Source organism: Tropicimonas isoalkanivorans (assembly GCF_900112335.1).
In the GTDB taxonomy this organism is placed as follows: Bacteria; Pseudomonadota; Alphaproteobacteria; order Rhodobacterales; family Rhodobacteraceae; genus Tropicimonas; species Tropicimonas isoalkanivorans.
This window is the reverse complement of sequence record NZ_FOLG01000018.1, coordinates 1-56,012: the sequence shown is the minus strand read 5'-3', so window position 1 is coordinate 56,012 and position 56,012 is coordinate 1. Positions and strand designations below refer to the sequence as shown.

54 protein-coding genes (1 of these 54 running past the window's edge) are annotated in these 56,012 nt (G+C 64.0%); 19 read left to right on the top strand and 35 right to left on the bottom strand.

What is annotated here, in order from left to right:
* The 6 genes from BM075_RS21130 to BM075_RS21105 form a co-directional block, all read left to right on the top strand.
* Nucleotides 1-943, top strand: partial view of a sugar-binding transcriptional regulator gene (locus tag BM075_RS21130; protein ID WP_093362692.1) — the 3' portion only. The gene continues 29 nt to the left of window position 1, outside the view; 943 of the gene's 972 nt are visible here — the last part of the coding sequence; the start codon falls outside the window, past its left edge; it ends in the stop codon at nt 941-943.
* A gap of 14 nt (nt 944-957) precedes the next feature.
* Nucleotides 958-1,740, top strand: a complete 783-nt coding sequence (locus tag BM075_RS21125; RefSeq protein ID WP_093362691.1) for an SDR family oxidoreductase — start codon at nt 958-960, stop codon at nt 1,738-1,740.
* Nucleotides 1,741-1,937: 197 nt separating this feature from the next.
* A complete protein-coding gene (locus tag BM075_RS21120; RefSeq protein ID WP_177208441.1) occupies nt 1,938-2,666 on the top strand; it encodes a FadR/GntR family transcriptional regulator in 729 nt (242 codons plus the stop codon).
* A 109-nt stretch (nt 2,667-2,775) separates the two neighbouring features.
* Complete coding sequence (otnK, locus tag BM075_RS21115) at nt 2,776-4,053, top strand: 3-oxo-tetronate kinase (RefSeq protein WP_093362689.1); 1,278 nt, start codon at nt 2,776-2,778, stop codon at nt 4,051-4,053.
* Complete coding sequence (gene otnC, locus BM075_RS21110) at nt 4,050-4,703, top strand: 3-oxo-tetronate 4-phosphate decarboxylase (RefSeq protein WP_093362688.1); 654 nt, start codon at nt 4,050-4,052, stop codon at nt 4,701-4,703. Before otnK ends, otnC begins: the two co-directional genes overlap by 4 nt.
* Before the next feature lies 1 nt (nt 4,704).
* Nucleotides 4,705-5,460 (top strand): hydroxypyruvate isomerase family protein, encoded by a 756-nt coding sequence (locus tag BM075_RS21105; RefSeq protein WP_093362687.1) that lies wholly within the window; start codon nt 4,705-4,707, stop codon nt 5,458-5,460.
* A 428-nt stretch (nt 5,461-5,888) separates the two neighbouring features.
* On the opposite strand, the gene BM075_RS21100 is transcribed toward BM075_RS21105, so the two are convergent.
* Both BM075_RS21100 and BM075_RS21095 read right to left on the bottom strand, forming a co-directional pair.
* Nucleotides 5,889-6,989 (bottom strand): ParB/RepB/Spo0J family partition protein, encoded by a 1,101-nt coding sequence (locus BM075_RS21100; protein WP_093362686.1) that lies wholly within the window; start codon nt 6,987-6,989, stop codon nt 5,889-5,891.
* Entirely contained in the window at nt 6,986-8,233 is a 1,248-nt protein-coding gene (locus BM075_RS21095) for an AAA family ATPase (protein WP_245758939.1), read from the bottom strand. The genes BM075_RS21100 and BM075_RS21095 overlap by 4 nt, the downstream gene beginning before the upstream one ends.
* 525 nt (nt 8,234-8,758) lie before the next feature.
* Here BM075_RS21095 and BM075_RS21090 point away from each other — a divergent pair.
* Nucleotides 8,759-9,469 (top strand): hypothetical protein, encoded by a 711-nt coding sequence (locus tag BM075_RS21090; RefSeq protein WP_093362712.1) that lies wholly within the window; start codon nt 8,759-8,761, stop codon nt 9,467-9,469.
* 72 nt (nt 9,470-9,541) lie between these two features.
* Here the strand turns inward: BM075_RS21090 and BM075_RS21085 are convergent, their stop codons facing one another.
* A complete protein-coding gene (locus tag BM075_RS21085) occupies nt 9,542-9,940 on the bottom strand; it encodes a cytochrome c (RefSeq protein ID WP_245758937.1) in 399 nt (132 codons plus the stop codon).
* 200 nt (nt 9,941-10,140) lie between these two features.
* Between BM075_RS21085 and BM075_RS21080 the strand changes: the two genes are divergently transcribed.
* The 3 genes from BM075_RS21080 to BM075_RS21070 are packed head-to-tail and all read left to right on the top strand — an operon-like array spanning nt 10,141 to nt 11,739.
* A complete protein-coding gene (locus BM075_RS21080) occupies nt 10,141-10,740 on the top strand; it encodes a HupE/UreJ family protein (protein WP_093362684.1) in 600 nt (199 codons plus the stop codon).
* Nucleotides 10,737-11,339: a HupE/UreJ family protein gene (locus BM075_RS21075; RefSeq protein WP_143089921.1), complete on the top strand. Its 603-nt coding sequence runs from the start codon at nt 10,737-10,739 to the stop codon at nt 11,337-11,339. The genes BM075_RS21080 and BM075_RS21075 overlap by 4 nt, the downstream gene beginning before the upstream one ends.
* Before the next feature lie 13 nt (nt 11,340-11,352).
* Nucleotides 11,353-11,739 (top strand): ester cyclase, encoded by a 387-nt coding sequence (locus BM075_RS21070; protein WP_093362682.1) that lies wholly within the window; start codon nt 11,353-11,355, stop codon nt 11,737-11,739.
* Between the two features lie 12 nt (nt 11,740-11,751).
* On the opposite strand, the gene BM075_RS21065 is transcribed toward BM075_RS21070, so the two are convergent.
* The 4 genes from BM075_RS21065 to BM075_RS21050 form a co-directional block, all read right to left on the bottom strand.
* Nucleotides 11,752-12,864: a glycosyltransferase family 8 protein gene (locus tag BM075_RS21065; RefSeq protein WP_093362681.1), complete on the bottom strand. Its 1,113-nt coding sequence runs from the start codon at nt 12,862-12,864 to the stop codon at nt 11,752-11,754.
* Between the two features lie 107 nt (nt 12,865-12,971).
* On the bottom strand, nt 12,972-13,358 hold the full coding sequence (locus tag BM075_RS21060) for a type II toxin-antitoxin system death-on-curing family toxin (protein ID WP_093362680.1): 387 nt from the start codon (nt 13,356-13,358) through the stop codon (nt 12,972-12,974).
* A complete protein-coding gene (locus BM075_RS21055) occupies nt 13,355-13,579 on the bottom strand; it encodes an AbrB/MazE/SpoVT family DNA-binding domain-containing protein (protein ID WP_093362679.1) in 225 nt (74 codons plus the stop codon). The genes BM075_RS21060 and BM075_RS21055 overlap by 4 nt, the downstream gene beginning before the upstream one ends.
* A gap of 59 nt (nt 13,580-13,638) precedes the next feature.
* Nucleotides 13,639-14,661 (bottom strand): LacI family DNA-binding transcriptional regulator, encoded by a 1,023-nt coding sequence (locus tag BM075_RS21050; protein ID WP_093362678.1) that lies wholly within the window; start codon nt 14,659-14,661, stop codon nt 13,639-13,641.
* 168 nt (nt 14,662-14,829) lie between these two features.
* On the opposite strand from BM075_RS21050, the gene iolG reads away from it, so the two are divergent.
* Nucleotides 14,830-15,822: an inositol 2-dehydrogenase gene (gene iolG, locus BM075_RS21045; RefSeq protein ID WP_093362677.1), complete on the top strand. Its 993-nt coding sequence runs from the start codon at nt 14,830-14,832 to the stop codon at nt 15,820-15,822.
* Between the two features lie 284 nt (nt 15,823-16,106).
* Here the strand turns inward: iolG and BM075_RS21040 are convergent, their stop codons facing one another.
* Nucleotides 16,107-16,508 carry a hypothetical protein gene (locus BM075_RS21040; RefSeq protein ID WP_093362676.1) on the bottom strand — a complete coding sequence of 134 codons (402 nt, stop codon included), beginning with the start codon at nt 16,506-16,508 and terminating at the stop codon, nt 16,107-16,109.
* Between the two features lie 230 nt (nt 16,509-16,738).
* Here BM075_RS21040 and BM075_RS21035 point away from each other — a divergent pair, with 230 nt between their 5' ends.
* A complete protein-coding gene (locus tag BM075_RS21035) occupies nt 16,739-17,743 on the top strand; it encodes a DUF1214 domain-containing protein (RefSeq protein ID WP_093362675.1) in 1,005 nt (334 codons plus the stop codon).
* Between the two features lie 19 nt (nt 17,744-17,762).
* Here the strand turns inward: BM075_RS21035 and BM075_RS21030 are convergent, their stop codons facing one another.
* The 5 genes from BM075_RS21030 to BM075_RS21010 all read right to left on the bottom strand — a co-directional run bounded on the left by BM075_RS21030 (nt 17,763) and on the right by BM075_RS21010 (nt 21,393).
* Nucleotides 17,763-17,960 carry a hypothetical protein gene (locus BM075_RS21030; protein ID WP_093362674.1) on the bottom strand — a complete coding sequence of 66 codons (198 nt, stop codon included), beginning with the start codon at nt 17,958-17,960 and terminating at the stop codon, nt 17,763-17,765.
* Nucleotides 17,961-18,244: 284 nt separating this feature from the next.
* A complete protein-coding gene (locus BM075_RS21025) occupies nt 18,245-18,898 on the bottom strand; it encodes a 3-oxoacid CoA-transferase subunit B (RefSeq protein ID WP_093362673.1) in 654 nt (217 codons plus the stop codon).
* Nucleotide 18,899: 1 nt separating this feature from the next.
* On the bottom strand, nt 18,900-19,553 hold the full coding sequence (locus BM075_RS21020; protein ID WP_093362672.1) for a CoA transferase subunit A: 654 nt from the start codon (nt 19,551-19,553) through the stop codon (nt 18,900-18,902).
* Nucleotides 19,554-19,890: 337 nt separating this feature from the next.
* Nucleotides 19,891-20,907, bottom strand: a complete 1,017-nt coding sequence (locus BM075_RS21015) for a zinc-dependent alcohol dehydrogenase family protein (RefSeq protein ID WP_093362671.1) — start codon at nt 20,905-20,907, stop codon at nt 19,891-19,893.
* A 90-nt stretch (nt 20,908-20,997) separates the two neighbouring features.
* Entirely contained in the window at nt 20,998-21,393 is a 396-nt protein-coding gene (locus BM075_RS21010) for a (R)-mandelonitrile lyase (protein WP_093362670.1), read from the bottom strand.
* 136 nt (nt 21,394-21,529) lie between these two features.
* Between BM075_RS21010 and BM075_RS21005 the strand changes: the two genes are divergently transcribed.
* On the top strand, nt 21,530-22,432 hold the full coding sequence (locus BM075_RS21005; protein ID WP_177208440.1) for a LysR family transcriptional regulator: 903 nt from the start codon (nt 21,530-21,532) through the stop codon (nt 22,430-22,432).
* A gap of 110 nt (nt 22,433-22,542) precedes the next feature.
* On the opposite strand, the gene xylA is transcribed toward BM075_RS21005, so the two are convergent.
* The 6 genes from xylA to BM075_RS20975 all read right to left on the bottom strand — a co-directional run bounded on the left by xylA (nt 22,543) and on the right by BM075_RS20975 (nt 30,645).
* Nucleotides 22,543-23,853: a xylose isomerase gene (xylA, locus tag BM075_RS21000; RefSeq protein WP_093362669.1), complete on the bottom strand. Its 1,311-nt coding sequence runs from the start codon at nt 23,851-23,853 to the stop codon at nt 22,543-22,545.
* Between the two features lie 3 nt (nt 23,854-23,856).
* A complete protein-coding gene (locus BM075_RS20995; RefSeq protein WP_093362668.1) occupies nt 23,857-26,268 on the bottom strand; it encodes a glycoside hydrolase family 3 N-terminal domain-containing protein in 2,412 nt (803 codons plus the stop codon).
* 48 nt (nt 26,269-26,316) lie between these two features.
* Nucleotides 26,317-27,462, bottom strand: a complete 1,146-nt coding sequence (locus BM075_RS20990) for an ABC transporter ATP-binding protein (RefSeq protein WP_093362667.1) — start codon at nt 27,460-27,462, stop codon at nt 26,317-26,319.
* 17 nt (nt 27,463-27,479) lie between these two features.
* Nucleotides 27,480-28,313, bottom strand: coding sequence for a carbohydrate ABC transporter permease (locus tag BM075_RS20985; protein WP_093362666.1), 834 nt, complete (start codon nt 28,311-28,313; stop codon nt 27,480-27,482).
* A 5-nt stretch (nt 28,314-28,318) separates the two neighbouring features.
* On the bottom strand, nt 28,319-29,134 hold the full coding sequence (locus BM075_RS20980; RefSeq protein WP_245758938.1) for a carbohydrate ABC transporter permease: 816 nt from the start codon (nt 29,132-29,134) through the stop codon (nt 28,319-28,321).
* Between the two features lie 215 nt (nt 29,135-29,349).
* Nucleotides 29,350-30,645 (bottom strand): extracellular solute-binding protein, encoded by a 1,296-nt coding sequence (locus BM075_RS20975; protein ID WP_093362664.1) that lies wholly within the window; start codon nt 30,643-30,645, stop codon nt 29,350-29,352.
* Nucleotides 30,646-31,053: 408 nt separating this feature from the next.
* Here BM075_RS20975 and BM075_RS20970 point away from each other — a divergent pair, with 408 nt between their 5' ends.
* Both BM075_RS20970 and BM075_RS20965 read left to right on the top strand, forming a co-directional pair.
* Nucleotides 31,054-32,136: a LacI family DNA-binding transcriptional regulator gene (locus BM075_RS20970; RefSeq protein ID WP_093362663.1), complete on the top strand. Its 1,083-nt coding sequence runs from the start codon at nt 31,054-31,056 to the stop codon at nt 32,134-32,136.
* Between the two features lie 187 nt (nt 32,137-32,323).
* Nucleotides 32,324-32,941 (top strand): DUF1349 domain-containing protein, encoded by a 618-nt coding sequence (locus BM075_RS20965; protein ID WP_093362662.1) that lies wholly within the window; start codon nt 32,324-32,326, stop codon nt 32,939-32,941.
* A 394-nt stretch (nt 32,942-33,335) separates the two neighbouring features.
* Here the strand turns inward: BM075_RS20965 and BM075_RS20960 are convergent, their stop codons facing one another.
* The 6 genes from BM075_RS20960 to BM075_RS20935 form a co-directional block, all read right to left on the bottom strand.
* Entirely contained in the window at nt 33,336-34,232 is an 897-nt protein-coding gene (locus BM075_RS20960; protein WP_093362661.1) for a LysR family transcriptional regulator, read from the bottom strand.
* A gap of 152 nt (nt 34,233-34,384) precedes the next feature.
* Complete coding sequence (locus BM075_RS20955) at nt 34,385-35,473, bottom strand: 4-oxalomesaconate tautomerase (RefSeq protein ID WP_093362709.1); 1,089 nt, start codon at nt 35,471-35,473, stop codon at nt 34,385-34,387.
* 510 nt (nt 35,474-35,983) lie between these two features.
* Nucleotides 35,984-37,486, bottom strand: a complete 1,503-nt coding sequence (locus BM075_RS20950) for a tripartite tricarboxylate transporter permease (RefSeq protein WP_093362660.1) — start codon at nt 37,484-37,486, stop codon at nt 35,984-35,986.
* Between the two features lie 15 nt (nt 37,487-37,501).
* Nucleotides 37,502-37,987, bottom strand: coding sequence for a tripartite tricarboxylate transporter TctB family protein (locus BM075_RS20945; protein ID WP_093362659.1), 486 nt, complete (start codon nt 37,985-37,987; stop codon nt 37,502-37,504).
* 82 nt (nt 37,988-38,069) lie between these two features.
* Nucleotides 38,070-39,050 carry a Bug family tripartite tricarboxylate transporter substrate binding protein gene (locus BM075_RS20940; protein WP_093362658.1) on the bottom strand — a complete coding sequence of 327 codons (981 nt, stop codon included), beginning with the start codon at nt 39,048-39,050 and terminating at the stop codon, nt 38,070-38,072.
* Nucleotides 39,051-39,679: 629 nt separating this feature from the next.
* Nucleotides 39,680-40,153: a CreA family protein gene (locus tag BM075_RS20935; protein WP_093362657.1), complete on the bottom strand. Its 474-nt coding sequence runs from the start codon at nt 40,151-40,153 to the stop codon at nt 39,680-39,682.
* 149 nt (nt 40,154-40,302) lie between these two features.
* On the opposite strand from BM075_RS20935, the gene betC reads away from it, so the two are divergent.
* Nucleotides 40,303-41,808 carry a choline-sulfatase gene (gene betC, locus BM075_RS20930; RefSeq protein WP_093362656.1) on the top strand — a complete coding sequence of 502 codons (1,506 nt, stop codon included), beginning with the start codon at nt 40,303-40,305 and terminating at the stop codon, nt 41,806-41,808.
* A gap of 52 nt (nt 41,809-41,860) precedes the next feature.
* Here betC and BM075_RS20925 read toward each other — a convergent pair whose 3' ends face one another.
* The gene (locus tag BM075_RS20925) at nt 41,861-42,628 is read right to left on the bottom strand and encodes an SDR family oxidoreductase (RefSeq protein WP_093362655.1); all 768 of its coding nucleotides are present in this window, start codon (nt 42,626-42,628) and stop codon (nt 41,861-41,863) included.
* Between the two features lie 10 nt (nt 42,629-42,638).
* On the bottom strand, nt 42,639-43,835 hold the full coding sequence (locus BM075_RS20920; RefSeq protein WP_093362654.1) for a mandelate racemase/muconate lactonizing enzyme family protein: 1,197 nt from the start codon (nt 43,833-43,835) through the stop codon (nt 42,639-42,641).
* A 190-nt stretch (nt 43,836-44,025) separates the two neighbouring features.
* Between BM075_RS20920 and BM075_RS20915 the strand changes: the two genes are divergently transcribed.
* Nucleotides 44,026-44,694, top strand: coding sequence for a FadR/GntR family transcriptional regulator (locus BM075_RS20915; RefSeq protein ID WP_177208439.1), 669 nt, complete (start codon nt 44,026-44,028; stop codon nt 44,692-44,694).
* 25 nt (nt 44,695-44,719) lie between these two features.
* Here the strand turns inward: BM075_RS20915 and rbsK are convergent, their stop codons facing one another.
* From rbsK to deoC, 7 genes are all read right to left on the bottom strand, one after another.
* On the bottom strand, nt 44,720-45,649 hold the full coding sequence (gene rbsK, locus BM075_RS20910) for a ribokinase (protein ID WP_093362652.1): 930 nt from the start codon (nt 45,647-45,649) through the stop codon (nt 44,720-44,722).
* A gap of 14 nt (nt 45,650-45,663) precedes the next feature.
* Complete coding sequence (locus BM075_RS20905) at nt 45,664-46,749, bottom strand: aldose 1-epimerase family protein (RefSeq protein ID WP_093362651.1); 1,086 nt, start codon at nt 46,747-46,749, stop codon at nt 45,664-45,666.
* Nucleotides 46,750-46,771: 22 nt separating this feature from the next.
* On the bottom strand, nt 46,772-47,764 hold the full coding sequence (locus BM075_RS20900; protein ID WP_093362650.1) for an ABC transporter permease: 993 nt from the start codon (nt 47,762-47,764) through the stop codon (nt 46,772-46,774).
* A gap of 10 nt (nt 47,765-47,774) precedes the next feature.
* Nucleotides 47,775-48,752 (bottom strand): ABC transporter permease, encoded by a 978-nt coding sequence (locus BM075_RS20895; RefSeq protein ID WP_093362649.1) that lies wholly within the window; start codon nt 48,750-48,752, stop codon nt 47,775-47,777.
* Between the two features lie 12 nt (nt 48,753-48,764).
* The gene (locus BM075_RS20890; protein ID WP_093362648.1) at nt 48,765-50,267 is read right to left on the bottom strand and encodes a sugar ABC transporter ATP-binding protein; all 1,503 of its coding nucleotides are present in this window, start codon (nt 50,265-50,267) and stop codon (nt 48,765-48,767) included.
* Between the two features lie 88 nt (nt 50,268-50,355).
* Nucleotides 50,356-51,402: an autoinducer 2 ABC transporter substrate-binding protein gene (locus BM075_RS20885; RefSeq protein WP_093362647.1), complete on the bottom strand. Its 1,047-nt coding sequence runs from the start codon at nt 51,400-51,402 to the stop codon at nt 50,356-50,358.
* 101 nt (nt 51,403-51,503) lie between these two features.
* Nucleotides 51,504-52,178 carry a deoxyribose-phosphate aldolase gene (gene deoC / locus BM075_RS20880; RefSeq protein WP_093362646.1) on the bottom strand — a complete coding sequence of 225 codons (675 nt, stop codon included), beginning with the start codon at nt 52,176-52,178 and terminating at the stop codon, nt 51,504-51,506.
* 197 nt (nt 52,179-52,375) lie between these two features.
* Between deoC and BM075_RS20875 the strand changes: the two genes are divergently transcribed.
* Nucleotides 52,376-53,164 (top strand): DeoR/GlpR family DNA-binding transcription regulator, encoded by a 789-nt coding sequence (locus BM075_RS20875; RefSeq protein ID WP_093362645.1) that lies wholly within the window; start codon nt 52,376-52,378, stop codon nt 53,162-53,164.
* Between the two features lie 97 nt (nt 53,165-53,261).
* Here the strand turns inward: BM075_RS20875 and catB are convergent, their stop codons facing one another.
* Nucleotides 53,262-53,897 carry a type B chloramphenicol O-acetyltransferase gene (catB, locus tag BM075_RS20870; RefSeq protein ID WP_093362644.1) on the bottom strand — a complete coding sequence of 212 codons (636 nt, stop codon included), beginning with the start codon at nt 53,895-53,897 and terminating at the stop codon, nt 53,262-53,264.
* Between the two features lie 332 nt (nt 53,898-54,229).
* Between catB and BM075_RS20865 the strand changes: the two genes are divergently transcribed.
* Complete coding sequence (locus BM075_RS20865) at nt 54,230-55,876, top strand: ATP-binding protein (RefSeq protein WP_218152889.1); 1,647 nt, start codon at nt 54,230-54,232, stop codon at nt 55,874-55,876.
* Nucleotides 55,877-56,012: the final 136 nt, after the last annotated feature.

The window sequence follows — 56,012 nt, the reverse complement described above, 5'->3', positions numbered from 1 at the left end:
TGCGCGTGTCGCCCAGATGTACCACACCGAAGGTCGCCGCCAGGGCGACATCGCGAAACACCTGCACATCTCACAAGCGACCGTCTCTCGCATGCTGAAGAAGGCTGTCGAGGAAGGTATCGTGCGCACGACGGTCGTCGCTCCTTCCGGCACATATGCGGACCTGGAGACAGGCCTGCGGGAGTGCTACGGCCTCTCCGAGGCGATCGTGGTCGAATGCACCGAAGACCGTCCGGGGCCGATCATGTCCCGGATCGGCGAAGGCGCCGCCCATTTCCTGGAAGCGACCCTACAGCCCGACGAGATCATCGGAGTCGCGAGCTGGAGCGAGACCATTCTCAAAATGGTCGACAACATCCACCCGATGCGCTCCGGCCGGGCGAAATATGTCGTCCAGACGCTCGGCGGCATGGGGGACCCGGCGGTTCAGACCCATGCGACGCAACTCATCACCCGGCTTGCCCGCCTGACGGGGGCCGAGTCGCGCCTGTTGTCCGCGCCGGGGGTCGCCCAGTCACGCGAAGCGAAACTTGTCCTGCTGAGCGACACCTACGTGCGCGAGACGATGGACCTTTACGGAAAACTCAGCCTCGCCATTGTGGGGATCGGGGCCATCGAACCGTCGTCGATGCTCGCGCGGAGCGGCAACGTTTTCACCACCAACGAGCTCGCCGAACTGACCCGCGCCGGCGCCGTCGGTGACATGAGCCTTCGGTTTTTCGACACCGAGGGCAAACTGGTGAAGACCCCGCTGGACGACCGCGTGATCGGTATGCCGCTGGAGGATCTCGCCAAGGTCGACCGCGTGATCGCCCTGGCCGGTGGCGCCGCCAAGACCCAGGCGATCCACGCTGCACTGAAAACCCGCTGCATCGATGTGCTTATCACCGATGTCTTTACTGCCGGCCGCCTCGTGAAGGGATGTGCCGACACAAACCAGTAGAAGGAGTCCGATGGATGGAACGCTTCGCCGGGAAAACGGTCGTGGTGACCGGTGGCAACAAGGGCATCGGCTACGCGATAGCCGAGCGGTTCGCGGCGGAAGGTGCGAATGTCGCGATCGCCTCCTACGAGCCGCAGGTCACAGAGGCCGCGGACGAGCTTGCGAAGTCCGGCGCCCGGACGCTTGGCGTGCTCTGCGACGTCACGGACCCGAACCAGGTCGTTAGCCTCTACGATGCGGCCGAGGCGGAATTCGGCAGCATCGATATCTCGATCCAGAACGCCGGCGTGATCTATATCTCCAAGCTCGAGGACGTGAGCCTCGATGAATGGAACAAGACCCTTGCGGTCAACACGACCGGCTGCTTCCTCTGCTGCCAGGAGGCGATCAAACGGATTCGCAGGCACGGCCGCGGAGGCAAGCTCGTCAACACCGCCTCCGGTCAGGCCCGCGAGGGCTTCATCTACACCCCGCACTACGCTGCCTCCAAGTTCGGCGTCATGGGCCTGACACAAAGCCTCGCCAAGGAAGTCGCTCTGGAGAAGATCACCGTCAACGCAATCTGCCCCGGCATCATCTACAGCGAGATGTGGGACTACAATGACCGTGTCTGGGGCAAAATGCTGGGAGACTACGGACCCGGCGAGTTGATGGCGGAATGGGTGCAGAACATTCCCATGAAACGCGCGGGCTTCGGCAAGGACGTGGCCGGCCTCGTCGCCTTCCTCGCCAGTGAAGACGCCGACTACATCACCGGCCAGACGGTCAACGTGGACGGTGGCTTGATCATGTCCTGAGCAGCTCCGGACCGGTCGGATCCAGGGCATCACCCCAGGATCGTGGCTGCGCCGCGGAGATTTCGTTTTAAATCAAAATGTTGTACGGGAGCCTCCATGCCCCCTGCCCTACCGTGCCGCGGCCGTATTGACACCCGTCGGCACGCACCGCTATCACTGGTCCACTGGTATGTCCTACATACCAGATGGAGACGACCTTGGATACCCCGGAGCACAAAAAGCCACATTTCGACGAGGCGCTGAAACCGGCCTCTGCCCGGGATCTGGTCGCGAGAAAAATCGCCTCCCTCATCGCAACCGGAGCGTTGAGCGTCGGCGACGAACTTCCAAGCGAACGCGAACTCGCGGTCTCCTTCAACATCAGCCGATCGAGCGTGCGCAGCGGATTGCAATTCCTGGCCGCGAAGGGCGTCCTGTCCATCGCCCAGGGGGTCAAGACCCGCGTTATATCGGCCGACGTGACCCCCGACACCCGGCAGGCCCAACGGATCAACGCCTATTCCCTCGAAGACGTCGAAACCGCCCGGACCATGCTGGAAGACATGGTTGTCCGCAGCGCCGCTCTGCGGATCGACGACGCGACCATCGCCAAGCTGGAGGAGATGCTGGATGCCCAGTTCGGCATGACAAACGACCCGATCCGTTTCCTCGTCAGCGATCGGGGATTCCATCTGACGATCTACGAGGCCAGCGGCAACCCGGTCCTGACCGACTTCGTCGCGGACCTCTACGGCTACGAAATGACACGCAGGCGTCAGGTCGTCGCCGTGCCCGGCGTTATCGAGGCGAGCTGCCGTGAACATGCGGAGATTCTGGACGGACTGAGGGCCCGCGACCCCGCTGCCGCCGGCGCGGCCTTCGCACGGCACCTCCGGCACGTCTACGCGACCACCCGGTCGCTCATGACCAAGGGAGACATCTCCTGACGAAGCGCGCCGCCACCATGTCCGTGCGCCCAGGGCGCACAGCGGGCCCGGCCGCGCAATAGAAGACTGCCCTCGCAGGCAGATGGAAGAACCGAAAGGAAGGCCACCGATGGCTGTCGTTCTTGGATGCATCGCCGACGATTTCACCGGCGCAACGGACCTTGCCGGGCTGCTCGCCCGCAGCGGTATCGCCGTCTCGCTGCGGATGGGAATTCCCGACGCGCCGCCTGAAACCGCGGAAACCGCCGCCTTCGAGATCATCGCCCTTAAATGCCGCACCATACCCGTTGCCGAGGCCGTGGCCGACACCCGCGCCGCCTTCGACTGGCTGCGCCGCGCCGGGGCGCAGCGGATCTTCTGGAAATATTGCTCGACCTTCGACAGCACCGCGGACGGCAACATAGGCCCCGTTGCCGAGGCGCTGATGGCCGATCTCGGCGCAACGCAGACGGTCTATTGCCCAGCTTTCCCCGAGAACGGGCGCAGTGTCTTCATGGGTTACCTCTTCGTCGGCGAACAGCCGATTGCCGAGAGCCCGATGAAGGATCACCCCCTGACCCCGATGCGCGACAGCAACCTCATGCGGCTTCTGGCGCCGCAGGTGCGGGGCAAGGTCGGCTTGGTCAACCGGCTCACCGTTGCCCGCGGACCGGATGCCGTACGGGCGCGGCTGGCCGATCTGGAGCGCGACGGCATCGCCCACGTTGTGCTGGACGCGGTGGCGGACGATGACCTCAGAATTCTCGCCGAGGCCTGTGCCCACATGCCCCTGATGACCGGCGGCAGTGCCCTGGCCATGCCCCTGCCCGGCATCTACCTGCGCGACGGTGCCATTGCCCGGAGCGCCCGGCGGCAGGCCCCTCCCCCCGTCGGCGCGGGCTCCATCGTGCTGTCTGGCAGTTGCTCCGCCATGACCCGCGCCCAGGTCGCGCAGTACCTGCCGCAGGCCTCCGCCCTGAAGCTCGATCCGCTGGAACTGGCCAGATCGGGGCCGCAAGCCGCGCGGGACTGGCTCGCCCAACAGCCCGCGGAGGCCCCCAAGATCGTTTATGCCACGGCCGAGCCCGCCGACGTGGCGGCCACGCAGGCCGAGCTCGGCGCGGCGCGTGCCGGCGCGGTGGTCGAGGCCGCCCTGGCGCAGCTTGCCACCGATGCGCGTGACCTCGGCGTGCGCCGGTTCGTTGTCGCCGGCGGCGAGACGGCGGGCGCGGTCACCAAGGCGCTCGGCGTGACCCGGATGTCCATCGGCGAGGAAATCGCGCCGGGCGTCCCCTGGACGTGGTGCCGCAGCGGTGGCCACGACATCGCCATGGCCTTAAAATCCGGCAACTTCGGCACCGAAACCTTCTTTTCCGACGCCTTCGCAAAACTGGAGGCCGCCGAATGAGCGCCGAGGCCCGCCTGCGCGAACAGATCTGCCTGCTCGCCAAATCCATGTTCGACCGCGGACTGACCGTCGGATCCAGCGGCAACATCTCCGCCCGGCTTGACGCAGACCGCCTTCTGGTCACACCCACCGGCAGTTGCTTCTGCCGCCTCGACCCGGCGCGCCTCTCGGTGCTGGACGCCCGGATGACCCTAATTGACGGCGACGCACCCACCAAGGAAGTGCCGCTGCATGCCGCCTTCTACGAGACGCGCCCGCAGCAGACCGGCGCGGTCGTGCACCTCCATTCCTCCCATTCGGTGGCGCTGTCGGTTTTGCCCGATACCGATCCGGAGAACATGTTGCCCCCGATCACCGCCTACGGCGTGATGAAGCTCGGGCGGGTGAAGCTCCTGCCCTACTTCATGCCGGGCGATCCGGCGATGGGCGATGCCATTCGCGGCCTCGCAGGCAGGCGCAGCGCCGTCGTGCTGGCCAATCACGGCCCCGTCGTCGCCGGCAAGGACCTGGAGGCCGCCTGTTATGCCATGGAGGAGCTGGAGGAGACGGCGAAGCTCGCCATGCTGACCCGCGGCCTCTCTCCCCGCTTGCTGAACGAGGCGGAGATCCGAGGCCTGGTTTCCAAATTCAATGTCGAGTGGGATGACTGACATGACGGCTTTTTCTGCAAACCTCGGCTTCCTGTGGACCGAACTGCCCCTGCCCGATGCCATCCGGGCCGCAAAGGCGGCCGGATTCCAGGCCGTCGAATGCCACTGGCCCTACGACACCCCGCCACAGGAGGTCGCCGTGGCCCTGCGGGAGACCGGCCTGCCCATGCTTGGGCTGAACACCGTGCGCGGACAGCCGGGGGAGAACGGTCTTGCCGCCCTGCCCCAACGGCAGCAAGAGGCTCGCGACGCGATCGACCAGGCCATCGCCTATGCCAGGGCCATCGGCACGCCCAACGTGCATGTCATGGCCGGATTTGCCGAAGGCGCAGACGCACGGGCGACCTTCGTGACCAACCTGCGATACGCCAGTACCCAGGCCGCACCGCACGGCATCACCATTCTGATCGAGCCACTCAATCGCTACGATGCCCCCGGGTACTTCCTGCAAACCAGCTCCCAGGCGGCCGCGATCCTCGAAGACGTCGCCCGCCCGAACGTGAAGCTCATGTTCGACTGCTACCATCTGCAAATCATGGAGGGGGATTTGACCCGGCACCTGACCGAAAGGTTGCCGATAATCGGGCACATCCAGATCGCCTCCGTGCCGGACCGCTCGGAGCCAGACTGCGGCGAAGTGAATTACCCGCATATCTATGCCCATCTTGAGACGCTGGGTTACAAGACGCCGCTCGGCGCAGAGTACAAACCTCGCACGACGACGGACGCTGGCCTCGGCTGGCTGTCCGCTTGCTGAGGTCGGGCTCAGGGAACGTGCCGGCTGCGTCCGTCTCGGGTGTCCCCGCCTGCGCAGGTAGTGGCCCTGCCGGGGTGTTCGCATCCCCGGCAGTGGACCTGTCGCGAGATCGGCGCGCGGTTGAGGACTTCACGCATCCGGTTTTGAAGTCTACTTAAGATATTGATTTTATTATTTTAAATTTACTTCACGCCACGTCGCGCTCCGCATGTACGTAGTCAATTGCACACGCACCCGGGCCGCTTTGACCGACCGCCCTCCCCTGCCCCATGGTTCGGAAAGTCTTCGTGGTCCCCGGCCCTCCCGGACAACCGCGCGTCGGGTTTTCACTATCTTTTCTCCGCTGTAGTATGGCCCCACCGCGACCGCGTGAACGATCGGCGAGTCGCAGGTCTGCAAGCATGGTTCCCCGCGGGGAACCCCCTGCCCTATTCATCGAGTTGGGCGAGGAACGCTTCCAATGCGGCTTCCAGCATGCGTCGATCCTTGGCGGAGAAATCCGTGTTCAACCGAACCTCCAGCCGCCCGTGGGACGCGGTGACCTTCGCCGAGCCGCCCGGCCGCTCGATGCGGAAAGTCGTTCGCGCCGGCCGAGGTTTCGCCCCCGGCCCCTTCGATCGCTCCGTGTTACCCGCTGCTTGGGCATAGCCGCTCAGCACGCGCTTCTCGTCCTCTGGCTGGCGTGGCGCGGGAAGCGCTGCGAGGTCCGCGAGAACCTGCTCGGCCAAGTCGGGCTGGACCTCGAAAGCCTTGCGAAGATCGAGCCCGAGTTGTCGCGGAATTGCCTGCGGGAACTGGATATGGGCGCCGATGATTTCGAAGAGTTGAGCAAAGGCGCGGATGTAGCTGCGTTTCTGCTTGCCCGCCGACCGGTAGAGCTCCAGAACCGCCGCGTCCACGTCGTCAACCTTGGTCTGCTGGTCAGCGGCATAGTCCCGCGCCAGCACCGCCATCTCGCCGAAAGAGATGTCCTTCCGAACGAGGTTCTCGTCCACCATCCGACGGTAGAGCTGCTCCAACGCCTCGCCACTGGCGATGATCGTGGCCGGGATCCGGGTCCAGCGTTCATCGCTACCGCCGGACGCAATCCGCAGCTCGCGCCACGCCGACAGCCTCCGCAAGCCCTGCACGAGTTCGTACGCCCCCTCACCGACCTGCTCGACCTGGATCGGATTGGACAGGCCGATTGCCTCGATAGACGCCTTGAGTTCGGACAGGTCGTCCGTGCCATCGAAGTTGCGATCCCGGATCAGCTTGGTCGTTGAAATCGCCTCGGTCGGAATAAGGTCGGTGATCAGGCCCGCTTTTTTGAGACGGACGTGTTCATGGGCAAGTCGATCATTCTCCGCGCGTATACGGGCTTCCATGTCCGCTCGGTTGCTGAGGGACTCCGCATTCTCCCGCACTGCGGAGGCCATCGGCCCACGGCGGGCCACGGACGCCGCCGTGGCGGACCCGGGAGCAGCCGGCGGGTCAGAGGAGAGATCGTCGGGCAAGTCGATATCGAAAACGCGCCGCTTCTTGCTCATGCCACGTCCTCCAGGCGGTCCCAGGCCGAGAGCACGGTGTCCCGGAATTCAGCGTAGGCTTGATCGAATGTGGTGCGCGCGCGGCGCCAGGTTTCCCGCGTCATATCGCGATAATCAATCTCGTAGACGGAGGACAGGAAGCGGCCGGATTGCTCCACGGCTCGGGTCATCTCGATCGGGTGTTCGGCGACATGCCCGTCGAAGACCTTGCGGAAGGCGTCGAACATTGCACGGTGCAGGTCGTTGCCGGGCTCGTAACGGGTCAACAGGAAGCGGATCTCGAGGAAGGCCTTGGGCAATGGCAGGTTCCCCGCGGGGAACCCGGCGGACAGATCCTCCAGCGCCTCGGCGAGTTGGCCGATGAAGGAGGTGGTGGAATCGTATTCCCAGTAGCCCGGGCCGGAAGGAATGTAGAGCATGTCGGCCGCGAACACCGCGTTCATCGACTGGTAACCGATGGCCGGAGGGCAGTCGAAAATCACCAGATCGTAGGCATCCGGTGCCAGTCCGTCGAGGTAGCGTGAGACGGCCGCGAAGAAGGACCAGTCCGGATTCAGGTGCCGGTACTGCGCGGACGCGAATTCCACGAAGGCCGCGTTGGCGCAGGAGGGGATAATGTCGATGGAGGACCAGGCCGTGGGCTTGATGAAGTCCGGCACCCGGAGCGTGCCAAGGCCCATGTCCCGGATCGAAGACGGGATCTGGCGGCGGGGCAGGGAGGCGCCGGACTCGGCGGCAGTGGGCGCCTCGTTCATCCGGTCCGTCTCCCGCACGAGGTCGCGGGCCATGATGCCCCAGACGGTGTATTCCTCCGCCACGTCGGAAAGCCCCATGGAGTGGGACAGCGTGGCCTGGGGGTCGAAATCAACGACAAGCACGCGATAGCCGTCCAGCGCGGCGGCATGGGCGAAGTGCAGCGCGACGGTCGATTTGCCGGCGCCGCCCTTGAAATTCGCAACGGCCGCCCGGAAGGCCCGCTTGCCCGTCGGGCGGCGGGGCAGGAGGGAGCGGCGGTTGACCTTCATCCGGCGCCGCATCTCGTTGATCTCTTCGAGGGTGTACCAACGCTGACGGCCATCTCCCACGACCTCGCCGGCGGGCAAGGATGGATCGGCGGCGAGACGACCGCGAAAGGTCGACTGGTTCACCTTGAGGATCAGCTCGGACACTTCCCAGCTCGAAAACCGACGGAGGGTCTTTTCCAGTTCCGGCGAGAAGGTCTGACGGCGGATCCAACTCTGCATCTTGAGGGAGTTCGCCTGCAGACGGGACAGGTCTTCATGGGTGTAAGTCACTGCGCGCCTCATGATCGGACGTATTTTCGTTGTGATTTCGGATTTACGCGGATTTGCACGTTTTTGCAAAACCTATTATTCTTGATGCGTGTTGCGGGTGGAATGCCCCACGCCTTTGAAAACCTGAGCTGCAGGCGATTCGCGCGCGCTACGCCGGGCGGCCGCAAAATGGGGCAGGGGGCGGCTGGTGATTGGGGGACACTTCGGCGTGCCACACGACATATAGGGGGACAAAACCCCGAAATAGGGGGACAGCCAGAACGTCCCCCTATACCAATGAAACCGATTCTTATCCTTCGGATTTGAGGCCGAGATCGGCGATGGCTTGAAAATCCTTGACAGAATCGAGATACGAGACGCTAATTGCCGTCAAATGGCGAAAAGCGTTGGTTTGACCTCCAACGACAGACCATGAGCGGCGTGACCGCAGAGGCAGCGACCCGGGTGACCGGTATCTTGGCAAGGATCGGGCGGATGATCCAAACGAAACCCGTCGGGCGAAATGCCTCGGCGATGAAATACGATATCCTGACCGCTCTAGGCGCCCATGCGCTCGCGGCCGGGCCAGGGGACAGGTCGCAACAGAAACGCAGCCTGAGGCTGCTGACACTGATTACGGCGCGATACAACTGGCGCACAGAGGAACTGGTGGTCGGCCGCCGGGAGATGGCGCGGCTGTGGTGCGTCGATGAGCGCACGGTGAAACGGGAACTTGCGCGGCTTAAGGCCTTGGGGTGGATTGCGGTCAAGCGCCCGGCCGCGCGCGGGCGTATCACGGTGTATCAGTTGTGCCTGGAACGGATTCTGGCCGATACCGCGCCAGCCTGGGCGAATGTGGGCGAGGATTTCGCGGTTCGGATGGGCGCGGCGGAAACGGGCGAAGCGCCGGCGGGGCAGGGGACCATCGTCGCCTTTCCCGGCGCGACGCGGCCAAAGCCGCCCGACGTGTCGTCGGACGATGAATGGGCGCTCGCCTCCGGACTGCTCTATGCTGAGGATGCCAACCTGCACGCGGCCTGGTTCGCGGCGTTGACGCGGGCGGCGCGGACCGGGGACCGGTTGCTGTTGCACGCCCCGAGCCGGTTTCACGCAAGCTATGTGCAGGGGCACCTGAACGGGCGGCTGCTGTCCGCGGTGCGTCAGGTGGATGCTTCGGTGTCGTCCATCACCGTGACGCACGGGTAGAACGCCGCACAAGGTATTGATTTCGCGGCGCTAAATGGATTACTACCGATCCCCCGTTCAATCTGCCGGGGCCTATTGCTGGATCGACTGCAGGTAGTAGACAAGCGACAGGATCCGGCCGCGCGCCACCATGTCGGACGTCTCTCCGCGTTGGCTGGTCGCGGAGTTCTGGAAGCGCTCGCCCCAGATCGGCATCGCGCTGCCGTGCGCCCTGACACCGTCGCGGCCGTCGATCGTGGTCAGCACCGCCTCGAACGGAAAGGCGCCGTCGTTGGATTGCGACAGGTCCACCAGGCTGGGGATGGAGATATTGAGGAGGGTGGCAAGAGGTCCGTCCCCCATCGCGCTTTCGGCGTGGCGGCCCGCGCAAGCGACCTTGTATTCGTGCTCGCCCGAGATTTCGGCGACGACTGGATAACTGGCCAGGACCAGTGCGGCAATGACTTGCATTTTCAGGATAAGGCTAGTCATTCCGAGTCCTCCCAAACTGACGGAACCAAGACCTTCGAGTATCGCGGGACGCGGGTGCTTTAGGCATGAGACCGTCACGGGATGGCGGGGCAGGGGAGGGCAAGGCCCTGCCTAACGCCAGAAACCGCGTGAACCAAGCGGCGATCTTTTGTAACGCTTGGGTCGTACCAACTCCACTCCAGAAGAAAGCCGAAGACGTCATGTTGAGTTTCCGCAAGGCACCCCTTTTCCTCACGGCGCTGCTTGTCACCGCGCTGTGTGCCAGCGCGTCCCTCGCCCACACCGGGGAGATCTATGGCGGTGGCTTCGTCAACGGCTTCACCCATCCCATTCTGGGGTGGGATCACGTGGCGGCGATGGTCGCCGTCGGGCTCTGGGGGGCGTTTCTGGGCGCTCCCGCAATCTGGCTGCTGCCGGTCGTCTTTCCGTTGGTCATGGCGTTCGGGGCCGTTATGGGCATTCTGGGTATCCCGGTTCCGGCCGTTGAAACGGGCATCGCGCTGTCGGCGGTCGTATTGGGACTGATGATCGTCTTCGCGGCGAAACCGTCTGTCTGGGTCTCGGCCGTGCTCGTGGGTCTCTTCGCGATCTTCCACGGCTACGCACACGGGACGGAGCTGCCCGCGAGTGCGAATGCCTTTGCCTTTGCGGCTGGGTTCGTGATTGCGACCGGGCTGTTGCACCTGACGGGCATCGCCATCGGGCTTCTCGTCAAGTGGCCAGCTGGCCGCCTGGTGGTGCGGGGCGCGGGCGGGGTGATTTCGCTCGCTGGCATGGCCTTCCTGACCGGCATGGCATGAGGACACGCGCACTCCGGCTGGCTGCCCTCATGGGGTTTGCTGTTCCCGGGACGGCGCAGGCGCATTCCGCGATACCCGGTGTTGACGGGTTTTATTCCGGCCTGCTGCACCCGATCTCTACCCCGGCGCAGGTGATGCTGTTGCTGGGGGTCGGCCTGTTGATCGGCGGATTGAAGGGTCAATCTTTCGGCAAGTGGCTCGGTCTCTTCTGTGCGGCGACGGTTCTGGGGATGGCGACGGGGCGGTGGTTTGGCCGGCTGGACGAGGTCATGTTCGCCATTGCCTTCCTCGCCTGTGTGCAAGCGGCCCTGGCGCCGGGACGGCTGTTGCCGACGGTGGCGGCGCTCACGCTTCTGGGCGGCGTCTGTATCGGCGCGGCGTCGGTCCCTGAGGCAGGTCCGCTACGGGACCGGCTTGTCGCGATGGCCGGGTCCTTTCTCGGGGCGAATGCCGGCCTGCTCTATGTCGTCGGGGCGCGGGTGATCCTGACCGACAAGGTCTCGCGGGTTTGGGTGGACGTCGGCCTGCGGGTCGCGGCGGCCTGGCTTGCGGCGATTTCCGCGATCATGCTCGCCCTGCAGTTCGCCCCAATTGCGTAGGTGCCCGGGTGACATGACCGGCGCGGACCTTTCGGAGATTTATCGCGGCTACATTGACTGCCTGAACCGGCAGGACTGGGGCAACCTCGGCAAGTATGTGGACGAGGATGTGCGGCGGAACGGGCAGGCGCTCGGGCTGGAGGGATATCGCGCATTGCTCGTGGAGGACTTTCGGGCGATCCCCGATCTGACATTCGTACTCGAGCTTCTGGTATGCGAGCCCCCGATGGTTGCGAGCCGGTTGGCCTTTGAGTGCACGCCGGTGGGGATGCTCTTTGGCCTGCCGGTGAACGGCAGACGGGTGCAGTTCTGCGAGAATGTGTTCTACGAATTCGACGGCGGCCGCATCCGGTCCGTGTGGTCGGTGATCGACACTGCCGCCGTTGCTGCGCAGCTTTGACACGGCTCGGCGTCAGTCGACATCAACTCCCGCCCGCGCCAGCGCCCGGGTCATGCGTTGCGTTGCCTGCGGCGCGATCCGTGCATGGCAGGGCGTCCGCGCGCAGATGTCCCACCATTTGCGCAGGTAGGGGATATGAGTGGGCGGCAGGCGGGCCCAGTCGTTCAGGGCTATCTCGGGCTTGCCGATATGCTGCAGATGCTCCAGAACCCGCTGCTCCAGCTCGGGCGACAGCCGCCACCGCGCGGGTTTGATGACCTGTCCGGCGTAGTGGATCACGGCCGGCCGCTGCATGACGTGGCCAGGCCGCTCGTTGTAGAAGCGGTGGTTGTACCGGTCGTGCGCCTGCACGTAGTGGCTGCCGTGGGTCAGCGAGAACAGACCCTGGTCGCCGAAGTCGAGGTCGAGCGTCTTGCGCGCCCATTTGGCGACCGCGAGGTAGTGGTCCAGCCCGATGTCGTCCCGCCTGAGTTTGTCGAGGTTGAGCACGATGGAGCCGCTGTTGAGGAGCCCCTGGGCGATGTGCCGAACGATAATGGCCGGCAGGCCCAGGGCATGGGCGCGGCGCGCTGGCCCGATCAGCAGCGGTGGCACCTTCAGCGACTCCCGGCAGGCCACGAGATATCGGCCGAGGAAGGGATGGTTCAGGAGCGGCACGAGGTCGTCCGTCACCAGAAGGTCCAGCGCGTCGAGGTAGATCACGCGTTTTATGTCGTCCGGCAGGTGTTGGTGCGCGACGAACCAGAGGAAGCGGGCGCTGTCGGGCTTGCCGCCAAGCTGTTTCAGCCGGTCGAATGCCTCGGCGTCCGGAATCCGGAGCGGGCGCAGGGTGATGTTTCCGAGCCCGGCACAGAACCGCTCGAGGGCCGCGATTTTTCCGGGGCCGAGGTTCTGTTCCAGCAGCCAGAAGACGATCTCGTCGCGGGGGTGGATTTCGGACAGGGTGAGCAGGAGGACCTGGAGCACGTCCGGATTGGGGCCGGCGATGGAGCTCATCACATCCAGCCGCGTGGGCGCGCGGTCCCGATACTTGCGGCGCATGTGGCGATCCATCGGGGCGGACCAGATGTTGGGGAGCGCCCTGTAGAGATCCCCGGCTCCGTGCCGAAAGCGGTCTGTTGACATGGAAAGTAGCCCCGGCGCTCGCTAAAAACGTCCCGATGTTGGATCATGCCGGCCTGCGGGCGTCAATCTCCGGGCGCACGGAGGAGGGGGCCCAGTGCTTTGTTTGGTCAGATCGGTCGCCAGCCTGCGGTGAGCCAGGCGGCAAAGGCGGCCTCGTCGATCCGGCCCGAGGCCAGGTCCTCCATCATCCGCACGCCCTCGACCGGGGCAGGGCGGAAGGCATGGCCGTTCAGCCGCAGGAAGGTGACGGCGGTCACGAAGGCGGTGCGCTTGTTGCCGTCGACGAAGGCGTGGGCCTTGGCGATACCGAACGCATAGGCCGCAGCGATCTCGGCCAGGCCGGCCTTCGAATAGGCGGCGAGGTTCATGGCGCGGGCACAGCCCATTTCCAGCAGCGCCCGGTCACGCAGGCCGGGGGTGCCGCCATGCCGGGAGATCTGCCGGTCGTGGATGACGACGACCGCGGCCAGCGGTACCCAGACGGGGGGTGTCACGCGAGGGCCTGGAGCATATCCCGGTTCTCGTCCATGACGATCTCGGCGGCTTCTAGAGCCGCCGCGACGGAGGGGTCGTGGGCCATGACCTTTAGGCTGCCGTCATCTCCGCGCGCCACGAACAGGGTGTCGCCCTCCTTGGCGTCCAGGATCGTTAGCATTTCTGTCGTCAGGGTCATGACGGCCGAGTTTCCCACCTTGCGAATTTTGGTCTCGATCATGGCGCGGCTCTCCCGTGTATCTTTCTGTATATACGGGTGGACGGGCTGTGAGGCAAGGCTCAGGCGCTGGCGCGCGGCTTCAGCTGGCCAAGGAACAGGCGGCTGAAGTCGCGGTCTTCGCTGCTGTCCAGCACTTCCACAAGGTAATCCGCCATCTCGGCGACGGGTTGCGTGAATGAGGTGATCCGGTAGGCCACGCTGCGCGCTTGGGGCGCATCGTCGAAACCGGTGACTGCGACGTCCTCCGGCACGCGCAGCCCAAGAGTGTGGCGGATCGCATCCATCGCGCCGATCGCGAGGGCGTCATTCTCGCAGACGATCACGTCCGGCAGGTCGGCGGCGGGGCGGTCGGAGAGCGCCGTTGTCACGGCCTCTGTGGCGAGGGTGGGACTGTAGGCAGCGACGGAGGTGCAGGGCGGCTCCGTGCCGAAGCGCGCTTGCCAGAACGCCAGGAAGGTCTCCTTGCGGTCCAGATGCGCGGAAGAGGTGCGCGGCCCGGCGAGGAACATGGGCCGCCGGTACCCGCGCGCGGCCACGTATTCGGCAAGTTCCGTCATGGCGGCCACGTCATCCACGGCAATGTTGATCGTGTCGGGATTCCGGGAGAAGCGGGCGAAGACGATCAGCTTGCGGAACCGCCGCGCGGCGATGGCAGTCTTGAGCGCCTCGTCGTCGAACTGCACGCCGATCAGGATGACAGCGTCGACGCGGCGCTGGCTGGCGTTGAGCAAGGCGGGCCCGGCGTCGGCCTCGTCCAACGTGTTGACGAGCAGCGTGTCCCATCCGGCGCGACGCAGGCTGCGGGTCAGATGTTCGAGAACGACCAGCTTGTGGGGGTTGCAAAAGTCGTCGACCAGCAGCGCGACCAGATTTGAGCGGTCGGAGGCAAGGCTGGCCGCGCGCATGTCCGGCACGTAGCCGAGCCGGGTTGCCGCCTGCATGACCTTTTCCCGGCTCCGGGCGGAGATCGACGCATCCTTCCGGAAGGCGCGATTGACGGTCCAACGGGAGACGCCGGCCGCCGTGGCCACGTCGTCGGCGGTCACGTGCGCTTCCGGTAAGGTCCTGTCATCCCGCGCCATCGGCTTCTCCTCGTGGCATCCTATCCCCGCATTTAGGGCGATTGAAGCGAATACGGTGGGGGCGACATGACGAATTGCACACGCGAGCAGAAACTTGTTGCACGCGCGTGCAAAACGGCAGAATTTCCCGGCAAAGCGCGGCGAGGGGCCGCGATTCTGGAGGAGCATATGCTGAAAGTTGGGTTGCTGGGCGCCGGCCGTATCGGACAGGTGCATGCTGTGAATATCGCCGGTCACGCGCAGAGCGAACTGGTCGCCGTGTCCGACATCAATGCCGAGGCGGCCGAAAAGCTGGCGGCGCAGTTCGGCGCTGAGGCGCGGACGTCGGAGGAGATCCTTCAGGACCCGTCCATCGACGCCGTCCTCGTGGCCACATCCACCGACACGCACTCGGGCCTGATCGAAGCGGCCACGGCGGCCGGCAAGGCGGTACTGTGCGAGAAGCCGGTGGACCTGTCGCTGGAGCGGGCCAAGGCCTGCCAGGCGAAGGTTGCGGCGAGCGGCCAGCCGGTGATGATCGGCTTCAACCGCCGGTTCGACCCGAACTTCGCTGCCGTGAAGGCCGCGCTGGAAGCGGGTGAGATCGGCAAGGCGGAGCTACTGTCGATCACCTCTTTCGACCCCGCGCCACCGCCCGTGGCCTATGTCAAGGTGTCCGGCGGGCTGTTCCGGGACATGATGATCCACGATTTCGACATGGCGGCGTTTATCATGGGGGATGCGCCGGTGATGGTGCAGGCGGTCGGCACCTCCATCGTCGATCCGGAGATCGGCGCTGCGGGCGACGTCGATACCGCCGTGGTCACGCTGACCTATGGCGACGGACGCCTCGGGGTGATCAAGAACAGCCGCCGCGCCGCCTATGGTTACGACCAGCGGGTAGAACTGCTGGGCTCCGAGGGTCTGCTCTCGGCGGCGAACATGCTGGAGAATACGGTCTCGAAAGCGACCGCAGAGGGTGTCGTCGGCGCCAAGCCCACGTACTTCTTCCTGCAACGATACATGCCCGCCTATGTCGCCGAATGGGATGCCTTCGTTAGCGCTGTTCTGAATGGGACCGACATGCCGGTGACGTTGGAAGACGGCATCAAGGCCCTTGCCCTGGCGGAGGCCGCCACGCGGTCGGCCCAAACGGGACAGCCCGTCGCGCTCGACCTCTGAGGCCGACGTGATCGGCGGCCGCGTGGCGTTGCAGCCCCGCGCGGCCGCCGGCTTGATGCAAGAGCCAGTTGGCGGCGCGGGCGACCGTGCCGCCGGGTGGCCTCCCGCTGAACTTTGCGATAGACCCGCTCGCCGCTGGGAACGGCGGCTTTGGGGATTCAGCCGCAAGGGTTCCAGAAAGGCTTCTGGCTGAGCCTGGAACGGAGGTCGAGCGCGCGATCGGGATCCAAGGCACCACTCAGGGCGGCGTGGGTGGCGATGGCGAAGTAGGCGGCGCTCGCCAGCTAACCGACAAGGGCCGAAGCGCCGGTCGGATCGCCGAGCAGAACCCAGATCATGGAGGCCATGAAGAGGGGGGTATTGAGGCGGGTCCAGAGCCGCGACAGCAGCGGCAGTTCCGGAGCGAGGCAGAAGATCCCCGCAAGTGCGGCCCCGGTGAGGGCGACGGAGGCGAATGGGGGGAGCTGGCCGCCAGTCCCCGCGGCGTAGGCCACGGCATCGGCGGTTTTCACGGCGAAGGCCGCCGCGAGGAAAATCAGCAGGGCACTGGTCTTTGGCAGGCGGGAGGCGCGCCGCCGGCGGACGAGGATCTCCGCAGCCTCGGCCATGCAGTCGGCAATGGGACGGCCGGTTTCGTTGGAGAGCCGTTTGGCCAGGGCGAGGTGGCTGTCGACGTATCGTGACATTCCGCCCCTTTGGTCGGCTGGATCTCGGTCGAGTCGCCGCACGTTGCGGGTGAAATGCGGCCACAATGCAGTGGCAAGATCGAATACCGCGCGAAGTGCGCGGCGCCGGACAGGGCAGTTTGCCGCCCGGCCGGGACTCGATTGGTGTTTGACCGACGCGTTGTCCAGCGTATCTCTTATTAGTGTATTAAGGCATTCCCACCGTTTCGGGTCATGAAAAGGACCATTCGATGAAAAGCATTGCTACGGTCGTGGGCCTCCTTGCGCTCACATCTTTTCCAGTTCCGGCGCAGGAAATGGTAACACCGGAAACTTACATTCGGGCCGAGGTCGACATGTCGTTCGCCGTTTTCCAGTTGAAGGCGGGCAGCGACGTGAACCGGTTTTATTACATCCGGAAGCCGACGCCGCTGGACGAACAGGCGGTTGTGCGTATGAACCGCGACACGCTTTATGCGGGCGCCGTTGTGGACACCGAGGGCGGGGCGACGATCACCATTCCGGAGTTTCCGGACGACCGGTATTTTTCTGTTCTGGTCATCGACAACGACCATTACGCGCCGGCCGTATTCTACGAGCCGGGGACATACGACATTCCGGGTGACACCAAGTACGTCGCTTTGATCATGCGCATCCAGATGATGGACCCGGGCAATCCGGACGATATCGCGCTCGTCAACGAAATGCAGAATGCGTTCGTCATAGAGGGTTCGAGCCATGACCTGTTCCCGGACCCTGAGTGGGACGTGGACAGCATGCTCGACCTGCGGGCGGAGTACGAGGAGGAATTCCAGACCTATACCCAGTACGAGCCGGACTGGATGGGGCCGCGCGGCACGGTGAACGAGGAGACGCGGCATCTTGCGGTGGCGGGAGCGTGGGGCCTCTTCCCGGAGAAGGATGCCGTCTATATCAACTACACCGGCCCGGAGTCGGAGGATGCCTGTTACACCGCGACCTACGACGTGCCGCCGAACGACGCCTTCTGGTCGATCACCGTCTATGGCGCGGACGGGTTCATGGAGAGCGACACCAACATCGTCAACGACCGCAACGTGACGCTGAACGAGGACGGCACGTTCACCGTTCATTTCGGCCCCGAGGCGCTTTGCGGCGACCAGCCGAACCGGGTGGACATAACCCGGGGCTGGAACTTCCTGATGCGCATCTACCGCCCGGGTCAGGCTGTGCTCGACCGGACGTATACGCTCCCCGAGGTGGAGGAGGCGACCTGACGCCGGGACGGCGAAGAGGTTAGCGTCGGCTCAGGGGATTGTTCTTTCGGCGCACGGCTTTCCTGGGCCCTTCGTTGCGCCAGTCGAGTTCGTCAACCATGCGGCGGATGTGCCGTTCGTCCCGCGCCTCCTGGTGTTTGGTGAGAAGCTGTGATGGCAGCGCCTTGAAGAATGCGACAGCCGTCTGAAATCCGTCCTGACCAAATCTCGTCGTCATGGGTACCTGCCAATTAAGATGAATGACCAGACTTGGCCAACAAATGGGCGAAAAGTTGGCCGGCCGGTTCCCGCTTTGGAAACACAGCGTCGCCGGGGAATGCTCCGGCGGCGGCGGGTCTATCAGAGGGAAGGGGGCAGTGGGCGGGCGCGCGATCGGGACTTCGATGCCGCACTGTGTTCGTGACGATCCGGCGGAAGCACGGCTGACGGCTTCGGTTGGGCGCGTCCGTGACCCGCCGCCGGACGCCGCCGCCCACCACTGGGAGCGGCGACGCGGGGCGGTCAGGTGAGGCGCATTTCGGGCACGTCGCCCACGATGTGCAACTCTGCGGCGGTGGCAGCGCGAACGTCCTCCACCGAAACACCCGGTCCGACTTCGCGCAGCACCAGCCCGTCGTCGGTGGGCTCGATCACCGCCATCTCGGTCACGATCAGGCTGACCCGGCGCGTGGCGGTCAGCGGCAGGGTGCATTCGGGCAGAATCTTGGGCTCGCCCTTGGCCGTGTGGACCATCGAGACCACGACCTTGCGAGCGCCGGCGACAAGATCCATCGCGCCGCCCATGCCGGGCACCATCTTGCCGGGCACCATCCAGTTGGCGAGGTAGCCGCGCGCGTCCACCTGAAGCCCGCCGAGAACCGTCATGTCCAGGTGCCCGCCCCGGATCAGCCCGAAGGACATGGCCGAGTCGATGGAGGCCGCGCCGGGAACGGCGGTCACGAAACCGCCGCCGGCATCGGTCAGGTCCGGGTCCTCCATGCCTTCCGGCGGCCGCGCACCCAGCCCGATCACGCCGTTCTCGGCCTGGAAGAAGACGTCTACATCGTCGGGGAGGTAGTTGGCGACCAGACTTGGCAGGCCGATGCCGAGGTTGACGAGCATTCCGTCCCGCACATCCAGCGCGACGCGGCGGGCGATGATTTCCTTCGCGTTCATGTCAGTTCCCCCGCGACAGAAGGTGATCGACCAGGATGCCGGGCGTCTTCACCGCATCCGGCGGGATGGCGCCGATCGGCACGATCTCCTGCGGCTCGGCGATCACCGTATCGGCGGCCATGGCCATGATCGGGTTGAAGTTGTGTGCGGTCAGAGCGTAATCGAGGTTCCCCTTGTAGTCCGCGTGTTTGCAGCGGATCAGGGCAAAGTCGCCGCGGATCGGTTTCTCCAGCAGGAAGCTCTTGCCGTCGACCTCGACCACCGGCTTGCCGTCGGCCACCGGCGTGCCGAGGCCGGTCGCCGTCAGCACTCCGCCGAGGCCCACGCCGCCGGCGCGGATGCGTTCCACCAGCGTGCCTTGTGGCACCAGCTCCACGTCTATCTCGCCTGCGATCATCTTGGCCTGCGTTTCGGGGTTGAGCCCGATGTGGCTAACGATGGCGCGGGAGATAAGGCCCGCTGTCACCAGCTTACCGATGCCGTGGCCCGGCATGGCGGTGTCGTTCGCGACCACCGTGAAGCCGCCTACGCCGCGCTCCACCAGCGCGTCGATCATCCGCTCGGGCGTGCCCACGGCCATGAACCCGCCGATCAGCAGAACGGCGCCCTCGGGCACCATCTCCGCCAGCTCGCGGGGTTTCTTCGCTGTCTTCATCCGCCAGATCTCCTTCCCATCCGGAGGCCGCTCCCGGACCGCCGCATCCAATACAAGTCGCCGCGCCGGACCGAGGAGGATGTCGCACGCCGAAGTGCGATACGGTCGGGGTGTATCGCGAACAGTCGGGCGCGCGGGCCGCAGGGGAGTCGTTACGACCCGGATTACCGCCATGTGAGCCGGAGAGTCGGCGCAAGCATGGTACGGCGACGAGCCGTTTGTAAACCACTGGCCGCAATGCCACTCCCCCCGCGTCGCTGCGCCGCGGAATTCGGGCGAAGCGGCTGGGAGGTGGCCTGTGACGCGGGATCGGGGCGCGCCGCAGGCCTGCGAGGTTTCAGACGCGGAGCAGGGTCTTGATCGCGCGGCGCTCGTCCATGGCGCGGTAGCCGTCCGCCACCTCGGCGATGGGCAGTTCCAGATCGAAGACCTTGCCCGGTTTGATCTCGCCTTCCAACACGCGTTGCATCAGATCCGGCAGGTAGCGGCGTACCGGGGCCGGACCACCGAACAGGCGCTTCTGGGCGAAGAAGAGCCCCTCGCCGGTGAAGGTCACCTCGTGCGGCACGCCGACGAAGCCGACCGCGCCGCCGGGCCTGCAGACGCCGAGGGCCTGATCCATGGACTGCTGCAGGCCCACGCATTCCAGCACCGCGTCGGCGCCGACGCCGTTGGTCAGGTCCATCACTTCGGCAATGCCCTCCTCACCACGGGAGGCGACGATGTCCGTCGCGCCGTATTCCCGGGCGAGCTTCTGGCGGCTTTCGTGCCGGCTCATGGCGATGATGCGCTCGGCGCCGCGCATTTTGGCGGAGAGGACGGCCATCAGGCCCACCGCTCCGTCCCCGACCACGACGGCGGTCGAGCCATTGGTTACACCGGCGGCTTCGGCTGCGTAGTAACCCGTGCCAAGCACGTCGGAGCTTGCGAGCATGTAGGGGATCTGTTCGTCAGTCGGCATTTCCTCGGTGGCGACGAGCGTGCCGTCGGCCAGTGGCACGCGAGCGTAGGGCGCCTGTGCGCCGGACATGAATTCCCGCTGTTCGCACGAGGACGGGTAGCCGAACTGGCAATGCGGGCAGGTGTTGTCCGAGATCACGAAGGAGCCGACGACGAATTGCCCCGGGCGGATCGTGCGGACCTCGCTGCCCACCTCGATTACCTTGCCGCAATACTCGTGGCCCATGTGCATGGGCTCCTCGAAGGGCTGAGCGCCGCGATAGGGCCAGAGGTCCGATCCGCAGATACAAGTGGCCGATAGCTCGATGATTGCGTCGGTGGGCTTGAGGATTTTCGGATCGTCGACGCGTTCGTAGCGGACGTCGCCGGGGGCATGCATGAGGGTGGCGTACATGGAACTTTCCTTGATGAGTCGGGCAGGGCGCGGGCGGCGCTGCTTTGACGGGTGAAGAATGGTGTCAGGCCGGTGCGGGTAGGCGTGGCCTCAGGAGAGGTAGTCCTCGTCGGTGACATGCTCCTGCCAGTCGACGGGGGAGCCGTTCTCCCGCTCCTGGATGGCGACATGGCTCATCGCATTCTGAGCCGTCGCGCCGTGCCAGTGGCGCTCGCCGGGATCGAACCAAACGGTGTCGCCCGCGCGGATCGTCTGTTTCGGTCCACCCTCGGTCTGCACCCAGCCTTCGCCAGAGACGACGAGCAGAAGCTGGCCGCGCGGGTGGGTGTGCCAGGCCGTGCGGGCGCCTGGCTCGAAGGTGACCAGCGCTGCGGCGCCGGAGGCGGGGTCGGGCATGGCGAACATGCCGTCGATCCGGACTTGCCCGGAGAACGTCTCCGCTGGTCCCTGGGCGGAGGGCTGGTCGCTCGGGGTGAGGATCTTCATCGGGTTTCCTTTCGTCACAGGCACCGGGTCACATGTCGGGCTTTGACAAGTATAGGTCCTGCTCCCTTCCGGATTAGAGATGAATTGCCTATTGTGCCTATATCGATCATTCATCAATCGGCAGGAGTCCGACTTCATGCCCTTGCGTCGGGATGAACTTGGCGACCTCATGGCGTTCCTCGCGGTGGCCGAGGAACGCAGTTTCACCCGTGCAGCCGCCCGTCTCGGCACCTCGCAAAGCGCGTTGAGCCACGTGGTTCGGCGCCTGGAGGAGCGGTTGGACATTCGGCTGCTCACGCGCACTACGCGGAACGTCGCGCCGACGGAGGCGGGGCTGCGGCTTGCCGAAACCCTTGGACCGGCCTTCGAGGACATCGAGTCCCGGCTCATGGAACTTGACGAACTGCGCAGCCAGCCCAGCGGAACCATCCGCATCACGGCCAGCCGAAATGTCGCCCGTGACATCCTGATGCCCGCCGTGAGCGCGTTGATGGCGGCCTATCCGGGCCTCAATATCGAGATCAACATCGACCAGCGGCTGGTGGATATCGTGCGGGAAGGGTTCGATGCCGGCGTCCGCCTCGGCGAGGAGGTGGAGAAGGACATGATCGCGATCCGTATCGGTCCTGACATGCGGATGATCGTCGCCGGGAGCCCCGCCTATTTCGCTCGCCGCCCGGCGCCGGAGACGCCGCGCGACCTGACGGAGCACAACTGCATCAACCTGCGCCTGCCGACGCTGGGCGGGCTCTATGCGTGGGAATTCGAGAAGAACGGGCAGGCGCTGAACGTGCGGGTGGAGGGGCAGTTCACCTCCAACGATCCCGATCTGATGATCGCTGCGGCGATTGCCGGCGAAGGACTCGTCTTCCTGCCGGAGGACCACTTGGGGGACCTCGTGGCGCGGGGGGACCTCGTCGCCTGCCTCACGGACTGGTGCCCGCCGTTCCCAGGCTATCACCTCTATTTCCCAAGCCGCCGTCAGCGCCTCCCATCGTTCCGCCTGCTGGCCGATGCGCTGCGGTATCGGGCCGGGTAAGGAGGGCAGGGCGGTACGAAGAAGACCCGGCCCCCCACCGTGAGGCGGGAGGCCGGGTCCCCGGTTCAGATCGATGTCCCGGCCGCCTCGCGACGGCGGAACCGCAGGTCTCAGACGTAGCGGTTCAGGACACCTTCAAGGTACTCCTGCCGCCCCGACCGCGGTTGCGGCGAAGTTTCGAGGCCCTTCATGGCGACCTCTTCCAGCGAGCGTTCCCCCGCGAGGATCGCCTGCGGCTCCGGCTCGGACCAGCCTGCGTACCGGTCGGCGAGGGGGCCCTCCAGCGCTTTGTCTTCCAGCATCTTCTCCGCCGCCAGCAGGCCGCGTGCGCAGGCATCCATCGAGGCCACATGCGCGATCAGAAGGTCCTGCGGATCGATCGACTGGCGCCGGATCTTGGCGTCGAAGTTCAGGCCGCCGGTCTGGAACCCGCCGTTCTTCAGGATCTCGTGCATCAGCAGCGCGATCTCGGGAACGTTCATCGCGAACTGATCCGTATCCCAACCGAGCAGGTCATCGCCCCGGTTGATGTCGATGGAGCCAAAGATACCGAGGGCATAAGCCAGCCGCACTTCGTGGTCGAACGAATGACCGGCGAGGATCGCATGGTTTTGCTCGATATTGACCTTTACGTCGTCGAGCAGGCCGTAGCGGCTCAGGAAGCCGTACACCGTGGCAACATCATAGTCGTACTGGTGCTTGGTCGGCTCCTTCGGTTTCGGTTCGATCAGGATCGGGCCGTCGAAGCCGATCTTGTGCTTGTACTCCACCAGCATCGACAGGAAGCGGCCGAGTTGATCCAGCTCCTGTTTCAGATTGGTGTTGAGAAGCGTCTCGTAGCCTTCACGGCCGCCCCAGCAAACATAGTTCTCGCCGCCCAGGCGCTTGGTGACGTCCATCGCCGCCTTCACCTGGCCACAGGCGTAGGCAAAGACGTCCGGGTCGGGGTTCGTCGCCGCGCCCGACATGAAGCGGCGATGGCTGAACATGTTCGCCGTGCCCCAGAGCAGTTTGACCCCGGAGGACTGCATCTTGCTCTCGAAGATGTCGGCGATGGCGTTCAGGTTGGCGTTGAACTCCCGCAGGCTGCCGCCTTCGGGGGCGACGTCGATGTCGTGGAATGCGAAGTAGGGAACGCCCAGAAGCTCGAACATGTCGAAGGCGACATCGGCCTTCTGACGCGCCAGTTCCATGGCGTCGTCGCCGTGCATCCAGGGGCGGTTGAGAGTTTCGCCGCCGAAGGGGTCGCTGCCCGGCCAGGTGAAGGAATGCCAGTACGCCGCGGAGAACCGGAGATGGTCCTCCATGCGCCGGCCCATCACCTTCCGGTCCTTGTCGTAGTAGCGGAAGGACAGCGGATCCGTGCTGTCGGTTCCTTTATACTGCGCGGGTTCGATCCCTGAGAAAAAATCGGTTTTCATGGGTCACACTCCAGTTGCAGCGACGGCTTGCGCGGACGTCGCGATGGTTTCGAATTCACACGTGCTTTCCATCCGCCAGTCTTTGGGGAGCGTGCGGCGGGCGCCGGTCCCCTCTACACGTCCGGTCAGCCGGATATCGCCGCTCGACGCACCGACCATCAGCGTGAAGAAGCCGGGCTCGACGATGCGCGTGCCCTCCGGCCCGGTGAAACTCAGCATGTCGCTGGGAACGCTGAAGGTAACACGCGCGGTTTCCCCGGCCTTGAGGCTCACCCGGCCGAATGCCTTCAGCTCTTTGACCGGGCGAACGACGCTGGCAAGTTCGTCGCGGACGTAGAGCTGCGGAACGGCCACGCCGTCGCGCTTGCCGGTGTTGCGGATCTCGAAAGACAGGCGAACGTCGCCGCTTTCGATGTCCACGGTATCCGCTTCCAGCTCCAGGTTGGCGAACTCGAAGTCCGTGTACGCCAGGCCGTGGCCGAACGGATACCGGCTGCCGAAGTGGCGGGCGATTGGCGTGCCGGAGCTCTTGAAGGCGTGGTTGTAGAAGTACGGCGCGGCGCCAACGCTTCGCGGGACCGAGAGCGTGAGACGCCCGGAAGGTTCGATCGCGCCGGTTAGGACGCTTGCGAGCGCTGTCCCGCCTTCTTGCCCGGCGAAGAATGCCCAGACCTGGGCCGCGATCTTGTCCTCAAGGCCGCCGAGGTTGTAGGGGCGACCGCTGATCACCACCACGATGACGGGCTTGCCGGTGGCGACCACGGCGTCCAGCAATTGCTGCTGCACCCCCGGCAGTTCCAGCGTGTCGACATCGGAGCCTTCGCCGACGGTGCCGGTCTGGAAGATGCCGGACAGATCGCCGACACAGACGATGGCGACATCCGCGGCTTCGGCGGCAGCCACGGCCTCGGGGATCATGTCGAGCCGGGAGGACAGCGGCGACGCTTGCTGCAGGCTCGTGCTGTCGTCAACATCGCCGGGGAAGACCGGCGCGCCGGCTTTGCGCTCATCGAGGATATTGCAGCCCCGGGCGTAGACGACCCGGCCGTCTCCGAGCGCCGCCTCGAGGCCCGCGCGCGGGGTGACGACGGTCGCCACGTCATCCGTTTCTTCATTGTGGATGAGGTGCACGGGGAAGCTGTAGTCGCCAAGGAGCGCCAGCGGATCGTCGGCGGTCGGGCCGATGACCGCCACCTTCGCCCGGTCGTCCAGCGGCAGCACGCCGTTGTTGTCGAGGATGACCACAGACTGTTCCGCGACCTCGCGGGCGACCTGCACTGCCGCGTCGGATCGAAGCTCGATTGCCGCGTCGTCGGTATAGGGCTTCTCGAACAGCCCGATGCGGAATTTCTCCGTCAGGACGCGGCGCACCACCTCGTCAACCTTGTCGAGAGAGATCTGGCCGCGTTCGATAGCCAGCTTGAGGTCCTTGGCGCAGTCATTGCCCGGCAGTTCGACGTCGAGGCCCGCATTGAACGAGAGGGCCGCGGCCTCCGCGGTATCCGTGGCGATGCCGTGGTGCTGGTAGAGCAGGCTGACGCCGACGTAGTCGGCAACGACGATGCCATCAAAGCCCCAGTCGTCGCGCAGCACCTTGGTCAGGAGGTGCTTGGAGGCGTGGACGGGTTCGTTGTCGATATCATGATAGGCCGGCATCACGGAGCCGGCATTGCCGAGCTTCACGGCCATTTCGAACGGCAACAGGAACGTGTCGTTCAACTCCCGCCATCCCATGTGCACCGGCGCATGGTTGCGGCCGCCTTCACTGGCGGAGTGACCGGCGTAGTGTTTGAGCGTTGCAAGCACGTCGCGTTTTTCGCCTTGCAGCCCTCTTACGTAGCGGGTCGCGAGGACACCGGTGAGGTAGGGATCTTCGCCGAAAGTCTCCTCCGTGCGGCCCCAACGCGAGTCGCGGGCAACGTCGAGCACCGGGGCAAGCCCCTGGTGGCAGCCGATCATGCGCAGCTCGGCACCGATCGCATCGCCGACACGTTCGACCAGCTCCGGGTTCCAGGTCGCGCCGAAGGACAGCGCCGACGGAAAGAGCGTGGCGCCGCTGATCATGAGCCCGGACAGGCACTCTTCGTGCGACATCACCGGGATGCCCAGCCGTGTTTCCTCGACGAGGTACTTCTGCAGGCTGTTCAGCGCGCGAACGCCGGCCGCCGGCTCAACGGTGCGGGTGCCGAGGGGCCGGGTGATCTGCCCCAGGCCGGTGTTCAGCATGTCCTTCAGCGTATCCTGGTCGGACGAGCCGGTGAACTGATCGCTGCGGGTCGTGTGCTGGCCATTCTCGTTGAGAAACAGCCACACCGAGTGCATCTGTCCGATCTTTTCTTCGAGCGACATGCGCGCCAGAAGGTCGTCGACACGTGCCTCGATGGACTGTGCCGGGTCTTTGTAGAGGTCAGTCATGGTAATTCCATCAGGTTGCGCGGCCGTGGCCGCGATAAAGGGGTGCGATCAGGCGAAGGTGCGCGAGGTCGCGTCGGCCAAGTACGGCAGGGCGTCACCGTTGGCGTCGAACAGGTGGCAGGCGGAGGGCCGGACGCGGAACGCCACCGGCCCCTCGGCCGTTTCGAGAACGTCGTCGGCCACCTTGGCGATACAGGGCTCGTCGGGCGTATCGGACAGGTAGAGATAGCTGTGCTCGCCAAAGTTCTCGATCGAATGGACGACCTTGCGGATCACCTGCGTGTCGGTTCCCGGAGGGGCAGGGACCATGTGTTCCGGCCGGACGCCCAGAGTGAGCGGCGCCCCGGCAGACAGCGTGCGCGCGTCTACCGGAACGTCGATGATCTCACCCGATGCAAGGCGCACTGTTGCGCCCTCCGTGTTGGCGTTCACCAGAGTGACCGGGAGGAAGTTCATCGACGGCGAGCCCAGGAACCCGGCCACGAACCGGTTTTTCGGCCGGTGATAGAGTTCCAGCGGGCTTCCGGACTGGGCGATACTTCCCTTGGTCAGCACGTCTTCACCAGAGCGCAGCAGAACGATCTTGTCGGCCAGCGCCATCGCTTCGGTCTGGTCGTGGGTGACGTAGATCATGCTGGCGTGAGGAAAGTCGCGGTGCAGGTTCGCGATCTCGGTCCGCATGTGAACGCGCAGGGCCGCGTCCAGGTTCGACAGCGGTTCGTCGAACAGGAACACTGCCGGTTGCCGCACGATGGCGCGCCCGATGGCGACCCGCTGACGCTGGCCGCCGGAAAGCTCCTTCGGCCGCCGTTCAAGGAGCGGCTCGATCTGCAGCGTCTTGGCGGCGATCTGCACGCGTTTGGCGATCTCGTCCTTCGGGGTTTTGGCCTGTTTCAGACCGAACGCCATGTTTTCGTAGACGCTCATGTGCGGGTAAAGCGCGTAGTTCTGGAACACCATGGCGACCCGGCGTTCGGACGGGAGAACGTCGTTCATGCGCTCGCCGCCGATCCGCAGATCCCCGGAGGTCACCGTCTCGATGCCGGCGATCATCCGCAGCAGCGTGGACTTTCCGCAGCCGGACGGCCCCAGGAAGACGCAGAATTCGCCGTCTTCGATCATCAGGTCGATATCGTGGAGGACGGTCACCTTGCCGAAACTCTTTTCGACATTGTTGAGTGTAATGCTGGTCATTGTTCGTTTCCTGTCCCTTAGCCTTTCAGCGAGCCGGCCATCATGCCGTTGACAATGCGTTCCTGACCGATCGCGTAGACGATGATCAGCGGCAGGGTGCTGAGGGTGACGACGGCGAGGATTGTCGGGATGTCTGCGGCGTACTGGCCCTGGAATTCCCAGACGGCGAGCGGCAACGTCCGGGTCTCCGGCGACGAGGTCAGCACGTAGGCGAAGACGAACTCGTTCCAGAGCATGATGCCGTTGTAGATAGCCACGGTGGAAATGCCGGGCGTGGAAAGCGGGAAGAAGATCTTTGCGAAGATCTTGAACGGACCGCAGCCGTCGAGCAGCGCCGCTTCTTCCAGTTCCCGCGGGACCTGCCGCATGAACTCCGTCAGGATGAAGATGGAGACAGGCAGGCTCGTCGCCACGTAGGGGCCGATCAGCGCGAAGAGCGTGTCATAGAGGCCCATGGCGCGGGTCATGAGATAGACCGGCACCAGCGTCACGTGGAGCGGCACGATCATCCCGGCGACGATCAGCCCGAACAGGGCCGTGTTGAATCGGAACTTCAGTCGCGCCAGGGCATAGGCTGCCATCGAACTGACGATGACGATCAGGATCACCGATATCGTGATGACGAACGCGCTGTTGCGCAGGTACGTCAGATAGGACCCCTCGATCACCCGGATGTAGTTATCCAGGCTGAACGATTCCGGCAGGGCCCAGACGGGGTTTGTATAGGTCTCCTGCAGGGTCTTCATGCTGGTGAAGACGACGAACAGGAAGGGCAGGGTGGTCACAGCCAGCCAGAACAGGCCGAGCACCGGGATGGAGAGGCGGGAAAGTTTGAAGGATCTATGGGCCATCGTCCCTACACCTCCGTTTCAAAGCGTTGGGAGACACGCAGGGAGACGATCGAGATCGCCATGATGATGAAGAACATGGCCGAGGCGATCGTGCTGCCGTAGCCGAGCTCGAAGGAGGCGAAGACGGTCCTGTACATGTAGGTCGCCATGACCTCCGAGGCGTTTTCGGGTCCGCCGCCGGTCATCACGTAAATCAGGTCGAAATAACGCATCGAGCCGATCAGCACGAGCAACGCGGCCGTTCGGAAGGTGCCCTGCAGGTGAGGCAGCTTCAGGCGCCAGAAGATCGTCCGCCCGCTGGCCCCGTCGAGGCGTGCGGCTTCGGTGATCTCCCGCGGGAAGGACGACAGGGCCGCGAGGAAGAGCACCATGTAGAACGGAATGTACTGCCAGGAGACGACTGCGATCACGGAGGCCAATGCAAGCCGCGGATCGCCGAGCCAGTCTTGCGTCCAGCTATAAAGGCCAAGCTCGGACAGGATGCCGTTGATCGGGCCGAAGTTGGGGTCGTAGATGTTCTTGAACAGAACACCCAGGGCCACGCTCGACATGAGAAGTGGTAGAAAATAGAGGATCTTGAGAATTCTCGATCCCTTGCTCGCCTCGTCCAGAACCACCGCCAGCACCACCGCGATGGGGAGTTGGACCACCACCGAGAAGACCGCGAGCAGGATGTTGTGCAAGGCGGAGCGCCAGAAGAGCGTGTCGTGCGCAAGTCGCACCCAGTTCTGAAACCCGACGAAGTCGCCGCCGTCGCCAAGGCCGTTCCAGCTTACGAACGACAGCCGGAAGCTCGACACGAGAGGGTAGAGAAGGAACACCAGCAACAGCAGGACCGCGGGCGCTAGGAAGACAAAGGGTGCTACCTTTTGCGCTCTGCGAAACCGTCTGCTCGACTGACGGTGCCCCGATTCAGTGGGTGCAATTTCAGCGGAAGACATGAATGCCGCCTTTCGTTAGGCATGCCTCCGGCCGCTGCCGCATGCGACAGCGGCCGGATCAATGCCTGTTCTTGGGTGAAGGGCTATTCAGCCGATCAGTTGGAGGAGTCCTGCGCCTTCGCAGCCGCCTCCATCGCCGCAGCGGCTTCTTCCGGTGTGATCGAAAGGCCGAGAAGCTGCTGGGTCGTGTCCTTGTGAACTTCCGCCAGCGCCGGCGGCAGTTCCTGGTCGTACCAGAGCTGGACGCTGGGGGCGTCCGCCACCATGTCCATCACGCCCGACAGGAACGGATCGTCGACCTCGAGGTTCTTGACGGGCATGATCCCGTTGTCCTCTAGCTTTTTCTCCACGGCGATGTCGTCGGTCAGGTGCATGAGCAGATCAAAGGCGGCGTCGGGATACTCGCAAGAGGACGCGATGCTGATGAAGTTGTCGCCCAGCGTGCCGACGACGTTGTTGGGATCCCCCTTGCCGCCTTCGACGGACGGGAACGGGAAGAAGCCGATCTTGTCAGCAAAGTCCGGGTTCTCGTTGGCGATCGTCGAGAATTCCCAGGTGCCCATGAGCTCCATGGCCGCACGGCCGGAATAGAGCAGGCGGCGCGACCCGCCGATGTCGTAGTCCAGACCGTTATAGCCGCGGGCGAAACCGCCGGCTTTCACCAGATCCTGCAGCATCTCGCCGGCCTTGATGAAGGTCGGGTCTTCGAAGCTGCCACCGGGGGCGCGTTCGGCGGCATTCAGGAAGGTCTCGGGCCCGCCGATCCGGTCGGCGAGGTAGACGAAGTACATCGACCCCGGCCACTTGGTCTTATTGGCCAGCGCGAACGGCGCGATGTTCTTCTCCTGCAATTGCGCGACGACGTCCATCAGCTCGTCCCAGGTCTCGGGCGGCGTGATGTCGTTCTCGGCAAAGAGTTCCTTGTTGTAGATGATGACGCCGACGGCCGACGTCTCGGCCGGCAGGCCGTAGATGTGGTCTTCGTAGGTCACCGCCGTGAAGCTGGCCGGCATGAAGCGGTCCTTGAACTCCGGATTCTCGTCCAGGTACGGCGTCAGATCCACGACCTGATCGGACTTGATGTATTCCCGCAGCGGTCCGCCGCCCCAGGACGAGAAGATGCACGGCGCCTCGTCGGCACCGAAGGCGATCTTCAGCTTGGTTTTGTAGGCGTCGTTGGCAAAGTGCGAGTCTTCGACCTTGAAGCCCGGGTTCGCCGCTTCGAACCTGTCCATCCCGTTCCGGATGACTTTGACGGTGTCTTCCTGCGTCTGCAGGTCCCACGACGTGAGGGTCTTCACATCTTGAGAATACCCTGCCAGCGGCAGGATGCTGGCGAGTGCGGCGCAGCTGAGCAGCTTCGCGGCTTTTGCGGTCGGTCTGAATTGCATGTCTTCCTCCCATGCGATGACTGGAAACCGTTCGTCACATATGTTACGGTATCGGTAACGTTACAGGATGTCAATTTGCACTTTGCCACAGGTCCGGGCGACGCCGTTACCACAGCTCGGAAACGCAAACGGTGGACAAGCGGGCGTTTAGCGGCGAATCTTGTAAGTGGGATAAGGGAGCGGGGGGAAACTGAACGTTATGAGCAACGTTATGAGGCACGGGACAGTGACTGTGTCCGAACGCCCCGATTACGTTCCGCGGACTGTGAGGAAATGTGCGAGTGTGCGCCCCTCTCCAGATGCGGCGAAAGACCCCATGCAGTCTTGGTGGCCGCCTGCACGTGATGTGTCTCGGCGCCGCCCTCGTGAACAAGATCCGGCCAACCGGCTGGATCAGGCTGGCCTCCCGTGACCAAGCGCAAGCCAACTCTGGCGGAAGTGGCCAAGGTTGCGGGCGTGTCCCGCATGACCGCATCTCGCGCGATGAACAACCAGCCCGGCCTGTCCGAGAAGACGCGGGAGGACATTCTGCGGATCGCGGATGAAATGGGATATGTCACCAATCCCATGGCCCAGAAGCTGTCCGCCGGGAAAACGCGGATCATTGGCGTCATCGCCCAGTTCCACACGCCCTTTACCTCGGATCTGGTGCTCGGGATCGGAAGCCAGGCGCGCGGGATGGGGTACGAGATGCTGGTCTATTCCCTGCCGGAGAACCACAGCCAACCGCCCGGGAGCGTTCTGAGCCTGCTGCAACAGATCTCCGACGGGGTGATCGCAATTCTGCCCTACGAAGCGGGCTACCTGGAGATTATGGCGAACGCATCCGTTCCCGTCGTGACTGTGGATACCCGGGAGGACGAGTCGACCTTTCCTTCGGTGAGCGCCGACAGCTACCAGGGCGGGCGCCAGGCCATGATCCACCTCTCCGAACTCGGGCACAGGCGGATCGGCATCATTACGGGCAACTGCCAGTTGACGTCTGCGCGCATCCGTCTCCAAGCGTACCGGGACGCGGTGGCGCAATTTGGCCTGGACGCCGACGAAGGTCTGATTGCGGATGGGAACTATTCCGAGAAAGGGGGGTTCGATGCGGCGAGCGCGCTGCTTGCGCTGCCAGAGCGCCCGACCGCCATCTTTGCCTGTAACGACCTGAGCGCGCTCGGCGCCATGGCCGCAGTCCGCGAGGCGGGTTTGCGCATACCGGAAGATATTTCGATCGTCGGCTTCGATGACATCCTGTTGGCAAGCCAAGTGTATCCGGCACTGACGACCGTTCGCCAACCATTGCAGGAGATGGGCCGGTCCGCCGTGAACATGCTGCTTGCACTGATCGTGGGGCTGGATCTTCCCACCCGCCAGACCATTCTGCCCACGCACCTGGTCAACCGCGACTCGACGTCCCGCCCGGGCGAGTCGGCAGAGCGGGTCCGTGCCCACTCCAAACGCGGGAAGGCGCATTCCGCGAAGTCTCGGCGTTCTTCGGAGTAGAGCTTTCCGGCGCAGCAGCGGCGGACATAGATTTGCGCGTTTTTCAATCCCGGGCCCGAGTCCTGCCGGGCAAAGGCTCAGGGGGTGAACCCGCGGTCTGACCCGGACGACAGGCCGCAACGGAATAGACTTCTGCCGACGCACTCACTCCGCCTATGCTTCGGAGAGTTGACCTCAGGAGATACCAATGACGGACCGGACTCCGCCTTCCCGATCCCTGCCACGCTCTCTTGAGGGAGCCGAATGGACGAATCCGCCCCCGAACTGGTCTGTGGATGCCGACGGCACGGTCCACGCCTGTTCGGGCAAGCAGACCGACTTCTGGCGCCGCACCCACTACGGGTTCATTCGCGATGACGGGCACGCATTGCTGACGCCGCGATTGGGGGAGTTCACCGCCACCCTGACCTTCGCGGGCGATTACGAGACGCTCTACGACCAGGCTGGGTTGATGCTGCGCGCCGGTCCGGAGCATTGGGTAAAGTTCGGGGTCGAGGTGACCGACGGCGTTCCAAACCTGAGCTGCGTGGTCACGCACGGCGTCTCGGACTGGTCCGCCCGGGCGATGCCCGAGGCGATGCACCGCACCATTACCATCCGCGCGACCCGGATCGGGGATGCACTGTTGTTGCAGTCGCAGGAAGGGGATGCAGGCTGGCGCATGGAACGACTTGCACCGTGGCCGGTCGAGCCAGCTCAAGTCGACGTCGGCCTCTACCTCTGCTCGCCCCAGCGGGGTGGCTTCACGGCACGCTTCCCGTCGTTCGAAGTCAGTGAGCCCAAGGTCCGCGAACTGCACGCCTGACGCTTTGACCCGTGGCACGCGGCCTCGCGCGGTACGGGATTGTACAATTTGGCTGAACTTTATCGCGACCTCAGGTTCACCAACTCTTCTCTGGACGCCGTTTCCCAAGCGTAAAGATAGACCAGACGAGGCGGGGCATACCGCGTTCGAACGGACCGGTAACTAATATTATGTGAATTTTACAGCACTCGCGGCCTATTTCGGCGTAAGCGACCGGACGGTCCAGGGTGTTGCGGGGCATGGCAGCGTTTCGAGCCTCAGGATCGGTGGCGCGCGCTTTCACTCCCAAGCCGATCTCTGACGTGTTTGATCACTCGGTACCGCTCCCACCTCGCTAACTCTATCGCGGCATGCCACTTCGCCCGCATGCGCCTCAAATTAAGCGCGAAACGCTTCAGGTTTTCCAGGTTTCCACCAGCATATCCCGGAACCGCTGTGCTGCCGGTGACAACCGCCCGGACGGACGTTCGACGATCCCAATGACCCTGGTTACCACCGGATCGACGATCGGGATTGTCATCAGCAAAGGATGCTCTTCCGGCGGAGTCGCCAGCAATGGCAGAATAGAGACGCCGAGCCCCCGCTCCACCAGACCTAAGGATGTGGACAGGTGATTGACCTCGTAGAACCATCTCAGGCGGACTGGAGCTCTTGCCAGCGCAGTGTCCATGAGGACCCGATTGCCGCTGGCCCGGCTGACCCCGATGAGTTGCTGATCCTCAAGGTCTGACCAGGTCAAGGAACGATGTTTGGCCAAAGGATGGTCGCGCCGGCAGGCGAGGACAAATGGGTCCTCAATCAACGGAGAGAAATTCAGATCACCCCCAGATGCCCCGATAAAGTTAATTCCGAACTCCGCTTCACCCCGGGCGACACTGTCCAGACCCGGACCCGACGACACGTCGAGGACACGAAAACGGATGTGTGGGTAGCGGCTGTTGAATTGCTTGATCGCCTTTGGGAGAAAGTAGAATGCCGCAGTCGGGATGCACGCGATGGTGACTTGGCCTGCCTGCTGATCGCCCACCCCGGATATGGAGAGAATCTGGTTCTCGAACTCGTCAATGAGGCGCCGCGCCAGAGGTTCGATTTCACGTCCGAAGGCAGTGGGCGCCACATGGCGCGTCGACCTCTCCAGAAGCGGGCCGCCGAGTTCCAGCTCAAGCGACTTGATCCGTCGGGAGAAGGCCGGCTGCGAGAGGTTCATCGCCTCGGCTGCCTTGCGGAAATTACCCAGTTCGACGACAGCGATGAAGGCACGGAGGTCGAGGAGTTCGAAATTGACGCGCACTCCGCCGCCCCCTAATCAACAATTTCAGCGAACCTGCGCAAACCCATACCAAACCAGCGGCCCAAATCAAGTCCGACGCGATCCGGACCACAAGCAGCTTCATGCCACCGAGGGATAGCAAGATGTTGCGTGGTTCGTCGTGAAGGAGAAATTCAGTTCCAGATGCCGGCCGGGACGAAGACCTGACCTGAAGCAAGCTTTCGAGCCGTTCGAATGGTACCGATTTTTCGCAGACCGAGCTGCTCTCCGTCGACGTCGAAATCCGCGACGATCTCCATATGGCCGGACGGATGCTCGATGACGATCGAGGCGGCGGGTCCGTCAAAGCGCTGCGGTACAACGGTTTCGGCTATGGTCCCTGCTGCGAGCACACATGTGGCGAGGCAGATGCCGCCGGTAATGGCATAGCTTGGATGGCAGTCCCAAGGCATGAAATATCGCGATGTTACCGTGCCTCCAGCGCGCGGAGGTGCAAGCAGGGCAAATTTTGGCACCACGCTTTCAGACACGTCCCCGAACCCCATTCTCCGACCGGCCTCCACCCGTATCGGCTCCATTCGCTCGTAGAACGCCCGATTTCCGTCGATCTCGGCAGGGGTTTCGTGTCCGGTCAGGCCAAAGTCCGACGCCCGTGCAACGACCATCGGCATGGCAACATCGATGCAGGTAAGCGGGATACCGCCAATCTCCTCCATGCATGCTCCTGTGGGAAACATCCGTCCCGATTTGGAGCCCACCACTTCGGAGAACGTCAGTCGAATCTTCGCCGCCGTTCCCGGCACGCCGTCGATCACTGTGGTGCCTTCGTATTCGACTTCGCCGCCCGGAGACTGGATTTCGGCTTCGATAAGCGACCCGGTGTTGACCGCCCGGATGCGCACGGTTGTTTGGCCGTCGCCCGGTTCGACCAACCCCATCTCGATTGCGGCCGGCCCGACTCCCGAAAGGATGTTGCCGCAGGATGGTGAGAAATCGACCTCCCGCTTCGCCGAAACCACTTGAGCGAAAAAGTAATCGACATCTGCCGAAGGATCATCCGACCGCGATAACATCGCAACTTTGCATGTCACTGCAGTGCCACCGCCCAGGCCGTCGATATTCCACGGATGGCCGGCGCCGATAACCGCCAGCAAGACTTCGGCCAATTTCTCCCGGTCCTCCGGCAGGTCACTGCGCAGGAAGTAAGGGCCGCGAGAAGTTCCGCCTCGCATGAAGATAAAGGGTATGGATCTCTGTGGCATCGACGACATCATTCACAAGGGTTGAGCGGTGCACCGCGCTCGCTTCGTGAGCGGCTGATTTACGGCATAATTCCAACAACGGCAGCCTACCCTTTTAGACCGACCAGAATAATTCCGATCTTTTTGACGACTGATGCGTCATTCGCATCAAATGGAAAATTTTGGAGTCACCACGTTTGCGAAGGACAGGAAATTCCATTGGTGGAGGAGGCTTGCCGAGCAAAGCAAAACCGGATGTTGGCAGCCCAATTGACCATTTTCGGCTGATTTCCGGCCGTTACAACCCGAGGTGGATGGCTCGTATGCAAACCGCGTTGCTTTATCGCTCGTCTTAAAATCGGTTGGATTATCGCCGACTGTAGCAAACAAAGCGGTGGCAGCTTAATTTATCGTAAATCCGACAAACAAGGTGCGGGAATTTCATATTTGAAAAATTGGGGATTGCAAGCTTTGCCTGCAATCCCACCTTCGATTGGGCCCACGGTTCGATAACTCGAGCGTACTCAGCCGCTATCCCTTTTTGCCCCGAGGGCTGCCGATCCCGGTGAGCCGGGCGATCATTGGCCAGGCAAAGATCAGCAGGACGATGATCAGGATAACAAGAGAGACCGGGCGTTCGAAAAAGCCCGAGAAGCTTCCATCGGCGATAATGATCTGTTTGCGCAGCGAGTTCTCGACCAGTTCGCCAAGAATTAGCCCGAGGATCAAAGCTGGATTGGAATACTGGAATTTGTCGAATAGGTACCCAATGAGCCCGAAGATGAACATCACGAAGACGGCGTAGATGCTGTTCTCGAGAGAATACGCACCGACGAGGCCAAGCACGATGATAAGCGGAGCGAGCAGCGGGTAGGGCAGCTTCAGAATGTGGCCGAATTGCTGGGTCACGAAACGCCCGCCGAGGAAGAGCAACAGCGCCGAGAAGATGAGCCCGAGGAAGATTGTGTTGAGAAGCACCGGCTGATCCCGGAGCAGCAGCGGACCGGGGCGCAGCCCGACGATGATGAAAGCGGCCATTATCACCGCCGTAACCGGGCTGCCGGGGATCCCCAGCACCATCGTAGGCACCAAGGAGCCGCCGACACCGGCATTGTTCGCAGCTTCGGGCGCGATGATGCCCCGGGGATTGCCTTCTCCAAACGGGATCGGATCGTTCTTGTTGGACCGCGCCGCTTCGCCGTAGGCGATCAGGCTTGAAATTGAACCACCGGCCGCCGGGATAATGCCGACAACGACACCGATGATCGAAGCCTTGACGAAGGTCGCCCACATGCGGAGCATCTCGGCGAACTTCATCAGTTTGATCGATACGGTGCCGACGGTCTTCGTGGTGTCGCGAAGTCTATATTCCTCAATGTTTCTTATCACTTCGGCGACAGCGAACGCGCCGATCATCACGGGGATATAGTTGATGCCGTTGAGCAAGAACGGTTCACCGAAGGTGAAACGCTCCGTACCGTCGATCGTATCGATGCCAACGGTGGAGATCAGAAGGCCGAGGATCACCGAGAGGAAGGCTTTTGCCTCGTCCTTGGCCGAGATGGAGGTGATGCAACTCAACCCGAGCAGGCCGAGCCCAAAGTACTCCGCGCTTTGGAAGGTCAGCGCGATTTTCGCGAGCAAGGGAGCAGCCACGAGCATCACGGCGGCAGAGAATATCGTCCCGAACGACGACGCGGTGACCGCGAGGCCGAGCGCCTTGCCGACATCGCCTTTTCGCGCCATCGGGTAACCGTCGAAGGTGGTCGCCACAGCCTCCGGCGTCCCTGGCGTCTTGATCAGGATAGCGGCGATCGAACCCCCGCAAGCCCCGCCCACATAGACGGAGATAAGCAGAACCACGGCGGAGGCAGGGTCCATCGTGTAGGTGAACGGCAGACAGAGAATGATGGCGAGAGAGGTGCTGACTCCGGGCAAGGTGCCGCAAATCATACCGAAAACCGTACCGACGATCACCAGCGCTGCCGAGAGCGGATTGAAGACCGCTCCGAATGCTTCAAACAGATGTTCCATTCTTGCGTTCTCCGGTCAGTAGATCAGGTAGCTCAGTTCCCGCAGCTGGCCGATGCCACGCGGAAGGGGAACGAGAAACAGGATGCCGAAGACGGTTGTCACCACGACCGTGGCGGCGATGGTGTAGATCGCAACGCGTACTGGGCTGCGGTAGCCAATCAACCAAGCGGCAATCGGCAGATACAAAAGGGTTCCGAGGATGAACCCGATGATATCCAGCACCAGAATGTAGGCGAGTAGCAGCAGCACGCTCAATGCAGCGGCCCGCCCGTCCACTGAGCGCGCGTCAAACAATGGCACATGTATCGCTTTTTGATACCGCAGCACCCGTAGCGTGATAAACGCCAGAACGACCAGCCCGAGGATGCAAAGGACGGTGGGAAAACCACCCGCTCCCAAGAGGTCGCTTGGATTGTCCGAGCCCGGCAACATCAAAGCATTGAAAAGCAGGAATGACAGAAAGAAACCCACAAACGCGTTGAAAATGAGTTCGGCACGCATGGCCACACCTCCTCCCGGCAGGTTTGGAAAGATCCGGATCGCCAATCGGAAAAGGCAATCCGGACACTTTTTTTCCGAAGGGCTATTTTTTGACCTGCCCGAGTTCTTCGAACATTGCCCGGAAGTGCTCGAACTCTTCGTCGAGCAGCGTCTCGAACTCGTCGGACGCCAAGTGGCCGGGCAGGATGTTGGTCATCTGCTGCTTCTCGACCTCTTTGTAGGCGGGGTCGGCATAGGCTTGCTCGAAAGCGTCGATGATCTTGGCCTTGATTTCCTCCGGAGTGCCACGCTTGACAACGAAACCGCGCCACGAGCCTTGTGTGAAATCGATACCCTTTTCCACACTTGAGGGTGCGTCCTTCAACTCCGGCACGTCGATCCGCTGGTCGCTGATCACGACAAGCGGTCGAATATCACCACTCTCGACGAGGCTCATGAACGAGATCAGCTTGTCCTGGTAGACGTCGAGCTCGCCACCAAGAACGGCGGCCTTCATCACCGAGGAGCCTTTGTAGGGGATGTAGTTCCACTCAAATCCAGCCGCCTTGGCGAAACCATGGGCAATATAGTCGTCCAGTCCACCTGGAGAAATGCCGCCGATTTTCAGCTTTTTCGGATTTTCTTTTCCGAAGGCCACCAGATCTTCGATGGTTTGAAACGGGCTGTCCTTCGGAACGCCGATCAACTGCACGTCGGCCTGGACGCGCATGATAGGCTCAAATTCGGCGCGGAACTTGATCGAGCTTCGATTCTGGGCTTCAACGATTGGAAGGGACGGCGTCACTTCCAGGATGGTGTAGCCGTCGGCCGGGGCGCTGTAAGCATAGGCCAGACCTTCTATGGTGCCTGCGCCGCCTTTGTTGACAACGGTGATCGGTGCTCCAAGGTATTTGGAGGCAATTTCGGAAAACTGCCGGGCAAAGACGTCACTGGCGCCCCCGGCGCCGAACGGCACGACCATCTCTACCGCGCGACGCGGGTATTCCGCGGCTTGGGCCATGCCGCAAAAGACCGGCCCAACAGCGGTAATAACTCCGGCCACGGCCGCGAGCCACTTTGTCATTGGATCTCCTCCTTTTACTTTAATCGTCCGCTGATACGGGCGACGTAGGCGTTCACGCTGCCTAATCTTGTCCGTGGACTACATACCAGGCAGGGCATTTCAACAATTGCAAAGATCGGTTGCATTATTCCGGTAGACGTTCTTTCAAAGCTCGGCTGTCCGGGATCGAAGTGGGCGCTGTTGCGCAAATCGGCCGAGGGATTCACCATATGACTCCCACGTAACGGCGGGAGGCATGAGCGGGCGGTTCTCGACGCCATGGAACTCCGGGAACTGGTTGTTCTTTGCTGAAGCCTTGAAGCATCGCGGATAGCCAACGATCCGGGTCGAGACCGACACGGAGCAGAAACCCGTCCAGCTTCCGGCGGCGGCAGCCCAGCGGAACGGAAGGCGCCGCGCAACTCCCCGGGGAGGATTATCCCGTTCTTACGGCGTGAACAGGAGGCCGACGGTGGACGACTTGAAAGCCGCCCTTAGCGGGCGTATCCCGCTGCTCCCGCGGTCCACGTCCTCGCTGCCGTATTCAAGAGGATGGCGTCGTACGAAAAGCCTCGTGGCGTAGGCCAGACGTCCCGGTCCGGGTTCCTGAGTTTTCGGCGTCTTGGCTCGACGCAGTAACGTGTCCGCGCTCAGTTCTGCTGCCCGTTGTCCGCGCCATAAAGCGGCACAGTGGAGATGGACATCTTGGCGGAGCCGTTCTGTACGTCGCGGGCATGCGAGAGGTAGACCAAGGTGTCGTGTTCCTGGTCCATGATCCGGGTGATCCGGATCGACTTCCAGATGATCGACCGTCGCTCGGAAAAGACCGTCTCGCCCTCGCGCGACAGGTCGATGTCACCGACCGAGATAGGTCCGGTTTGGCGGCAGGCGATGGACGTGTTGGACGGGTCCTCGAACCAGTTGCCTTTCTGGAGCCGGTCGAAGAGGCCGCGCTCGAAATAGGCCACATGGCACGTGACGCCTGGAACCTTGGGGTCCTCGAACGCCTCTATGAGAATGTCGTTGCCGAGCCAGTCCACGTCGATGTTGCCCACGACCTCTGCCGCGGCCGATGTGGCGAACGTCGCGCATACGAGGGTGGCCGCCAATTTTTTCCGAAGCATTGCGGTATTCCGTTGTTGCATCCCGCAAGGCCAACGCGGCGCATCGGCGGAGGTTCCACCGATGGCAAGGCGAGCGGCGCTCTGCTACCACTCCCTTGCGGCGGTCCCGCGCCGAACCCGGCCGTCGACAAAAAGGAACACGAACCGCCATGACCCAGCCAAACATCCTGATCCTGATGGTGGACCAACTCAACGGCACGCTGTTTCCCGACGGCCCGGCGGACTGGCTGCATGTGCCGAACCTGCGGCGTCTGGCAGAGCGGTCGGTCCGGTTCTCCACCTGCTACACGGCGTCCCCGCTTTGTGCGCCCGGGCGGGCGAGCTTCATGTCGGGCGAACTGCCCTCCGTCACCGGGGTCTATGACAACGCCGCCGAGTTTCCCTCGGACCTGCCCACCTATGCCCATCACCTGCGCCGAGCTGGCTACCATACGTGTCTGAGCGGCAAGATGCATTTCGTGGGCCCCGACCAGATGCACGGGTTCGAGGAACGCCTGACCACTGATATCTATCCCGCCGACTTCGGTTGGACGCCGGACTACCGCGCACCGGGCGAGCGGATCGATTGGTGGTATCACAACATGGGCTCGGTCACGGGCGCGGGGATCGCGGAAATCTCCAACCAGATGGAGTATGACGACGAGGTCGCCTATTGCGCCGCCCGCAAGCTCTACGACCTCGCCCGCCGGCACGACGCGCGTCCGTGGTGCCTGACGGTCAGCTTTACCCACCCGCACGACCCCTACCTCGCACGGCGGCGGTTCTGGGATCTCTACGAGGGGTGCGACCATCTTCAGCCGGAGGTGCCGGCGATCCCCTACGAGGCGCACGACCCGCACTCGCAACGGCTCTTTGACGCCAATGACTGGCGCAGCTACACCGTAGAGGAGGCCCACATTCGCGCCGCCCGCCGGGCCTACTTTGCCAACATCTCCTATCTCGACGAGAAGATCGGCCAGTTTCTCGACATCCTGGAAGCGACGCACCAGGAGGCGGCGGTTCTTTTCGTGTCCGATCACGGCGACATGCTGGGCGAGCGCGGGCTTTGGTACAAGATGTCGTTCTTCGAGGGATCGTCGCGGGTGCCGATGATGCTGGCCGCGCCGGGACTTGAGCCTGGACGGGTGGAGGCGCCGGTTTCCACGATCGACGTCTGCCCGACGCTCTGTGCGCTGGCCGGCGTCAGCATGGAGGAGGTCGCGCCCTGGACGGCGGGAAAAAGCCTGCTGCCTGTGGCGGACGGTGCGGAGCGCGGTCCGGTGCTGATGGAATACGCCGCAGAAGGTTCCTACGCGCCGTTGGTGGCGATCCGCGACGGGCGCTACAAGTACACCCGCTGCGCGCTCGACCCGGAACAGCTCTTCGATTTGGAAGCCGACCCGCACGAGTTGCAGAACCTGGCCCAGGACCCCACCCATTCCAAGGCCCTCGCCCGGCTACGTGCCCAAGCCGACGCCCGCTGGGATCTCGCGCGCTTCGACGCCGAAGTCCGCAAGAGTCAGGCTCGCCGAAAGGTGGTCTACGAGGCACTGCGGAACGGCGCCTATTTCCCGTGGGACTACCAGCCGCTGCAACAGGCCAGCGACCGGTTCATGCGAAACCACATGGACCTGAACGAGGTGGAGCACCGCGCGCGCTACCCTCGCGGCGAGTGACGGACCCCACGGTGGACCCAAGCGCCGGGCGTGGATGCTGCCGGCTTGCCCGTCAGAGCACCGAGACCATGCCCCCGTCGACATAGATGACCTGCCCGGAGACGTAGTTCGAGGCATCGGAGGCCAGGTAGATTGCGGTGCCTACCAGCTCCTCCGGCAGGCCCCACCGGCGCATCGGCGTGCGCCCTTTTACCCAGGCGTCGAAGTCCGGGTTGCTCAGCAGCGCCTCGTTCATGTCGGTCACCATGTAGCCCGGGCCGATGGCGTTAGCCTGGATGTTCTTCTCGCCCCACTCCGCCGCCATCGCCTTGGTCAGCATCTTGATGCCGCCCTTGGCGACCGTGTAGGGCGCAACGGTTGCGCGCGCGAGCTCGGAGGTCAGAGACGCGATATTGATGATCTTGCCGCGGCCGCGGGCGGCCATCCGTTTAGCAGCCTCCCGACCGACGACGAAGGACGCGGTCAGGTTAATGTCGATCACCCGCTGCCAGTCCGCGGTCTCGAGGTCCAGCATCGGCCTGCGGAACTGGATGCCGGCGTTGTTGACGAGGATATCCACCGCCACGCCATCCGCGTCGAGCGCCTCGAAGGCTGCCACCACAGCCGCCTCGTCGGCCACGTCGAACCGGGCGACGATCACCTCCGCGCCCGCCCGCGCCATTTCCTCCGCCGCAGACTGAAGCCGCTCGGCGTTGTGGCCGTTCAGGACGATCCGGGCGCCGGCTTGTGCCAACCCCTCGGCCATCGCGCGGCCAAGTCCGCGGGAGGATCCGGTAATCAGGGCCGTTTTTCCGCTGAGATCGAAGAGGGTGAGGCTCATGGTATTGCCCTTATAGGTCGGAGTGACGCACGCTCAGGTCGGACCGGTCGAAGAAGCCTGGCTGAAGCTCAGTGCCGAGCCCCGGCCCTTCCATCGGATACACGAAGCCGTCCTCGATCCGGGGGACTTCCGTCACGAGGTCCCGATACCAGCCCTTATAGAACGCGCGCACCGACTCCTGAATCAGAGTGTTGGGCTGGCTGAAGCTCATGTGGATCGCGGCCGCGAAGCCCACCGGGCCGATGCAGTCGTGCGCCGCGAACGGCCGGTGGTAGGTCTCTGCCATCGCGGCAATCTTGCGGCCTTCGGTCAACCCGCCCGTCCAGCAGAGGTCCGCCATCACCACGCCGCAGGCGTCGCGATCCAGGTACTCCTTGAAGGCATAGCGAGAGCCCAGGGTTTCGGAGGCGCACGTCCAAACCGGCGTCGAGCGTGCGAACTCGGCCAGCGCCTGCGGCGCATTCATCTTGATCGGGTCCTCGAACCACGTCGGCTCAAAGGGCTCAAGGGCCCGGGCAATCTTCTTGGCCATGGGCAGGTTCCACAGCGAGTGGAGCTCCACCATGATCTCCATCCGGTCGCCCACCGCTTTGCGGATCAGCTCGAAGGGCCGCAGCGCGGTCTTCAGCTCCTCGGCGGTGATGTGCAGGCCCTTGTTGGCAATCGCGGGCGGATCGAACGGCCAGATCTTCATCGCCGTGATGCCGCCGTCGAGCAGGTCCTCCGCCAGCGCGCCGGCGTCGGTCATGAAACCCTGCAGATCCTCATACCTGCCGTCCTCGCCGAAATTCCAGGTGTCCACCGGCTTGATCTTGTTCGTGGAAACATACCCGGTGCCGGCGCAGGTGTTGTAAACGCGCATCCGGTCGAAACACAGCCCGCCCAGCATCTGGTGCACCGGCTGGCCGCAAACCTTGCCGAACAGATCCCAAAGCGCGATGTCGATGGCCGAGGTGGCGCGGTATTCGACGCCGGTGGAGCTTTGCGCGTTGGGCAGCATCAGCATTTCCCGGTGCAGTGCCTCGATCCGCAACGGGTCCTGTCCAAGCAGGCGGCTGGCCAGTGTGTCGTGAATATGCGCCTCCACCGCCGCGGCGCCGTAGAACGTCTCTCCCAAGCCCCTCACGCCGGCATCGGTTTCGATATGCACCCAAAGGACGTTTTGATGCGCCTCTATTCGAAAGGTCCGAACGGCGGTGATCTTCATGTCGAGTCCCCTCCTCAGAGGATTGCCGAAGGCGGCCGATCCGAGTCGACGCCTCCGGTGTCGTCTCATACGATGATGTGCTACCGTTTTGAAGATCGTATCGGAATATTGATAAGACCGTATGGAAAAAGCTGTCATACAACCTGGGACAACGGCGGAGAAATCCCCGTCGAGCCTCGTCGAGAGAACGATGGTCGACATACGAAATCTTATTCGAGACAACCGGTTGCGAGTCGGCGACGTGCTGCCTTCTGAAAATGCGCTGGCCGCGCAACTGGGGATCTCACGCACCGTCGCGCGGGAAGCCCTGCGGGGACTCGCCGCACTTCGAATCCTCGAGGTCGGCAGCGGCCGGCGCGCACGGGTCGCCGGGGCGACCTCCGAGACGCTAAGCGCCATTCTCGACCACACCGCTTACACCCGGCAGTTATCCGTGGTTCAAATCCAGGACGTCCGCCGCACGTTGGAGATGCGCACGGTCAGCCTCGCCGCCCTGCATCGCAGCGCCGAGGAGGCGCAAGCGCTCCTGCAGACGATCGAGGGGATGATGGAAGCCGTCCAGCGCGACAATCCCCACAGCGTGATGGATCTGGACATCCGGTTCCACGAGATCATCGCGCGCGCCTCGGGCAACCCGCTCTATTCAGTGCTGGTCGATAGTTTCCGAGTGATCACACGGCAGACATGGCACATCGGCTGGCGTGCTCGCGGAAGCCATGAGAGCCGTGTGGAGAATATAAAGTGCCACGAACGGATCGCCACGGCGGTCATCGAACAGGATGCTGCTCGCGCAGAGGCGGCCATGGCGGAGCATTTCGACAGCTCCTTCATGGTCCTCATGAGGGCCGGCGTCAGCTGAGGCGCGCGCCGCCGTGCACCCGCGTTCAGGCGCTTCGCGCGAGGAACGCTTCGAACGCGGCCGCGTCGGCGTAGGATTTCTGCGTACCCGGCCGGGTGATGCTGTCAGCGGCATAGCGCACGGCCTTCTCCAGCGCGCCCTGCATGTCGCCGTCCTGCACATAGAACCGCGAAAAGCTGCCGATGAAGGCGTCGCCCGCACCCGTGGTATCGACCGGCGTCACCGGAACGGCCTCGATGTGGCGCGCGTCCTTGTCGGCATCCACCAGCAGCGCGCCGCGCCCGCCGAGGGTGACGATGACGGTGCGGATGCCGCGGCCGATCAGATGCCGCGCCGCGGCCTCGGCCTCCCGTTCGTCGCTCACAGGCAGACCGGAGATCGTCGCGAGTTCCGTCTGGTTGGGCACCAGGAACGTCAGGCTTTCGATCCGGGACGGGTCCAGCTCCAGCGAGGCAGGTGCGGGGTTCAGCAGCGTCTCGATGCCGTGGCGCGCGCCCAGTTCCACCGCGTGATAGACCGTCTCCAGCGGCACCTCGAGTTGCATGACGATGAGCGCACAGTCCTTCAGCGCCTCCTCCGCCCGGTCGAGGTCCTCCGGCGACAGCAGCGCGTTGGCGCCCTTGACGATGAGGATGGAGTTCTCACCCGACGGCTCCACGAAAATCGGCGCCACCCCGCTCGACGTCCCCGGCACCCGCTCCACGAAACGCGTGTCGATGCCGGAGGTCTCGAAGTTGCGGATGGTGTTGTCGGCGAAGATGTCGTCGCCGACCTTCGTCACCATCATCACCTCGGCGCCCAGCCGCGCCGCCGCGATGGCCTGGTTCGCGCCCTTGCCGCCGCAGCCCATCTCGAAGCGCGGCGCCTCGATGGTCTCTCCCGCCCCGGGCATCCGGTCGGTATAGGTGATCAGGTCCACCATGTTGCTGCCGACGACGGCGATCTTTCCTGCCATGGCTCTGCTCTCCCTCAACCCATGTTCCCGATGGCGGTCTCGGCCGCATCGGCCTCCGCCTTCGTCACGTAGCCCAGCCGCACGGCGAAGTGCCGCGTCTCGCCCCCGCCCAGCGACTGGACGTTGCCCTTGGCGCTCTCTGCGGCATGGCCCTCCGGCTCGCAGGTGGCCGGCAGCGCGAAGGCGCAGACCTTCTGGTCACTGTTGACCAGCACCCAGCGGGCGGTCACGGGGAGTTCGGCCGGGTCCCAAGCAATGTGGAAGCCATCGCCCTCCGGTCGGCGGAGCATCTGCGCGGTGCGCCCATCCGAGCCGGCACCCGCCCCGCGGATGTAAAACACCTGCTCAGGGTCATACCGTTCAGGCTCATCCAGCACTTCCATCCCCGCGGGATCGGACGCCAGTTCCTCCAGAAGCGCATCGTAGGCCGGGTTGCGCGGCACATGGGCCGGGACCTTGGTGCGCACCGCCGTCGCCTCCGGCGTGAAGGGCGCGGGCTGTACGATCCGCCCGCCCTCGACGAAGGCGAAATTGACGTGGGCCATGTACATGAGCTCCATCGGTGCCTCGGAGAGATTCTGCACCGACATCTCGATGTCGAAAAGCGTCGCCCCGGGCCGCAGGATCACACGCGGGCGCGCGGCGTAGTGCGAGCCGAAGCCCATCACGTATTCCCTTAACCCCGTCACGGCCACGTAAGGCCCCTCCCCGTCCGTGCCGATCTCGAGGCCCGCCGCATCCATTGGCGCACACGGCATCTCGCCGTGGAGCGGGTGACTGTCCTCCGGGCCGGGGCAGCCGTTGGTCAGAAGCCCGGAGTGGAAGGCGAAGCAGCCATAGGTTCCCGCGATGGAGTCTGCCGGGCGCGGCATGTCGAACATGTTCGCCATCGTCAGGTCCACACCGTCGAACACCGCGTCCCACACCATCTGGCCGTAGAACGGCAACACCACGAGGTGGCCACGCCCGTTGGAGAGCCGCAGCGCCTCGATGCCGCTGTCATAGCGGAACAGGCTCGCGGTGATGCCGTGCGCCTCCGCAACGGTCCGCTCCCGCTCCCCGAAGCTTCTGCGCAGGTCGATTTTGGTCACGTCGGACATGAGCCCCCTCCCCTCTCCGGCCTCAGCGGGCGCGGTTCTTGTAGGCGTTGAGCGCGATCACCAGCAGCAGGAACACGCCCCAGATGAAGTCGATCAGGTGGTTGGAAAAGCGCAGCACCTGGAACCCGCTGGACAGCAGCATGAGCGCCACCACCGCCAGCGAGACCCCCAGCACCGTGCCCTTGCCTCCGGCCGGATTGGTGCCTCCGAGCACCGAGATCAGCACCGCCTGCAGCAGGTAGGAAGTGCCGTAGTCCGACTTGGCAGCGTTGGTCCGCCCCGAGAGCATGATCCCCGCGATGGAGGCCAGCACCCCCGTCATCATGTAGCTGTAGAAGATCATCCGCTCGCGTTTCAGCCCGGCGAAGAGCGCCGCCTTCGGGTTGGTCCCGATCAGCATCAGGTTCACGCCGAGCGGCGTCCGCGTCAGCACGAAGGCGACCGCGGCGGCGATCAGCACGAAGAGCACGAAGGGCGTGGCGAGCCCCAGGATCTTGCCGTTGCCCACCCAGGACCACAGCACGGGGAAGCCCACGATCGCCGGCCCGCCGGTCATCACGATGGCGAGCCCCGTGAACACCTGCCCCGTGCCAAGCGTGGCCAGGATCGGCGTGATCTTGACCTTCGTGATCAGGAAGCCGTTCAGCGCCCCTGCCGTCAGGCCCGTCAGCAGCGCTACCGCGCCACCCAGGAGCACCGCCGGCAGCCCGGCCGCGGCCACCCCTCCCTCGCCCGCGATCTTCTGAAAGAGGATCCCGGCAAGGATGCCGGACAGGTTCGCGATTCCCACCACCGAAAGGTCGATCCCGCCGGTCAGCATCGCGATCATCATCGCGATGGAGAGCAGGCCCAGTTCGGGAAAAATGTAGGTGATCGACTCGAAGTTGTAGTAGCGCAGGAACTTGTCGGGGCTCAGCAGCGACATCACCACGAAGATCAGGATCGTCATCACGATCAACTGCGCGATGTTGTTGTCGCGGTTGAGGAACGACCGGAAATCGAACTGTCGGGTCATCTTCCCCTCCTCACGCCTTGCGTTTCTGGTCGCGCCAGGCGGTCACGGCCGTCGCGATAATGATGATGACGCCGACGACGACGCGCTGCCACGTGGTGTCGATCTTCATGATGATCAGGCTGTTCTTGACCATTACCAGCATGAAGACACCCAGCATGGTCCCCAGCACCGAGCCGCGCCCGCCGAAGATGGACGCGCCGCCCAGCACCACAGCCGCAATCACGTCGAGCTCCAGCCCGACGAAGTCGCGCGGGTTCGCGAGCCAGATCATCCCGGCGTGCAGCAGCCCCGCGAAGCCCGCCAGCGCGCCAGCGAAACAGTAGATGAAGAACAGGATCAGCCGGATGTCGAAGCCCGCCCGGCTCGCCGCCTCCGGATCTCCGCCGTAGGCATAGACGCCGCGCCCGACCATCGTGTAACGCAGCACCATGTGCACGATCAACGCCAGCCCGAGGTAGACCAGCACCATCGCCGTCAGCCCATAGGTCGTTCCGTCCGCCTTGGTCATGGACACGATGTCGATCTTGGCGAAGTCGATCAGCCCGTCGGGCATCTTGTTGATGTTGATCATCGAGGTGCCCACGACCCCGAGCAGGAAGCCTCGCACCATGCTGCCCGTCCCCAGCGTCACGATCAGCGGGATCATCCGGAACTTGTAGACGAAGAAGGCATTGATCGCGCCCAGCAGCAGCCCGATCATTGCTGCCATGGCAAAGGCGAAAGCAATGCCCTCGTACCCCGACCAGAGCATGAACTTCACCGTCAGGTACATCGCCGCCACCGCGAAGGCGGGGAAGGAGACGTCGATGCCGCCCGAGATCATGATCATCAGCACCCCGAGTGCCATAATACCGATGATGACGTTCGACCGCATCAGGCTGAACAGGTTGTCGGCCTGCCAGAAGGCAGGGTTGACGAGCCCGATCAGGATCATGGCGAGCAACAGGATGCCCGCGATGACGACCTCGGATCTGCGAAGCCAGGCCATGCGTGCTCTCCCCTACCTGAACGCCTTGAGTTTGTCGCCGATTGCCTCCTCGGAGGTCCCGGCGCTCTCGAATTCCTCGACCAGCCGGCCGCGGTGCATCAGCACCAGCCGGTTGCAGTTCTGCACGAGCTCCGGCACGTCGTCCGAGATCATCAGAACCGCCAGCCCCTGCTCCCGCGCGAGGTCCCGGATCTTGCGGTGGATCTCGGCCTTGGAGCCCACGTCCACCCCCACGGTTGGCCCGTTCAGGATCAGCACCCGCGCATCGGTGAGCAGCCAGCGGCCCAACACCACCCGCTGCTGGTTGCCACCCGACAGCTCCTTGACCAGCTTGTCGCCGGTGGGGGTCGCGATCTGCATCGTGTCGATGGTTTCCGCCGCCATCTCCGCGGCGCGCGTCTTATCGATGGTCAGACCCGGCGACAGGGCCTCATAGGAGGTCGACAGGATGTTGCGGTCGATGCTCTGCGTCAGGAACAGTCCCTCCGAGAGCCGATCCTCGGGCACGTAGGCAATGCCGGCGGCGATCGCCTCCTGCGTGGTGCGCAGGGCGACCGGTTTGCCGTCCACCTTCACGTCGCCATGATCGGCCGGCGCCATTCCAAAAAGCGACAGCGCCAGTTCCGTGCGGCCTGAGCCCATAAGCCCCGTCAGCCCAACGATCTCGCCCGGGCGGATCGTCAGGTCCACATCCTCGTACGCGCCCTTGAGCCCCAGTCCACGCACCTCGAGCCGAGGCGACTGCGGCGCGCCGGACGGCGGGGTCCAGACGTAGGGCTCCGATATGATGTCGGAGCCGGTCATGTGGCGGGTGATCAGCGCCTCGTCGAACTCCGAGGTCGGGCCGTCGGCCACGAGCGAGCCGTTGCGCATCACCGTGATGGTCTCGCTGATTTCCAGCATCTCGCGCATCTTGTGGCTGACGAACAGCACCGCGATCCCGCGCGACTGGATGTCCCGCACGATCCGGAACAGCGTTTCCACCTCGCGCCGCGTCAGCGCCGTGGTCGGCTCGTCCATGATGATGAGCCGCGCGTCGGACATCAGCGCCCGCGCGATGGCGACGAGCTGCTTGCCGGCGGTCGGCAGGTGGCCGACTTCCGCGTCGAGGTCCAGCTCTACGCCCAGCCGGTCCACGGCTTCACGCGCGATCTCGCGGGTGCGGCGCCAGTTCATCAGCCGGTGCTTTTCGCGAAGCTGCACGTTCATCGCCAGGTTTTCGGCGACCGTCAGGTTCCCGAACAGCGAGAAGTCCTGATAGATCACCTGAATGCCGTGGTCGATGGAGGCAATCGGGTTGAGCCGCGGCACCTGTTGGCCCCGGATCAGGATCTCGCCCCGGTCGGGCTGGTAGACGCCGCTCATCACCTTGATGATGGTCGACTTTCCGGAGCCGTTCTCGCCGGCAAGGCAATGGATTTCCGCCTCGCGGACCGTCAGCGACATGTCGTCCAGCGCGACGACGCCGGCGAATTCCTTGCGGATGTTGCGCAGCTCGATGAAGGGATCTGTCATGGCACGTCCGCTCGTCTGGGGTTGGGGCGGGTTCGCGAAGCCGGAGTCCCGGGGCGGCGTCAGGCCGCCCCGGACCGATGGCACGAGATCAGAAGTCGTACTGATCCATGTTCTCGGAGGTCACGCCGACCCAGCCCTGGCCGTAGAAGATGTTCGTGGTGGCATCTTCAGGCTGCGACAGATCGGTGTAGCCCGGCAGACCCAGGTCGAGGCCCGGCTTGATGTCCTCGGCCTTGTCGTCCAGCGCCATGACGGCCAGCATGTTCATCGCGTAGCCCGCGACCGCCGGGTCCCAGAACTGGATGTACTGGATGTCGCCATTGGCAAGGTATTCGCCCGCGACAGACACGAGGCCGGTGCCGGAGAAGAACAGCTTGTCCTGAAGCCCGCGCTCGGCCACCAGACGGCCAGCGCCAGCCGACGTCGGCATCGGGCCACCGACGATCCCCTTGAGGTCGGGATAGGTCGTCAGCGTTTCCTTCAGCTTGTTGTAGTCGGTGTTGGCGTCGTCATAGGTTTCCAGACGATCCGTCACCAGCTCCATGTCCGGGAAGTGCTCTTCCTGGTAGGCTATGGCACCGTCGATCCATTCGTTCTGCGACTTCGACGTCAGGCTGCCGACGGTCGCGGCGTACTGGCCCTCGCCGTTCATGTAGCCGCCCAGAACTTCCATCAGCTTCGCGCCATAGGCGTGGTTGTCGAAGGCTTCGAGGATGTAGTCCGCGTTCTGGATGTTCGATGCTTCGTGCGCAATCACCACGATGCCACGGTCGCGGGCCTTCTTGAGCACCGGCTCAACCGCCTCGACCGAGAACGGAACCACCGTGATCGCGTCCACGCCCTGGGCAATCAGGTTCTCGATGATCTGCACCTGCGCCGCGGCGTCGGCCTGGCTCGGGCCGACCATCCACGTGTCGTGGCCCGTGTCATCGCCGAACTGCTTCACGCCATCGCGCATCCGGTCGAACCAGGCGATGCCGTCGACCTTTACCACGGTGGCGATGGAATATTCCTTGCCGACGGAATCCTTCGTCAGCGCATCAATCTGTCCCGGCGTTTCCAGCACGCCTTCGGCAAGGGCGGCGCCCGATGCCATAACGCCCGCGATCGCGAGCGAGGTAAACAGCTTGGTCATGGTTCGTCTCCTCCTGAGTGTGGGCTATTGCTGTGTCGCCCGTTTTCGATTGCCACACGCGGCCCCGCGCTCCTCCGGCGCGTGGACCCCGTCCCTCCGTCTCAATCGCCGGTTACTATAGCGATGCTTGCGCTCGCCCCAATGCGGGAAGCGCCGGCTTCCACCATTGCCTTCGCGTCTGCCGTGGTGCGGACCCCGCCGGACGCTTTCACGCCCATGTCGGGACCGACCGTCCGCCGCATCAACGCCACGTCCTCGACCGTCGCACCACCGCCAGCGAATCCCGTCGATGTCTTCACGAAATCCGCGCCGGCCTCCATCGCGCAGCGGCAGGCGCGCACCTTCTGCTCGTCGTCGAGCAGGGTCGCCTCGATGATTACCTTGAGCAGCGCGTCGCCGCACGCCGCCTTGACCGCCGCGATGTCGGCCGTCACCGCGTCCGTCTCGCCCGCCTTCAGCAGGCCGAGCGCGATGACCATGTCGACTTCCTGCGCACCGTTCGCGACAACCCAGGCCGCTTCCGCGGCGGTGATCTCCGTGGGGTCCGCGCCGAAGGGGAAGCCGATGACGGAGCAGGGGGCCACGCCGCTGCCGGCGAGCCGTTTGGCAACGCGCGGCAGGTAGACGGGGTTCACGCAGACCGCCTTGAACCCGTATTCCATCGCCTCGTCGCAGATCGCGTCAGCCTCGGACGGCAGCGCGTCCTGACGCAGCAACGTGTGATCTATGATCCCCGCAATGTCGAAATTGCTCCGCAGATCCCGTGCAGCGCCCATTTCGTCCCCTCCCTCGCCTCGACCTCGCTTGCCTCGGCGCACGATTATGTTAAATTCGTAACACTTTTATGTTCCTTGAGTTACATCTCGCCGTTCCCACGTCAAGTTTAAAACATCGGTACGGCGACGTCGATTTGCCGCGCTGGACGACGCCACCCGGGGCCGCGAAGCGTGTAGGCTTTCCAACGGGAGGGCTCATGTACCGGAAAAGAGCCGAACGGCTGGACCATCTTGCGCACTTACTCACGGACGGGGGTTTTCTGCGTCTGAAGGAGGCGGCGGAGTCGCTTGGCGTGTCCGAAATGACCGTCCGCCGCGACCTTGCGACCGGCGACGGCCGGTTCAGTTACCTTGGCGGCTACATCGCCGCCGGCCCGGAATCGCCGGGAGGGATGGGGTATATCCTGAACCGCGAGCAGGAGACCAACACCGAACTGAAGCGGGCCGCGAGCCGCGCCGCGCTCGACCTCATCCGGCCGGAGGACACGCTTTTCATCGACTGCGGGACCACGACGCCACATCTGGCCCGGCTGCTGCCGCACGATACCGGCCTGACGGTGATCTGCTACTCAATGAACGTTGCCCAGATCCTGTGCCGCAAGCCGGGCATCCGGGTCATTCTGCTCGGCGGGCTCTATCACGGCTCCTCCGCCGCCTTCTCCAGCCCGGAGGCGCTGGAGACCTTGCGGCGGATGCGGATCAACCTCGCCCTCCTTTCTGCCGGCGGCGTCCACGCGGAAGGGGGCGTAAGCTGCTCCAACTTCTTCGAAGTGGCGATCAAGACCCTTGCGATGGAGAACGCCCAGTCCCGCGCCCTGCTGGTCGATTCCACCAAGTTCGGCCTGGTAAAACCGGAATGGTTCAGCGACCTTGCGGACTACGACCACATCTGTACCGACGAGCACTTCGACCCTGAGGGCCCGCTCGCGCCCTACATTGCCGGCGCCAGCGTCCACCGCGGCCCCGTCTCAGCACAGCAGCCCTAGTCAGCGCTGCATCCTATCGCTGGCGCGACCGGAGAGCGGGAAGGAAAGGCTAACTGTGATGCACCCGCCCCACATGGGTAGGGCGAGTGCTTTCTGCTCAGACGGAGCGGATGTGACGGGTCCAATAGTGGTGCAGGTTCTCGACATTGCCGCTCGTCAAGATGGGCATGGCGACCTGAAGCTGATCTTCGGACCACTCCCACCACCGCATTTCAAGCAGCAAAGCGACAAGCCCATCCTCGAACCTTTTCCTGATGGTCTTGGCCGGATTGCCGCCCACAACGGCGTAAGGCGCGACATCGCGGGTCACCACGGCGCGCGTGCCGATCACCGCGCCATCGCCGATTTTCACGCCGGGCATGATGATCGCTTCTGACCCGATCCACACGTCATTGCCGATGACCGTATCACCGGCAGGCCGGTAGCCGTTCTCGGCCCCCTCGAATGCGGGCACCTCCGACATCCAGTAGAACGGAAACGTACTGATCCAGTCGTTCCTGTGGCCCTGGTTGCCCGCCATGATGAAGGCCGCGCCGCTCCCAATCGAACAAAAGCTGCCAATCAGGAGGCGATCGACACCTTCGTCAGGCAGGAGGTAACGGGCGCAGTCGTCGAAGCTGTGACCATGGTAGTAGCCCGAGTAATAGCTGAAGCGCCCGACCTTTATGTTCGGGTTGGACACCTGCCGATCAAGGGTCTCCCCGCGAAAGGGGCTTTCGAAGTAGTTGTTCATTTGCAGTTCCCTGAAGTGATGATGAACGCGCGCATGCACGCGGAATCCGCGCGGTCGCGAGGCGCGACGCGCTACTGCCCCGGCGCGAAGCGCAGGGCGTCATTCAGGTGGTTCGGTCCGCTGACTTCACGGAGGGTCCTTCAGAACACTGCATCAGGTGCCCAAGAATAGAGCATCCGCGCGCCCATGCAACTTGCAAGACTTGCAGAGTATCGGCCCGCGACACCGGGTCATCTGGGCCACGCGTCGAAAATCCGCGCGTTCCTGACTGCCGTGGGGTAAGGGTTTCGAACAATGGGGCACGCGAAACCGCATTGGAAGGAACGGCACCCGTGAAGCACCTGCGCGGCATCGTCGGCACGGGAGGACTGACCCTCCAGGGTCACCTCATGGTCATGATCGCGGGCATGGTGCTGTTGCAGTTCGCGGTGACGTGGGTGGTGATCTCCCATGCCGTCTCCGGCATCGTGCAGGAACAGATGGGCCAGCGCGCCCTGCAGACGGCGATTGCCGTGGCGGAAATGCCCGAGATCCGCACTCGCCTGGCCGCCGAAGACCGTAGTGGCGGGATCCAGACACTGGCGGAGGACCTTCGCCGCAAGGTCGGCGCGGAATACATTGTCGTCGCCGACAGGGACGGCGTGCGCTATTCCCACCCCGTCCCCGAGCGGATCGGCAAGACCTTCGTCGGCGGCGACACCGCGGCGGCGCTCACCGAAGGTCGCTCCTACATTTCACAGGCCACCGGCACCCTCGGCCCGGCGATCCGCGGTTTCTCTCCAATCCACAACTGGACTGGCGACATCATCGGCTTTGTCAGTGTCGGCTACCTGGTCGAGGACGTTCGCGGCGTCCTGCAACACTACCTGCGCCAGCCCGCGCTTTTCGTGATGCTGCTGGTCGGGCTCGGAATCCTCTGGGCCATCTACGTCGCCCGCACGCTCAAGAAGCGCACGCTCGGGCTGGAGCCGGAGGAGATCACCCAGCTCTACCTCCAGCGCCGCGCGGTGCTCCAGTCGATCCGCGAGGGCGTGGTCGCCATCGACGAGGCGGGCGTCGTTCGGCTGGCCAACCGAGCGGCGGTGGCGGCGGCAGCCGCGGAAGGTCACAGCGACGTCGTCGGCAAACCGGCCAGCAGCAATTATCCGGATCTCGGGCTGGAGGAGCTTTTGAAAACCGGCGGGGCCATGGTGGACGAGGATCGCCCGATCGGCGGCCGGGACATGCTGGTCAATGCGGTGGCGGTGGAGGAGGACGGCCGCGTCCATGGCGCAGTCGCGACCTTCCGCCCGAAGGACGCGGTGGACCGGATGGCGCGCGAACTGGTGCGCGTGCAAGGCTACGTGGAGGCGCTGCGGGCGCAGAGCCACGAGCATTCCAACATGCTCCACATGATCGCCGGTCTGCTGGAGATCGGCGCCTTCCAGGAGGCGCAGGATCTCGTCTTCCGCGAGAACAGCGGCTACCAGCAACTGATCCGTTTCCTGCACGACGCCGTCCCTCATCCGGTGATCGCAGCCATCATCCTCGGCAAATACGCCCGGGCGCGCGAGTTGCGGGTGGATCTGGGCATCGCCCCCGACAGTCAGATGATCGACGTGCCCGCCGGGGTGGATCAGGAGCGGCTGGTGACCGTTCTGGGCAACCTTCTCGACAACGCCTTCGACGCGGTCTCGGGCAAGCCGCAGGAGCGCCGGAAGGTCCTGCTCTCCTTCACCGATCTCGGTGACGAACTGGTCTTCGACGTCGAGGATTCCGGCGACGGGGTGCCGCCGGAGAAATTCGAGTCCATCTTCGAAAAGGGTGTGTCGTCCAAGGGCGGGGCGCGGCACGGGTACGGACTCTTCCTCGTGCGCCGGGCGGTGGACGAGCTGGGCGGCTACGTCACGTTGGGACGTGCCGACACCGGCGGCGCCCTTTTCACCGTGGCCATCCCCAAGTACCACCAGTCAACGGATGCGGAGGAGTCGGGCGCATGACCGCCATTTCGGTGCTGATCGTGGAGGACGATCCAAGGATCGCCGAATTGCACCGCCGTTTCACCGAACGGGTGGAGGGCTTCAAAGTGGTGGGTATCGCCTGCGCGCTGGCCGAGGCGGCCGAGATGGTGGAGCT

What these genes read in the sequence shown, in the direction of transcription:
- BM075_RS20890 (WP_093362648.1), bottom strand. Translation starts at nt 50,267, where the DNA reads ATGACAGATCCCTTCATCGAGCTGCGCAACATCCGCAAGGAATTCGCC.
- BM075_RS21065 (WP_093362681.1), bottom strand. Translation starts at nt 12,864, where the DNA reads ATGTCAACAGACCGCTTTCGGCACGGAGCCGGGGATCTCTACAGGGCG.
- BM075_RS21005 (WP_177208440.1), top strand. Translation starts at nt 21,530, where the DNA reads ATGCCCTTGCGTCGGGATGAACTTGGCGACCTCATGGCGTTCCTCGCG.
- BM075_RS21020 (WP_093362672.1), bottom strand. Translation starts at nt 19,553, where the DNA reads ATGAAGACAGCGAAGAAACCCCGCGAGCTGGCGGAGATGGTGCCCGAG.
- BM075_RS20900 (WP_093362650.1), bottom strand. Translation starts at nt 47,764, where the DNA reads ATGACCCGACAGTTCGATTTCCGGTCGTTCCTCAACCGCGACAACAAC.
- BM075_RS21015 (WP_093362671.1), bottom strand. Translation starts at nt 20,907, where the DNA reads ATGTACGCCACCCTCATGCATGCCCCCGGCGACGTCCGCTACGAACGC.
- BM075_RS20995 (WP_093362668.1), bottom strand. Translation starts at nt 26,268, where the DNA reads ATGACTGACCTCTACAAAGACCCGGCACAGTCCATCGAGGCACGTGTC.
- deoC (WP_093362646.1), bottom strand. Translation starts at nt 52,178, where the DNA reads ATGGGCGCTGCACGGGATCTGCGGAGCAATTTCGACATTGCGGGGATC.
- BM075_RS21105 (WP_093362687.1), top strand. Translation starts at nt 4,705, where the DNA reads ATGACGGCTTTTTCTGCAAACCTCGGCTTCCTGTGGACCGAACTGCCC.
- otnC (WP_093362688.1), top strand. Translation starts at nt 4,050, where the DNA reads ATGAGCGCCGAGGCCCGCCTGCGCGAACAGATCTGCCTGCTCGCCAAA.
- BM075_RS21050 (WP_093362678.1), bottom strand. Translation starts at nt 14,661, where the DNA reads ATGGCGCGGGATGACAGGACCTTACCGGAAGCGCACGTGACCGCCGAC.
- BM075_RS21010 (WP_093362670.1), bottom strand. Translation starts at nt 21,393, where the DNA reads ATGAAGATCCTCACCCCGAGCGACCAGCCCTCCGCCCAGGGACCAGCG.
- BM075_RS21090 (WP_093362712.1), top strand. Translation starts at nt 8,759, where the DNA reads ATGATCCAAACGAAACCCGTCGGGCGAAATGCCTCGGCGATGAAATAC.
- BM075_RS20950 (WP_093362660.1), bottom strand. Translation starts at nt 37,486, where the DNA reads ATGGAACATCTGTTTGAAGCATTCGGAGCGGTCTTCAATCCGCTCTCG.
- BM075_RS21035 (WP_093362675.1), top strand. Translation starts at nt 16,739, where the DNA reads ATGAAAAGCATTGCTACGGTCGTGGGCCTCCTTGCGCTCACATCTTTT.
- BM075_RS21025 (WP_093362673.1), bottom strand. Translation starts at nt 18,898, where the DNA reads ATGAACGCGAAGGAAATCATCGCCCGCCGCGTCGCGCTGGATGTGCGG.
- BM075_RS20875 (WP_093362645.1), top strand. Translation starts at nt 52,376, where the DNA reads ATGTACCGGAAAAGAGCCGAACGGCTGGACCATCTTGCGCACTTACTC.
- BM075_RS21080 (WP_093362684.1), top strand. Translation starts at nt 10,141, where the DNA reads ATGTTGAGTTTCCGCAAGGCACCCCTTTTCCTCACGGCGCTGCTTGTC.
- BM075_RS21125 (WP_093362691.1), top strand. Translation starts at nt 958, where the DNA reads ATGGAACGCTTCGCCGGGAAAACGGTCGTGGTGACCGGTGGCAACAAG.
- BM075_RS20935 (WP_093362657.1), bottom strand. Translation starts at nt 40,153, where the DNA reads ATGCTTCGGAAAAAATTGGCGGCCACCCTCGTATGCGCGACGTTCGCC.
- BM075_RS21100 (WP_093362686.1), bottom strand. Translation starts at nt 6,989, where the DNA reads ATGAGCAAGAAGCGGCGCGTTTTCGATATCGACTTGCCCGACGATCTC.
- BM075_RS21055 (WP_093362679.1), bottom strand. Translation starts at nt 13,579, where the DNA reads ATGATCGAGACCAAAATTCGCAAGGTGGGAAACTCGGCCGTCATGACC.
- BM075_RS20925 (WP_093362655.1), bottom strand. Translation starts at nt 42,628, where the DNA reads ATGAGCCTCACCCTCTTCGATCTCAGCGGAAAAACGGCCCTGATTACC.
- BM075_RS20895 (WP_093362649.1), bottom strand. Translation starts at nt 48,752, where the DNA reads ATGGCCTGGCTTCGCAGATCCGAGGTCGTCATCGCGGGCATCCTGTTG.
- iolG (WP_093362677.1), top strand. Translation starts at nt 14,830, where the DNA reads ATGCTGAAAGTTGGGTTGCTGGGCGCCGGCCGTATCGGACAGGTGCAT.
- BM075_RS20920 (WP_093362654.1), bottom strand. Translation starts at nt 43,835, where the DNA reads ATGAAGATCACCGCCGTTCGGACCTTTCGAATAGAGGCGCATCAAAAC.
- BM075_RS20915 (WP_177208439.1), top strand. Translation starts at nt 44,026, where the DNA reads ATGGTCGACATACGAAATCTTATTCGAGACAACCGGTTGCGAGTCGGC.
- BM075_RS20965 (WP_093362662.1), top strand. Translation starts at nt 32,324, where the DNA reads ATGACGGACCGGACTCCGCCTTCCCGATCCCTGCCACGCTCTCTTGAG.
- BM075_RS20945 (WP_093362659.1), bottom strand. Translation starts at nt 37,987, where the DNA reads ATGCGTGCCGAACTCATTTTCAACGCGTTTGTGGGTTTCTTTCTGTCA.
- BM075_RS21085 (WP_245758937.1), bottom strand. Translation starts at nt 9,940, where the DNA reads ATGACTAGCCTTATCCTGAAAATGCAAGTCATTGCCGCACTGGTCCTG.
- BM075_RS20955 (WP_093362709.1), bottom strand. Translation starts at nt 35,473, where the DNA reads ATGCCACAGAGATCCATACCCTTTATCTTCATGCGAGGCGGAACTTCT.
- BM075_RS21095 (WP_245758939.1), bottom strand. Translation starts at nt 8,233, where the DNA reads ATGCAGAGTTGGATCCGCCGTCAGACCTTCTCGCCGGAACTGGAAAAG.
- otnK (WP_093362689.1), top strand. Translation starts at nt 2,776, where the DNA reads ATGGCTGTCGTTCTTGGATGCATCGCCGACGATTTCACCGGCGCAACG.
- BM075_RS21070 (WP_093362682.1), top strand. Translation starts at nt 11,353, where the DNA reads ATGACCGGCGCGGACCTTTCGGAGATTTATCGCGGCTACATTGACTGC.
- BM075_RS20985 (WP_093362666.1), bottom strand. Translation starts at nt 28,313, where the DNA reads ATGGCCCATAGATCCTTCAAACTTTCCCGCCTCTCCATCCCGGTGCTC.
- BM075_RS20990 (WP_093362667.1), bottom strand. Translation starts at nt 27,462, where the DNA reads ATGACCAGCATTACACTCAACAATGTCGAAAAGAGTTTCGGCAAGGTG.
- BM075_RS20975 (WP_093362664.1), bottom strand. Translation starts at nt 30,645, where the DNA reads ATGCAATTCAGACCGACCGCAAAAGCCGCGAAGCTGCTCAGCTGCGCC.
- BM075_RS20885 (WP_093362647.1), bottom strand. Translation starts at nt 51,402, where the DNA reads ATGACCAAGCTGTTTACCTCGCTCGCGATCGCGGGCGTTATGGCATCG.
- BM075_RS21040 (WP_093362676.1), bottom strand. Translation starts at nt 16,508, where the DNA reads ATGTCACGATACGTCGACAGCCACCTCGCCCTGGCCAAACGGCTCTCC.
- xylA (WP_093362669.1), bottom strand. Translation starts at nt 23,853, where the DNA reads ATGAAAACCGATTTTTTCTCAGGGATCGAACCCGCGCAGTATAAAGGA.
- BM075_RS20905 (WP_093362651.1), bottom strand. Translation starts at nt 46,749, where the DNA reads ATGTCCGACGTGACCAAAATCGACCTGCGCAGAAGCTTCGGGGAGCGG.
- rbsK (WP_093362652.1), bottom strand. Translation starts at nt 45,649, where the DNA reads ATGGCAGGAAAGATCGCCGTCGTCGGCAGCAACATGGTGGACCTGATC.
- catB (WP_093362644.1), bottom strand. Translation starts at nt 53,897, where the DNA reads ATGAACAACTACTTCGAAAGCCCCTTTCGCGGGGAGACCCTTGATCGG.
- BM075_RS20940 (WP_093362658.1), bottom strand. Translation starts at nt 39,050, where the DNA reads ATGACAAAGTGGCTCGCGGCCGTGGCCGGAGTTATTACCGCTGTTGGG.
- betC (WP_093362656.1), top strand. Translation starts at nt 40,303, where the DNA reads ATGACCCAGCCAAACATCCTGATCCTGATGGTGGACCAACTCAACGGC.
- BM075_RS21075 (WP_143089921.1), top strand. Translation starts at nt 10,737, where the DNA reads ATGAGGACACGCGCACTCCGGCTGGCTGCCCTCATGGGGTTTGCTGTT.
- BM075_RS21030 (WP_093362674.1), bottom strand. Translation starts at nt 17,960, where the DNA reads ATGACGACGAGATTTGGTCAGGACGGATTTCAGACGGCTGTCGCATTC.